Source organism: Desulfosarcina sp., from assembly GCF_046496365.1.
In the GTDB taxonomy this organism is placed as follows: Bacteria; Desulfobacterota; Desulfobacteria; order Desulfobacterales; family Desulfosarcinaceae; genus Desulfosarcina.
The window spans coordinates 1-57537 of sequence record NZ_JAWOHB010000051.1 but is presented as its reverse complement, the minus strand read 5'-3'; the positions used below and the strand labels follow the sequence as shown (position 1 = coordinate 57537).

54 protein-coding genes, 1 pseudogene and 1 riboswitch are annotated in these 57537 nt (G+C 55.4%); of the genes and pseudogenes, 34 read left to right on the top strand and 21 right to left on the bottom strand.

Annotated features, from left to right (window positions below):
- Positions 1-60: 60 nt before the first annotated feature.
- Positions 61-480, top strand: a complete 420-nt coding sequence (locus R6V78_RS04100) for a universal stress protein (protein WP_410288060.1) — start codon at positions 61-63, stop codon at positions 478-480.
- 205 nt (positions 481-685) lie between these two features.
- Here the strand turns inward: R6V78_RS04100 and R6V78_RS04095 are convergent, their stop codons facing one another.
- From R6V78_RS04095 to R6V78_RS04085, 3 genes are all read right to left on the bottom strand, one after another.
- Positions 686-1195: a methyltransferase family protein gene (locus R6V78_RS04095; protein WP_410288059.1), complete on the bottom strand. Its 510-nt coding sequence runs from the start codon at positions 1193-1195 to the stop codon at positions 686-688.
- Positions 1196-1221: 26 nt separating this feature from the next.
- Positions 1222-2481 carry an adenylate/guanylate cyclase domain-containing protein gene (locus R6V78_RS04090; RefSeq protein WP_410288058.1) on the bottom strand — a complete coding sequence of 420 codons (1260 nt, stop codon included), beginning with the start codon at positions 2479-2481 and terminating at the stop codon, positions 1222-1224.
- Between the two features lie 71 nt (positions 2482-2552).
- Complete coding sequence (locus tag R6V78_RS04085) at positions 2553-5294, bottom strand: PAS domain S-box protein (protein WP_410288057.1); 2742 nt, start codon at positions 5292-5294, stop codon at positions 2553-2555.
- Positions 5295-5811: 517 nt separating this feature from the next.
- Between R6V78_RS04085 and R6V78_RS04080 the strand changes: the two genes are divergently transcribed.
- From R6V78_RS04080 to cobT, 5 genes are all read left to right on the top strand, one after another.
- The gene (locus R6V78_RS04080) at positions 5812-7083 is read left to right on the top strand and encodes an aconitase X (protein ID WP_410288056.1); all 1272 of its coding nucleotides are present in this window, start codon (positions 5812-5814) and stop codon (positions 7081-7083) included.
- Entirely contained in the window at positions 7083-7496 is a 414-nt protein-coding gene (locus tag R6V78_RS04075; RefSeq protein ID WP_410288055.1) for an aconitase X swivel domain-containing protein, read from the top strand. Before R6V78_RS04080 ends, R6V78_RS04075 begins: the two co-directional genes overlap by 1 nt.
- 35 nt (positions 7497-7531) lie before the next feature.
- Positions 7532-8548 carry an Ldh family oxidoreductase gene (locus tag R6V78_RS04070; protein ID WP_410288054.1) on the top strand — a complete coding sequence of 339 codons (1017 nt, stop codon included), beginning with the start codon at positions 7532-7534 and terminating at the stop codon, positions 8546-8548.
- Positions 8549-8672: 124 nt separating this feature from the next.
- Positions 8673-8887: riboswitch (cobalamin riboswitch) on the top strand.
- Between the two features lie 104 nt (positions 8888-8991).
- Entirely contained in the window at positions 8992-10305 is a 1314-nt protein-coding gene (gene thiC, locus R6V78_RS04065) for a phosphomethylpyrimidine synthase ThiC (protein ID WP_410288053.1), read from the top strand.
- Positions 10306-10452: 147 nt separating this feature from the next.
- Positions 10453-11514, top strand: a complete 1062-nt coding sequence (cobT, locus tag R6V78_RS04060) for a nicotinate-nucleotide--dimethylbenzimidazole phosphoribosyltransferase (RefSeq protein ID WP_410288052.1) — start codon at positions 10453-10455, stop codon at positions 11512-11514.
- A 105-nt stretch (positions 11515-11619) separates the two neighbouring features.
- On the opposite strand, the gene R6V78_RS04055 is transcribed toward cobT, so the two are convergent.
- A complete protein-coding gene (locus R6V78_RS04055) occupies positions 11620-12258 on the bottom strand; it encodes a GntR family transcriptional regulator (RefSeq protein WP_410288051.1) in 639 nt (212 codons plus the stop codon).
- Between the two features lie 304 nt (positions 12259-12562).
- On the opposite strand from R6V78_RS04055, the gene R6V78_RS04050 reads away from it, so the two are divergent.
- The 6 genes from R6V78_RS04050 (at position 12563) to R6V78_RS04025 (ending at position 18022) form a co-directional block, all read left to right on the top strand.
- Positions 12563-13297 carry an aspartate/glutamate racemase family protein gene (locus tag R6V78_RS04050; protein ID WP_410288050.1) on the top strand — a complete coding sequence of 245 codons (735 nt, stop codon included), beginning with the start codon at positions 12563-12565 and terminating at the stop codon, positions 13295-13297.
- 84 nt (positions 13298-13381) lie between these two features.
- On the top strand, positions 13382-14263 hold the full coding sequence (locus R6V78_RS04045) for a branched-chain amino acid ABC transporter permease (protein WP_410288049.1): 882 nt from the start codon (positions 13382-13384) through the stop codon (positions 14261-14263).
- 29 nt (positions 14264-14292) lie between these two features.
- Positions 14293-15300, top strand: coding sequence for a branched-chain amino acid ABC transporter permease (locus R6V78_RS04040; protein ID WP_410288048.1), 1008 nt, complete (start codon positions 14293-14295; stop codon positions 15298-15300).
- A gap of 69 nt (positions 15301-15369) precedes the next feature.
- Positions 15370-16137, top strand: a complete 768-nt coding sequence (locus tag R6V78_RS04035) for an ABC transporter ATP-binding protein (protein WP_410288047.1) — start codon at positions 15370-15372, stop codon at positions 16135-16137.
- The gene (locus tag R6V78_RS04030; protein WP_410288046.1) at positions 16137-16844 is read left to right on the top strand and encodes an ABC transporter ATP-binding protein; all 708 of its coding nucleotides are present in this window, start codon (positions 16137-16139) and stop codon (positions 16842-16844) included. Before R6V78_RS04035 ends, R6V78_RS04030 begins: the two co-directional genes overlap by 1 nt.
- Positions 16845-16873: 29 nt before the next feature.
- Positions 16874-18022, top strand: a complete 1149-nt coding sequence (locus R6V78_RS04025) for an ABC transporter substrate-binding protein (RefSeq protein ID WP_410288045.1) — start codon at positions 16874-16876, stop codon at positions 18020-18022.
- 40 nt (positions 18023-18062) lie between these two features.
- Here R6V78_RS04025 and R6V78_RS04020 read toward each other — a convergent pair whose 3' ends face one another.
- From R6V78_RS04020 to R6V78_RS04005, 4 genes are all read right to left on the bottom strand, one after another.
- Complete coding sequence (locus R6V78_RS04020; RefSeq protein ID WP_410288044.1) at positions 18063-18971, bottom strand: hypothetical protein; 909 nt, start codon at positions 18969-18971, stop codon at positions 18063-18065.
- A gap of 85 nt (positions 18972-19056) precedes the next feature.
- Positions 19057-19806, bottom strand: a complete 750-nt coding sequence (locus R6V78_RS04015; RefSeq protein WP_410288043.1) for a hypothetical protein — start codon at positions 19804-19806, stop codon at positions 19057-19059.
- 301 nt (positions 19807-20107) lie between these two features.
- Positions 20108-20752 (bottom strand): CPBP family intramembrane glutamic endopeptidase, encoded by a 645-nt coding sequence (locus R6V78_RS04010; RefSeq protein WP_410288042.1) that lies wholly within the window; start codon positions 20750-20752, stop codon positions 20108-20110.
- Entirely contained in the window at positions 20716-22221 is a 1506-nt protein-coding gene (locus R6V78_RS04005; RefSeq protein ID WP_410288041.1) for a HEAT repeat domain-containing protein, read from the bottom strand. The genes R6V78_RS04010 and R6V78_RS04005 overlap by 37 nt, the downstream gene beginning before the upstream one ends.
- Before the next feature lie 143 nt (positions 22222-22364).
- Here R6V78_RS04005 and R6V78_RS04000 point away from each other — a divergent pair, with 143 nt between their 5' ends.
- From R6V78_RS04000 to R6V78_RS03955, 10 genes are all read left to right on the top strand, one after another.
- Entirely contained in the window at positions 22365-23651 is a 1287-nt protein-coding gene (locus R6V78_RS04000; protein ID WP_410288040.1) for a thiolase family protein, read from the top strand.
- A gap of 111 nt (positions 23652-23762) precedes the next feature.
- Positions 23763-23918 carry a hypothetical protein gene (locus R6V78_RS03995; protein WP_410288039.1) on the top strand — a complete coding sequence of 52 codons (156 nt, stop codon included), beginning with the start codon at positions 23763-23765 and terminating at the stop codon, positions 23916-23918.
- A 248-nt stretch (positions 23919-24166) separates the two neighbouring features.
- The gene (locus R6V78_RS03990) at positions 24167-25264 is read left to right on the top strand and encodes an AI-2E family transporter (RefSeq protein ID WP_410288038.1); all 1098 of its coding nucleotides are present in this window, start codon (positions 24167-24169) and stop codon (positions 25262-25264) included.
- A gap of 57 nt (positions 25265-25321) precedes the next feature.
- Positions 25322-27817: a DNA gyrase subunit A gene (gene gyrA, locus R6V78_RS03985; protein ID WP_410288037.1), complete on the top strand. Its 2496-nt coding sequence runs from the start codon at positions 25322-25324 to the stop codon at positions 27815-27817.
- A 2-nt stretch (positions 27818-27819) separates the two neighbouring features.
- The gene (locus R6V78_RS03980; RefSeq protein WP_410288036.1) at positions 27820-28857 is read left to right on the top strand and encodes an NAD(P)H-dependent glycerol-3-phosphate dehydrogenase; all 1038 of its coding nucleotides are present in this window, start codon (positions 27820-27822) and stop codon (positions 28855-28857) included.
- Between the two features lie 104 nt (positions 28858-28961).
- Positions 28962-29687 carry a RadC family protein gene (gene radC / locus R6V78_RS03975; protein ID WP_410288035.1) on the top strand — a complete coding sequence of 242 codons (726 nt, stop codon included), beginning with the start codon at positions 28962-28964 and terminating at the stop codon, positions 29685-29687.
- Between the two features lie 54 nt (positions 29688-29741).
- Positions 29742-30017, top strand: a complete 276-nt coding sequence (locus R6V78_RS03970) for a hypothetical protein (RefSeq protein ID WP_410288034.1) — start codon at positions 29742-29744, stop codon at positions 30015-30017.
- Positions 30018-30105: 88 nt separating this feature from the next.
- A complete protein-coding gene (locus R6V78_RS03965; RefSeq protein WP_410288033.1) occupies positions 30106-31302 on the top strand; it encodes a phosphoglycerate kinase in 1197 nt (398 codons plus the stop codon).
- 87 nt (positions 31303-31389) lie between these two features.
- Positions 31390-32061: a TVP38/TMEM64 family protein gene (locus R6V78_RS03960; protein WP_410288032.1), complete on the top strand. Its 672-nt coding sequence runs from the start codon at positions 31390-31392 to the stop codon at positions 32059-32061.
- Between the two features lie 95 nt (positions 32062-32156).
- Positions 32157-33218: a hypothetical protein gene (locus R6V78_RS03955; RefSeq protein ID WP_410288031.1), complete on the top strand. Its 1062-nt coding sequence runs from the start codon at positions 32157-32159 to the stop codon at positions 33216-33218.
- 6 nt (positions 33219-33224) lie between these two features.
- On the opposite strand, the gene R6V78_RS03950 is transcribed toward R6V78_RS03955, so the two are convergent.
- On the bottom strand, positions 33225-34076 hold the full coding sequence (locus tag R6V78_RS03950; protein ID WP_410288030.1) for a lysophospholipase: 852 nt from the start codon (positions 34074-34076) through the stop codon (positions 33225-33227).
- 316 nt (positions 34077-34392) lie between these two features.
- Here R6V78_RS03950 and R6V78_RS03945 point away from each other — a divergent pair, with 316 nt between their 5' ends.
- The 3 genes from R6V78_RS03945 (at position 34393) to R6V78_RS03935 (ending at position 35260) form a co-directional block, all read left to right on the top strand.
- Entirely contained in the window at positions 34393-34713 is a 321-nt protein-coding gene (locus tag R6V78_RS03945; protein ID WP_410288029.1) for a YhbY family RNA-binding protein, read from the top strand.
- 20 nt (positions 34714-34733) lie between these two features.
- On the top strand, positions 34734-34904 hold the full coding sequence (locus R6V78_RS03940) for a hypothetical protein (protein WP_410288028.1): 171 nt from the start codon (positions 34734-34736) through the stop codon (positions 34902-34904).
- Positions 34905-34972: 68 nt separating this feature from the next.
- Positions 34973-35260, top strand: coding sequence for a hypothetical protein (locus tag R6V78_RS03935; RefSeq protein WP_410288027.1), 288 nt, complete (start codon positions 34973-34975; stop codon positions 35258-35260).
- Positions 35261-35471: 211 nt separating this feature from the next.
- Here R6V78_RS03935 and R6V78_RS03930 read toward each other — a convergent pair whose 3' ends face one another.
- The 3 genes and pseudogenes from R6V78_RS03930 to R6V78_RS03920 all read right to left on the bottom strand — a co-directional run.
- Positions 35472-36152: an SOS response-associated peptidase gene (locus R6V78_RS03930; RefSeq protein ID WP_410288026.1), complete on the bottom strand. Its 681-nt coding sequence runs from the start codon at positions 36150-36152 to the stop codon at positions 35472-35474.
- A 17-nt stretch (positions 36153-36169) separates the two neighbouring features.
- On the bottom strand, positions 36170-36457 hold the full coding sequence (locus tag R6V78_RS03925) for a PilZ domain-containing protein (RefSeq protein WP_410288025.1): 288 nt from the start codon (positions 36455-36457) through the stop codon (positions 36170-36172).
- Positions 36454-36558: pseudogene (locus R6V78_RS03920) on the bottom strand (HU family DNA-binding protein); the annotation flags it as partial. The gene R6V78_RS03925 and the pseudogene R6V78_RS03920, both read right to left, overlap by 4 nt.
- Before the next feature lie 272 nt (positions 36559-36830).
- Between R6V78_RS03920 and R6V78_RS03915 the strand changes: the two are divergent.
- On the top strand, positions 36831-38150 hold the full coding sequence (locus tag R6V78_RS03915) for a serine dehydratase subunit alpha family protein (RefSeq protein ID WP_410288024.1): 1320 nt from the start codon (positions 36831-36833) through the stop codon (positions 38148-38150).
- A gap of 59 nt (positions 38151-38209) precedes the next feature.
- On the opposite strand, the gene R6V78_RS03910 is transcribed toward R6V78_RS03915, so the two are convergent.
- The 7 genes from R6V78_RS03910 to R6V78_RS03880 form a co-directional block, all read right to left on the bottom strand.
- Positions 38210-39145, bottom strand: a complete 936-nt coding sequence (locus R6V78_RS03910; RefSeq protein ID WP_410288023.1) for a pentapeptide repeat-containing protein — start codon at positions 39143-39145, stop codon at positions 38210-38212.
- A gap of 121 nt (positions 39146-39266) precedes the next feature.
- Entirely contained in the window at positions 39267-40538 is a 1272-nt protein-coding gene (locus tag R6V78_RS03905; RefSeq protein ID WP_410288022.1) for an NAD(P)/FAD-dependent oxidoreductase, read from the bottom strand.
- Positions 40501-41502, bottom strand: coding sequence for an adenylate/guanylate cyclase domain-containing protein (locus R6V78_RS03900; protein WP_410288021.1), 1002 nt, complete (start codon positions 41500-41502; stop codon positions 40501-40503). Before R6V78_RS03900 ends, R6V78_RS03905 begins: the two co-directional genes overlap by 38 nt.
- Before the next feature lie 202 nt (positions 41503-41704).
- Positions 41705-42157, bottom strand: a complete 453-nt coding sequence (locus R6V78_RS03895) for a DUF302 domain-containing protein (RefSeq protein WP_410288020.1) — start codon at positions 42155-42157, stop codon at positions 41705-41707.
- Between the two features lie 41 nt (positions 42158-42198).
- On the bottom strand, positions 42199-43389 hold the full coding sequence (locus R6V78_RS03890; RefSeq protein ID WP_410288019.1) for a class I SAM-dependent rRNA methyltransferase: 1191 nt from the start codon (positions 43387-43389) through the stop codon (positions 42199-42201).
- Positions 43390-43567: 178 nt separating this feature from the next.
- Positions 43568-46441 carry an FAD-binding and (Fe-S)-binding domain-containing protein gene (locus tag R6V78_RS03885; RefSeq protein ID WP_410288018.1) on the bottom strand — a complete coding sequence of 958 codons (2874 nt, stop codon included), beginning with the start codon at positions 46439-46441 and terminating at the stop codon, positions 43568-43570.
- Positions 46442-46572: 131 nt separating this feature from the next.
- Positions 46573-46704 carry a hypothetical protein gene (locus R6V78_RS03880; protein WP_410288017.1) on the bottom strand — a complete coding sequence of 44 codons (132 nt, stop codon included), beginning with the start codon at positions 46702-46704 and terminating at the stop codon, positions 46573-46575.
- A 289-nt stretch (positions 46705-46993) separates the two neighbouring features.
- On the opposite strand from R6V78_RS03880, the gene R6V78_RS03875 reads away from it, so the two are divergent.
- From R6V78_RS03875 to R6V78_RS03840, 8 genes are all read left to right on the top strand, one after another.
- Entirely contained in the window at positions 46994-47638 is a 645-nt protein-coding gene (locus tag R6V78_RS03875; RefSeq protein WP_410288016.1) for a class II aldolase/adducin family protein, read from the top strand.
- A gap of 376 nt (positions 47639-48014) precedes the next feature.
- Positions 48015-48251 carry a ferrous iron transport protein A gene (locus R6V78_RS03870; RefSeq protein ID WP_410288015.1) on the top strand — a complete coding sequence of 79 codons (237 nt, stop codon included), beginning with the start codon at positions 48015-48017 and terminating at the stop codon, positions 48249-48251.
- A 2-nt stretch (positions 48252-48253) separates the two neighbouring features.
- A complete protein-coding gene (feoB, locus tag R6V78_RS03865) occupies positions 48254-50461 on the top strand; it encodes a ferrous iron transport protein B (RefSeq protein WP_410288014.1) in 2208 nt (735 codons plus the stop codon).
- Between the two features lie 61 nt (positions 50462-50522).
- The gene (locus tag R6V78_RS03860; RefSeq protein ID WP_410288013.1) at positions 50523-50711 is read left to right on the top strand and encodes a FeoB-associated Cys-rich membrane protein; all 189 of its coding nucleotides are present in this window, start codon (positions 50523-50525) and stop codon (positions 50709-50711) included.
- 205 nt (positions 50712-50916) lie between these two features.
- The gene (locus tag R6V78_RS03855; protein ID WP_410288012.1) at positions 50917-51936 is read left to right on the top strand and encodes a TAXI family TRAP transporter solute-binding subunit; all 1020 of its coding nucleotides are present in this window, start codon (positions 50917-50919) and stop codon (positions 51934-51936) included.
- A gap of 21 nt (positions 51937-51957) precedes the next feature.
- Complete coding sequence (locus R6V78_RS03850; RefSeq protein WP_410288011.1) at positions 51958-53316, top strand: AAA family ATPase; 1359 nt, start codon at positions 51958-51960, stop codon at positions 53314-53316.
- 80 nt (positions 53317-53396) lie between these two features.
- The gene (gene leuB, locus R6V78_RS03845; protein WP_410288010.1) at positions 53397-54479 is read left to right on the top strand and encodes a 3-isopropylmalate dehydrogenase; all 1083 of its coding nucleotides are present in this window, start codon (positions 53397-53399) and stop codon (positions 54477-54479) included.
- 32 nt (positions 54480-54511) lie between these two features.
- Positions 54512-56023, top strand: coding sequence for an ATP-binding cassette domain-containing protein (locus R6V78_RS03840; RefSeq protein ID WP_410288009.1), 1512 nt, complete (start codon positions 54512-54514; stop codon positions 56021-56023).
- 3 nt (positions 56024-56026) lie between these two features.
- On the opposite strand, the gene R6V78_RS03835 is transcribed toward R6V78_RS03840, so the two are convergent.
- On the bottom strand, positions 56027-56788 hold the full coding sequence (locus tag R6V78_RS03835) for an RNA methyltransferase (protein WP_410288008.1): 762 nt from the start codon (positions 56786-56788) through the stop codon (positions 56027-56029).
- Entirely contained in the window at positions 56785-57204 is a 420-nt protein-coding gene (gene ndk / locus R6V78_RS03830; protein WP_410288007.1) for a nucleoside-diphosphate kinase, read from the bottom strand. Before ndk ends, R6V78_RS03835 begins: the two co-directional genes overlap by 4 nt.
- Positions 57205-57537 lie beyond the last annotated feature (333 nt).

Sequence of the window (57537 nt, the reverse complement as noted above, 5' to 3'; positions counted from 1 at the left end):
AGAGCTGCATAATGCAATACTCCGGTCATTGTAATTAAACGCTTGTGAAAGGAGGGCAACGTGTTCAATCTAATCCTTGTCGCATTGGACGGATCGGCGCACAGTTTGAAGGCACTCGAATGCGCAGGCGAACTGGCGGTCAAGCACGGATCCAAACTCATTTTACTGCACGCCTTTCAACAGACATCAGACCTCCTGGGATCCGAAAGCTTCAACCAGCTGGTCGGTGAACGCAAAGAAAAAGGGCGCCAGATTCTTGAGGCGGCGACTGAGCGATTGGGTCAAATCTCCGTGGCGGTGGCGGAAAATTTGCTCGAGGGGCCGGCCGCTGATGCGATCATTTCGGTGGTCGAGACACGCGGCGTCGATCTGGTGGTGATGGGCACTCGTGGAATGGGATCGCTCAAGGGGATGGTGTTCGGAAGCGTCAGCACCAAAGTTACCCACCATGCACCCTGTTCGGTACTGGTTGTGCGGTGAAGGCCGTTCCCCACGAACTTGGCCAAATGAACGTGCCGAACTCCGCATCGCAGTTGAAGCCCCAGCGTTTCTTAATGAAATACTTGGTGTTAAGCCATCCCCAGATCAAGCAGAATAATGGTTCATAAAGGCAGAAAAATTCGATTCGTTATTCCCATCGGCAGCCTGCGAATATGGTATGTTGCCTTACCTTGAAAAGATTATTTTAATCATTAATTCTAAAGCTCATCACCTTCGGAAAAAAACGGCCCGTTCGCCTTGCATAATTCTTATATTTATCTCCAAAAGTATCGATCATTATTATTTCTTCTTTTTTAACGAGCTTGTGCCAAAGCAGATGCAACAACAATACCCAAAACAAATAAAACCAAGAATTCAAATACAAGGCCACTCCAGGAGATATAAATGTAATCCAAGCTGTGTACATCGGGTGACGGAAATGTTTGAATGGGCCTCTCAAACAAAGTTTGCCATCTACCCACCAGCTACGCAATGTAGAAAATGACCAAAAATGGAGCCACAAACCGAAGATAACCAGTACAATACCGATAATTTTCATCAAACTCGCAGATTCCACGACAATTGAAAGCTTAATCATTGAATCCGCCCACACGAAAATAGCAAATGAGAAAAGGCTGATAATCGCTCCGGTAGGGCCGATGCCAAAAATTTTTTTGAGTTTATTTTGAACTGATACCTTTGTATTTAAATCCATAGCAATTATTCACTTTATTAACGCATCTAATCAGTAAACATATGAACTTGGTCGTGCAGCAGCTCCGAAACCTGATATTTCTCGCTCGTGATTGAGAGCAGGTGAAACAAAATTGGTAGATATTGCTCCAACGAGTTATCAATCGCCCGAATATTGGCTATGGTTTTTTCATGCAGTTCTGCCGGGCTGTCCTCTTCAGTTAGATTAAATCCGCGTCGCAAGGCATTGATGAAGGGAAAATAAGGTATACTCATTCCATACGATTGGCAGCGCCCCTGCATTACAGTGATTTCCGACCTGTTCAGGGCATGTCTAAATTCATAAATGAGGCGACTCTTACCCAATCCGGCGTCTCCCACGACGGTGACGAATTGTCCCTTTCCAGACAACATTTTTTCAAAGCAGGAAAAAAGAGTGCTGAATTCATGACCTCTGCCGGTAAAAGCCGTGAACCCACGTACCCGGGTGGCCTCAAAACGAGTTTTCACTTCCGTCTCCCCTGTTACCAAATGGGGGACCAATGGTTTAGTTTTGCCGGCTACCGTTACCGCATCCAGGGGTGTGGTATTAAAATACGGAGCAATTAAACGGTAGGTTGCCGGACCTACTATTACCTGGTCTGTCCCTGCAAGGCCTGCCAGGCGTGCGCCAGTATTGACAGCATCCCCGGTAATGCCGTATTGGCCATCACGCGTGTCTCGCGTGTGGGTGACAATCAGGCCAGTGTTTATTCCGGTGTGCATACGAAGGCGTATGCCAGTCCGATCTTCAACTTGCCCGCTAATCTGCCGGACTTTACGGTGGATTTCCAATGCAGCTCGAACAGCCCGGATCGGGTCATCCTCATGGGTCGTTGGAATGCCGAAAAGCGCCGATACTTCGTCTCCCACAAATTGGTTGACGGTTCCTTCGTAGCTTTCCACGATGCGCACAGCTTCGCTTTTAATTTGGCTTGTAATCGCCTCGACCTCTTCCGGATCGAGCTTTTCATTCATTTGGGTGTAGCCCGACAGGTCGGAAAATAAAATGGTGGCTTGGCGACGTTCACCATCAGCAGACGCGAACGAATCTATCGGCAGTAGGTTTGGTTTGCCTTGTTCAAAATTCGAACCTATGGGTTCATGGATGAAAACCGAGAAGTGAAGTTTGGCACGACTGATCCAAGCCACCTGCAGCCAGAGGTTCCTCATTTCGGGTCGCCGCAGTGCTGTCGGTTTTTCCGGCCAAAGGGAATCCCCAGCTTGTTCATGCGAATCAATATCGATAACTCTTCGTGCGCTAATCAAGGTATGACCCCATTACTTTCCTCTCGATGGAAAAAAGATAAAGATCAGTTTCCGCCACACGCGCCAGGGGCCTATTTTCCGCCCAGCGTCTGGCGCACCATGGTGGCCAGGTCCTTTTTGGAGAACGGCTTCTGGATGAAATTAACACCGTCTTCCAAAACGCCTCGATGGGCAATCACATCGGCTGTATAACCGGACATGAAAAGAAGCTTGAGCGCGGGATAGAGGGATCGCAACTGCTCCGAGAGTTCGCGGCCGTTCATTTCGGGCATGACCACATCGGTTATCAGCAGGTGGATTTCACCGGCCAGATCCTTGACCAGGTTGATGGCTTTGGACGGTGTGCCAGCTACAATAACCTTGTAGCCCAGATCGGACAGCATCCGCTCCGCCAACTTCAGGGTCGCGGGTTCGTCCTCCACGACCAACACCATTTCACCCCGGCCCTTGGGAACGCTATCTGTCGGTTGCATTTGATCTTCAATGACCGGCCCCAAATATTTGGGCAGGTAAATGGTGAATGTCGAACCTTTACCCGGCTCACTGCTAACATTGATGAAGCCCTCGTTCTGTTTGACGATGCCATAGACTGTGGCCAGCCCCAGCCCGGTGCCCCTACCCACAGCTTTGGTGGTGAAAAAGGGCTCGAACAGATTGACCAGGGTCTGCTTGTCCATGCCGCAGCCGTCGTCACTCACGGCCAGCATTACGAAATTGCCTGGGATAAATCCCGGGTGATCGGCACAGTAGGCCTCATCAAGGGTTGCCATGCCTGTTTCGATGGTGATCTTGCCCACATCGGTGATGGCGTCGCGGGCGTTGACGCAAAGGTTGGCCATGATCTGGTCGAGTTGGGTGGGGTCCATTTTGACCGGCCAGATATTCCTGCCCGGCAGCCAGGCCAGATCGATATCCTCGCCGATGAGCCGCCGGAGCATCTGCAGGACCCCTTCGACCGTTGCGTTCAAGTCGAGCACCTTGGGCGCGATAGTCTGTTTGCGCGCAAAGGCCAGCAACTGTCGGGTAATGTCAGCGGATCGCATGGCGGCGGCCAGGATTTCCTGCAGATCGTGATGCAAAGGATCAGACGGGCTCATCTTCTCCAGGGTCAGTTCCGCATAACCGATAATCACGCTGAGCATGTTGTTGTAATCGTGGGCCACACCCCCGGCCAGACGGGCCACGGATTCCATTTTCTGGGCCTGGTGAAGTTGGCGTTCCAGTTTTTTTTGTTCACTGATGTCGATCAGATTGACTACCATTCCTTTACCCTTGCCCAGTGGATCTTTGATGATCGCCGCGCTGACGATAACATTCAGGATTGTCCCCCCTTTGGTCAGTCTTTTATTGGTAAATTTAACTGGTTTGCCAAAGGCATAGAGCTCCTCTATCTTCGCGGCGGTGGTCTCTTTTTGTTCATCGGGGACAAAAGGGATGCGCTGACCGCGCAACTCATCCAGTGTCCAACCGAATACCTCGGTAAAGGCGGGATTCAAATATTGCGGAAGACCGTTGGTATCGTAGACCACAATGGGATTGGCATTGGACTTGATAATTGCTTGAAGACGGGCCTCGCTTTCCCGCAACGCATCCTCCGCCCTTTTGTGATTGGTCACATCCTGAACGGACGATATCATCAGCGGTCTCCCAGGCACCATTGTGTTCCTGGCGGTGATGAAGGTGGTTTCTTCCCCTTTGCGGGTGATGGGCACCGCTTCCCATTGCATGCGTTCCGGGTCTCCACTGGCACAATCTTCCATGACCCGTTGTTTGATTTTTTCCCTGAATACAGGATCTTCGTAAACGGCCTCCCAGAAAGCACCCGGTTCTGCCAGCGTGGCCCTGGTCGTTCGATAGAATTTGGCAAAATTGTCATTCATGTAATCAAACCTGACCACCGAATCGTCCGAATTGACGGCGACACCTATGGGAAGGTTATCCAGGACAGTCTGGATAAACGTATTCATTTCCATCAACGCCTCTTCGAGGGCCTTGCGATCGGTGATGTCCAGCAGCACGCCGTTAAAAAGAATACTGCCGTCGGGAAGCCGCTGGGGGTTGGATGAACTGCGCAGCCATGTGATCCCTCCGTCTGGTCTAAGGATGCGGTATTCCAGAGTCCATCGCTGCATTCGTTGAGCAGCCTCAAGAATCGATTTTCTAAGGACAGCCCGATCATCCGGATGGATGGTATCCAATAACAGGTTCAAATCGGTAAGGTCGGATATCGGCCGTCCAAAAAGGGCCTCTGCCCCGGCGCTGATGCAGGGAATGGAGTGGAAACCGTCCGCCTTGATAAGGAATTGAAAAATCGCACCGGGAATACTGGCGGCAAGGATTTGTTGCCGCTGTTCTTTTTCCCGCAGTGTATCCTCGGCCTGCAGACGCCAGCTGATCTCTCGGATGGCGGCAATATGGACCTTGCGATCCTGCCAATTGAAATAAGTTCCTGTGATTTCCACAGGGAATGTGGTCCCGTCCTTTTTCTTGTGATAGCGCCTGGGAATAACATGCGCTTCATCGTGAATAGCCTGTTTGGTGGATTCCGGTTCGGCTGAGAGATCTGAATTGCGCAATTCCAAAAGTTCTTCCCGGGAAAAGCCATACATCATTGAGGCGGCATGGTTGGCTTCAAGGATGCGACCGCTTGCATGGTCGATGAGGAAAATGGCATCTGATTCCAGTTCAAACAGTTGATGGTACTTGTCCTCGTTCTGGCGGAGAACCTTTTCCGTGCGTTCGTTTTCCCGCAAGGCTTTTTCCAGCTCCAAAACGCGTCTTTCCAATTCTTCGTAGGATGGTTTTTGATTCATCCGACAGCATCCGTTTTCTCCATCGAAGGGGATTCAACGTTTCAGCAAGCGATGAGTTCTTGCCTGGAACATTAACTTTACCAGTACCTGATAGTAACACAGTTCCCGGGATCTTGCACGTATGACCAGTGCCGAAATCGATCACGGGGGGGGCAGCTGGACGTCGAATACCGTCGTCCCGTGTCAAACAGCGACAGTTTATCCGGGAGGCCGGTGATGGACGCCCATGGATCAAGTTATTCAGAGTACATCCTCACATTCCTGCACCGAATCACCGAGGGCAGCAAATCAAATTCCTTGCTTTTTCATATAAAACACACATAAGAATTCGACTAAAAAAGGTTGATGCCGCTGGTTGGTTCCCTATACAGGGGTAAGCCTTCTACGCAACAACGAATATCTTTTTTTCTAGCGGCAACGCTGGTCAATTCCTGGGGAAAGATGACCGCGAAAAAATGGATTGCATTGATCCATATATCATTGTTCAACACCATAATTGAAAAGAAAGTGACGTCCGATGAAGCTGTCCGATAAGGAGAAGATGATTCTGGATGGGCAAAAAGGCCTTGTTAAGCAAAAAGCGATGGAATTGATCGTCCGCTACTGCCGGGTCGTGGGCGCTGAAACGTTGTGCAAGGTCACGTGGGCAGATCTTTTCTGCGGCAGTCATCATTACCTGGATGTAGTTCCATCCGATGATTTTGACGTTATTTTTTCCAAGATGTCACTGTGCTCATCGGAGATCGTGAATCTTGAAAAAATGGATGCCCAATGCATCTGTTTTTCCGGTGTGGATGCGGATTGCAGCGAAGTCTCAGATGGCATGTTGATGTCACCTGAAAAAAAGGCGCGCAATGCCAGATTTCTCTCGAGGTTCGTCGATGCCGGCGTTGTGCTGAGCGGAAATTGTATCCCCTACCTGACTGGATTCATTCCGCTCATGGGCGAGCATTTTGTCAGTTGTGAATCCAGCGCCGTCCTGTTCATGAATTCCGCGTGGGGCGCCTGCGGCAATGGAGACGGCATCGAAGCCAGCTTTTGTGCAGCGGTCTGCGGCCGCACACCCCTTGCCGGCAAACATCTGCCCGAAAACCGGATCGGCACGGACTTAGTCGTGGTCGACATTGAACCCCGGTCGGTACATGATTGGGATCTTCTTGGATATACACTGGGTCGTCAACTACCACCCCATTCGATTCCGGTCTTAACCGGGGACTACCCCCGTCCCACCAGCATTCAGTTGAAGGCCTTTTTTGCCTCCCTGGCCTGTGCGGCGGGTACGGAACTGTGTCATATCGTTGGCCTTACCCCGGAGGCAGGAACACACGGACAGGCATTGAACCACCGGAAACCGAATCTTACCATTGAGATTGGTGCTGTTGATATGACCGCTTCCCTGCAAGAATTAAGTGGCCATGGGCGGGAAAAAATCGATTACGTTTCATTGGGGTGCCCCCATTACCACATCGATGAACTCAGGCGTATTGCTGCATATCTGGATGGCAAACGTATTCATCCGGACACCACCGTCCATTTGTGGACCGCCGGTACGATAAAACATATGGCAGACCGCTGCGGCTATACCGAAACGATTGAGGACGCCGGGGCAAGGCTCTTGACTGGCAGCTGCCCATCCACGCGCGGTTATCCAGATGGTGTGCGCAGCGCTGCCTACGATTCAGCCAAACAGCGCATTTCCGCCGCACAGGAAACGGATGCCAAACTGTTTTACGGTTCATGGAAAGCGTGTCTTCAGTCCGCAATCAGTGGTTATTGGGAGGGTCGTTGATGGGTACAACAAGAATCATAACCGGTCGGGGTGCCTTGGGAGGGATTGCCGAGGGTCCTGCCATGATCAGCCGCCGAACCATTACCGGTTGGGGTGGCGTCGATATTTTCACCGGGACCGTGGTCGAACCCGATCATCCACTTGAAGGCATGAGCATCAAAGACAGCGTGCTGATCCTTGACGGCAGCAAAGGCTCCAATGGATGGTCGGTTTTTTTCCATGCGGCCAAAGAAGCTGGCTGTGGTCCCGCCGCCCTTGTATTTCCACGGCTCGATTCACGAACTGCTGTCACTGCCGCCGTACTCAACGTTCCTTTGGTAACGGACATTGCCGAGGATCTTTTCTCCATCATCCGTATGGGAAATTTACTGCGGATTGATGGTGATTGCGGTACCATCGAAATCATTGGATAAGTTACACCCATCAATCATTGGCGAAGATGCGAGGAATGATGAAGGTAAAAATTGAAGAGGTTCGAAGGCTGCTTGTGAAGTCGGCTTCAAGGCATGTGTCTGAGCAGGAGGCGCGCTATTTCAGCGATTGTATCGTCGCGTCGCACCTAAGCAAGTCCCCACGGATGCTGCCCATCAAAGAAGCCATCTCAGACTTGAAGGTTTGGAAGAAAAGTAGTGCGGAAGGGGTTGAAACCATTGTTGACCAAGCCGGTGTTACCATACTCGATTTCAACGGCCTCGCGCCATCGCTCAAGATCCGGTCCATTCACGATGAAATCGAGCGAAAAGCCCGCAAGAACGGGATCGCCGCGATCGGTTTTCGAAACTCTGCGGGTATAACTACGCTGAACATGTGGTCAACCGAGTTGTCCAAGCGGGATATGATCGCCATTTGCATGTTCAATGGTGGAACCGAATGCTGTGTACCCTATGGCGCCAGACAAGGCGTGCTGGGGACCAATCCAATCGCCTATGTCATCCCCACGGCAACTGACCCGATTGTTTTGGATATGGCAACGACTGAAATTCCATTTTTTGAACTGAAAACGGCCAAAGAGAAAAATTTGCCCCTCAAACCCAATGTGGCTTTAGATCAAGACGGGGCGTTGACCACAGATGCCAACCAGGCGCTGAACGATGATGGTGTGGCCAATTTATTACCCATGGGCGGTGGCTTTAAAGGCTATGGGATCATGATGTTAATCGAGATCTTAACCGGACCGCTGGTTCACAGTTTGCTGAGCACCCAGCAGACACCCGGTTGGAATCCAACGGAATATGGATTTCTGATGATTGGGATCGATGTCGGCAGTTTCGTCGATGTGTCATTATTCAAACAGAATGTGTCGAAGATGTGTGCAAAGATACGATCTTTACCGCCGGCGGAAGGCTTTTTCGGTGTTCAGATCCCGGGTGACAGAGGACACGCCAATCATAAACGGTGTGTGGCGTCAGGGGAAATGGATATTGATGAAACCTTACTGGAAGCGCTTCGTGGGCTGGCACGATAGCTTTGCCACCCATTCATGTTTGAGGGTTCAACATGATTGGTAAAATAAAGGCAGGCCAGGAAGCAAGGGCAAGGAAAAAAATCCATTGACAGCCGGCACCGCTTCTTTTACAAAATGACCGCAATTGGCTGTTGAGCCTTTCGGTGCCCGCATTTCGGATGGAGTGCAAGGGATAATAGGGAACCCGGTGCGATTCCGGGACGAACCCGTCGCTGTGAGCGGGGACGAAGGCCGCCAAAGCCACTGTGCCGTGATTATTTTGCTCGAATCGGCACGGGAAGGGGCGGCTGGTAGGACGATCCGCGAGTCAGAAGACCTGCCGCAGGGAAATGTGTCTTGGTGGTGATGGCAAAACCCCAGGCTGAAAATTTATTTTTCGGTCCGGGGTTTTTTATTGGGCCATGGGGGCCGATTTCCCCGTTCCAGAGCAAAAGGGAGCGCCTATGCGTACGCAGATCGAACTGGCCAGGGAAGGGATCATCACCGAACAGATGCAGGCGGTGGCGACCAATGAGCAGATAGACCCCGAGATTATCCGCGATCGGATGGCCAGGGGGCAGATTGTCATTCCCAACAATCCATTCCGCAAGGGGCAGAAGGTGGTGGGAATCGGCAAAGGGTTGCGAACCAAAGTCAATGCCTCCATCGGCACGTCGTCGGATATCTGTGACATCGAGATGGAAGTGAGAAAAGCACTGGCCGCCGAGGAAGAGGGCGCCGACACGCTCATGGAGCTTTCCGCCGCCGGCGACCTGGATGCCGTGCGCCGGGCGGTGCTGGCCGCCACCAACCGACCGGTGGGCAATGTCCCGCTGTACCAGGCATTCAAGGAGACCACCCGCAGGACTCGCAACCCGGCCATGCTGGACCCCGAATATTTGTTCGATCTCATCGAGCAGCAGTTGACTGACGGTCTCAGCTTCATGGCCATCCACTGCGGGATCAACCAGTACACCCTCCGCCGCCTCAGAAAACAGGGCTTTCGCTACGGGGGGCTGGCTTCCAAGGGCGGAACCTTCATGGTGGCGTGGATGGATGTGAATAAAAAAGAAAACCCCCTGTACGAACAGTTTGACCGGGTGTGCAACCTGATGAAAAAGTATGACGCCGTGCTTTCCCTGGGCAACGGCATCCGAGCCGGCGCCATCCATGACAGCCACGACCGGGCCCAGATGGCGGAGATGATCATCAACTGCGAATTGGCCGAAATCGGCCGCGAAATGGGCTGCCAGACCATGGTGGAAGGCCCGGGCCATGTGCCTTTGGATGAAATCGCCGGCAATATCATGCTGGAAAAGCGCATGAGCGGCCATGCTCCCTACTACGTGCTGGGGCCGATTCCCTCGGACATCGGCGTCGGATACGATCACGTCGCTGCCGCTATCGGTGCGGCCGCTTCCGCCCGCCACGGGGCGGATCTGATCTGCTATATTACTCCGGCCGAACATCTGGCCCTGCCCAATGAGGCCAATGTGCGCGAAGGCGTGCGAGTCACCCGCCTGGCCGTGCACATCGGCGACCTGAGCAAATATCCCGATCGGCGGGACCGGGACAAGCAGGCTGCCATGGCCCGACGGGACATGCGCTGGGACGATCTTCAGGATCTGCTGCTTTTCCCGGAAGCGGCCAAGGCGATTCGCGGGAGCAGACGGCCGGAGCAGTCGGAGACCTGCACGATGTGCGGCGATTTCTGTGCGATGAAAAAGGGCATGGAGGTATTTAGCCAGGACATCGCCGGAGACAAATGTTCACCGTGAAACGGTAGCTTGCGGCCCAGGCCGGCGTTCTCACGCTGACGAAATCCTCAACGCAGCGCTGCTGTGCCTGCGGTTTCGTCATCGCTGCGGCCTTGGCCTGAACCAAAATCTACCATTTCCACACAAATATTCGGTAATGGGGGCATCATGGAACTGATAGAGAAAAGCATCTCGTCGATTAAACCGTTGAACCAGGAGATTCTGGCAAAGGCCAACGAACGGCTGGCCAACCAGGCCCGGCCCGCCGGCAGCCTGGGCATGCTGGAACCGGTGTCGGCCCGGCTGGCGGCCATATTCGGCTCCCTGGACGTGCGCCTGGACAACAAGGTCATCGTCACCTGCGCCGGCGACCACGGCGTCACAGACGAAGGGGTGAGCCTGTTTCCCCAGGCGGTCACGGCCCAGATGGTGTTCAACTTTGTCAACCAAGGGGCCTCCATCAACGTGCTGGCCCGACACGCCGGGGCACGGGTAAAGGTGGCCGATCTGGGGGTCAACTTCGATTTCGATCCGGCACTGCCCATATTCCATAAAAAGGTTGGCAAAGGCACGGCCAATTTTGCCCGTACGCCGGCCATGCCCCGCGGGGACGCCGTGAAAAGCGTCCGGGCCGGCATCGAGATCGTCAGCGAACTGCTGGCCGAAGGCCCGGTGGAGATGCTGGGGACCGGCGACATGGGTATCGGCAACACCACGCCGTCATCCGCCGTCATCGCTGCATTCTCCGGCATCGCCGTTGATAAACTGACCGGCAGGGGTACAGGCATCGGAGACGCCGCCCTGGCTAACAAGATCCGGGTCATCGCACAGGCCCTGGACCTGCACCGCCCCGATCCCCGGGATCCTTTCGATGTGCTGGCCAAGGTGGGGGGATTCGAGATCGGCGGGTTGGCCGGCCTGGTGATCGGGGCTGCGGCTGCCGGTATACCCGTGGTGTGTGACGGGCTCATCGCCACCGCCGGCGCCTTGATCGCCTGTGAACTGGCGCCGGCGGCCAAAGCCTACCTGTTTGCCAGCCACCGCAGCGTTGAAGTGGGCCACCGCTTCATGCACGAACACCTGGGCGTGGAACCACTGCTTGACCTTGGATTCCGGCTGGGAGAGGGCACCGGCGCCGCCGTGGCCATGGAACTGCTGGATGCCGCCACCCGGGTGTTGTGCGAGATCAAGACCTTTGAAGAGGTGGCCATCGTGGATGCGCAGAAATAAAAAGTGGCTTTAAAAAACCTGCATTAAAAACATTCCGGTGGGTTTGGCGGTAACTAAGGCCGGTGAAATTGGTGGGGAATCAGAGCGGTGGCCACAGGCTACGCTTCAATTTCCCCAAAATTTTCCACGTATTAACTCAAAATGTCTTGTCAACGCATCTTTTCGAAACGCTCCGGCACGTTTCGGATCACCATCTTCCCATGATTTTTTGGTGCCCATGATTTCATTTTGGACATTTTTGACTTCATCATCCCAATTTCCTCGGTCCAGAATCGTGTACCACAGCCGTTGCGTGATGGTATAAAGATTGGTCGATGTTTCTTTGAGAACCGGGTTGCTCGCCGCCTTAAACAGTAAATTTCGAAATTCTATATCTACTTCAACCAGTTTGCGGCAATTGCGCTCCCCATAAAGAGGGTTGCATTTTTCAATGATGGCGTCAATTTTTTTTAAATGCTCATCTTTGCAATGTTCAGCTGCAAGACGGCCGACCAATCCTTCAATCTCAAATCGAACCTGGAATGTATGCATCATGAGGTAGAATTCAATTTCGGTAACCAGCGCACCGGTTCGGGGCAGAATACGGACAAGCATGTCCCATTCCAGGCGCATGAGCACCTCCCTGAGGGGCGTGCGACTCATCTTGAACTCCTCGGCAAGCACCTTTTCGTTCAGGATATGTCCCGGTTGATATTGCATATACAGGATTCGATCCTTTAAAATTTCATAAATTTCCGGATTCATAATGATTTTTATCTCTTTAGCGTTATAATTTTCCATTGATATACTAAAAATGTTAATTCGTGTAAACTATTTGTTCTTCAATTGGTTCACAGCCGCCCGCATCCCAAGATTATTTAATTGCCATCAAAATATATTCGGTAAGTTGCCTTAATTATTAAAGTATACCAAAGAAATATCAGAAAAAAATTAAAGATATTGAATTCTTGACAAAAGAAAATTCATTAAATATAGTTCCGCAACATCATAAAGCGAATTGTAATCCTCTCCTGGTTTAAATTATTGTGGGTCGCTAAAGGTGTCGCAGATGGTTCAATTCCAAGTGACCAGAAAAAGCCAGTCATGGTATGGCGAATCCATTGGAATTCTGATCTTGGACGCCACATATCCGTGCATACCGGGAAATGTTGGCAATGCCAGTACCTTTCCTTTCCCTGTTCGTTATCAGGAGGTAAACGGGGCGTCCATTGATCGCCTGTTGAACCAGCGCGACCCGAGTTTACTGGAACCCTTCATCCATGCGGCCAAGAAGTTGGAAAGTCGTGGCGTAAAGGCAATTACAGGTGCCTGCGGGTTCATGGCACAATTTCAAACCCAAGTTCGCGCTGCGGTGAACATACCGGTTTTTTTAACCAGCCTGCTGCAAATTCCCTTCATATTTCAAATAACTGGAAGACCGGTGGGCATTATAACCGCCAATTCCGCCTGCCTGACACCTGATCATTTCAAGGGCGCGGGGATACCCGATGGACTACCCTTAATCGTTGCCGGAATGGAAGGACAGATTGAATTTCGGGAAGCTGTTCTCGAAGAAAAGGGAACGCTGGATTCAGACAAAATAGAGCAGGAGGTTGTACAGGTAGCCAGCGATCTGGTAGCGGGGAACCCGGATATGGGCGCAATTCTCCTTGAATGCAGTGATCTACCGCCTTATGCCAAAGCCGTTCAACAAGCGGTGAATTTGCCGGTTTACGATTTCTTTACCATGATCCACTACGTTCATACGACGCATGTGCGGCTGCCTTTTTTCGGATTCATGTAGTCTGATTCGTCGCCGAATACCCCGATGATGTAAAAAAAACATCGCATCAGTCGATCGTCCATTTTCCGATTAAAAAGAAAGGGAATGAAAATGTTCTTTGATGTGCTTTTGGTCGGTATAATGGTGGGCGCAATTTATACGCTGGTCACCATCGGCTACAGCATGGTTTACAGCATTCTCAAACTGATGAACTTCGCCCACGGAGACGTTTACATTTTCGGCACCTTTGTCAGCTACACACTGTTGACGGCGCATAACCTGAACCCGATTGCAGCGATTGTCATCGCGGCCCTGCTTGGCGGTGTGCTGGCATCGGTGGTCGAAATTGTGGCCTACCGGCGGTTGCGTTCGGGCCAGCACCGTATGATTTCGATGATCACGGCTCTGGGGGCCGCATATGTGATTCAAAACGCCAACGAACTCAAGTGGGGCAACCAGGTCCTGCCGTTTCCGACCATATTCAAGGCGGATGCGCTGCACTTTCTCGGGTTGACGATTCCCGTCGCCCAGATCATCACGTTGGCCATCGCCGTCGGGTTCATTGTTCTCTTTACCCTGTTTTTGAAGTTCCATCCATATGGGAAAGCCATTTTGTGTGTGTCTGAAGACATACCCACGGCCAGTCTGATGGGCATTCCCATCAATCGAACGATCTCCATCGTCTATTTTCTCGGCGGTTTGCTGGGTGTCATTGGCGGCATCCTTTATTCCACCTCGTATAATGCGGTGTCCCTTGCCATGGGATTTCGAGGAACCATTATCGCCTTTACCGCAGCCATCATCGGTGGCATCGGAAGCTTAAGCGGAGCCCTGATCGGCGGGATGATATTGGGTATCTGTGAAAACTTCGTGGGGGTTTACGTCTCTTCGGCTTACAGGGATCCGATTACTTTTCTTTTTTTGATTGTCATTTTGCTGATCAAACCCACCGGTATCTTAGGAAGCGTCGAGCAAAGCAAGGTATAGCAGTCAGGAAGCGCAGGGGGATTATGGATATGAATAACAAGGAAAATATTCAAAACCCGCTGTTGGTTGTCAACCAAAGCGGGTACGGGCGCATGCAGACGCGCTTCCTGGCAAATAAAGGCCGAACCGCGTTTTTATATGGTCTTTTATTCCTTCTGCTTCTTCTGGTTCCGCGGATAATCGATAACCCATACTACCTGGGAATCGTAAACTACTTCATATTGTATAGCATCCTATGCATGGGGCTGAACCTGATCCTTGGATATACAGGCCTTTTGTCCCTTGGGCATGCCGCCTTTTACGGCCTGGGGGGGTATACCACTGCAATTTTAATGACGCGGCATGGTTTTGGTTTTTTGCCCTGCCTACTGCTCTCAGGGATTATCGCGCTGCTTTTCGGCATTTTGCTGGGGCTTCCGACCCGAAAGGTCAGGGGAGATTATTTTTGTCTGTTGACCATCGCATTCGGTGAAATTTTCAGACTCGTTACCCAAGCCTGGATCGGCTTCACCAATGGCGCCATGGGCATTGTGGGCATCCCGATCCCCAATTTGTTTGGTTGGTCGATCCGCACGGAGACCGATTTTTATTATGTGGGTCTGGGGCTTCTGGCCTTTACCGTCCTCTCTCTGATGCTTCTGATCAATTCGCGGTACGGCCGTGCATTCATTGCCATCCGGGAAGATGAACTTGCGGCTTCAGTGATGGGCATCAACACGGCTTTTTATAAGATCATTGTTTTCGGCATCGGCTGCTTTTACGCCGGGCTAGCCGGAAGCTACCTCGCTGTTTACCAGACTACCGTCACGCCGTCTAATTTCAGACTCGAAGAATCCTGTCTGATGATCATCATGGTGATTGTGGGCGGAATGGGGTCATTGCTGGCTCCGCTTGCCGGTGTAATGGTTATGATCCTTGCCACCGAGTTTTTTCGCGGGATCGCCGAGTATCGCATGTTCGTTATTGGCGGGATGATGGTGGCGGTATTGCTTTTCCGACCCCAGGGTTTATTCGGTACATCGGCCTTCAAGGACTAATCTGCCGCGGTCTTAAATACGTGTGCATTTGTGTGCAAAAAAACAGGCGACGGATTCAGGAGCAAACCCATGAGCCTTTTCATAGCTGAGCATATTGGAAAAAAATTCGGGGGAGTCGTTGCCTTGAGTGACGTCAGTCTCACTGTCGATAAAGGAGAAATTGTGGGCATGATCGGCCCTAATGGATCGGGTAAGACGACCTTCATCAACAATCTGTCAGGCCTTTATTCTCCTACGACCGGCAAGTTTATTTTTAATGATGAAGATATCACGGGTATGCCTGCCTATCAGATCACGGCCAAAGGGGTCTCGCGGACATTTCAAAACCTGAGAGTCTTCCCCAATATCTCAATCCTTGACAATGTTCTTATCGGTCGTCACTGCAGAATAGATGTTCCGCTATGGGATGTGTATGTTCGCATTGTGCGGACCCGCAGAAAAGAAGCCGAAGCCAGAGACAAAGCCATGCAGATACTCGAACTGGCAAACCTGACGGACCGCCACCTGGATATGGCCAAGAATCTGCCATATGGTGAACAGCGCTTACTTGAAATCTGTCGCGCCATTGCCTCCGAGCCAGATTTGCTGCTCCTTGACGAACCCTGCGCGGGAATGAATCCGGTGGAAATGGATGCACTGGCCAATTTTATTAAATTGCTCAAGGAAAAAGGCGTCACCGTATTTGTCATTGAACACAACATGCGTTTCATCATGCAGGTCGCAGAACGTCTGGTTGTACTGGAAAGCGGCCGTAAATTTCGTGAAGGAACACCTTTGGAAATCCAAAAGGACAAGGAAGTCCAGGCCATTTATCTTGGAGATGAGGAAGAAGCCTAATGCTAAAAGCCAGCTCCTTGCATGCACAATACGGCAAAATTAAGGCCTTGTTTGGCATTGACCTTGAAGTCAAAACCGGAGAGATCGTTGCACTGATTGGCGCCAATGGCGCCGGGAAAACGACCTTCCTGAAAACGGTTTCCGGACTCATCAGGGCTTCTAAAGGAAGTATTACCTTCATGGGGACGCCTATCGAAAATAAAAAGGCTGAACAAATTGTCCACTTAGGTATTTCCCACGTTCCGGAAGGTCGCATGGTTTTCACCCAGCGAACCGTAAAAACCAATCTGCAGATGGGTGCTTTCGGAAGAACGGACAAAGCCGGCATCAAGCAGGATATGGACAAATATTATGAAATGTTTCCCATTCTTGGAGAAAGAAGCAATCAACGGGCTGGCACACTGAGCGGCGGGGAACAGCAAATGCTGGCCATTGCCCGGGCTTTGATGAAACGCCCGAAGCTTTTGCTTTTGGATGAACCATCCATGGGACTTGCACCTTTTCTGGTCAACAACATTTTTAAAACCATAAAAAAGCTGAATGACGAAGGCTTGTCAATTTTATTGGTCGAACAAAATGTAAAAAAAGCACTTAAAATTACCCAGCGGGCTTATGTGATAGAGCTTGGCAGGATCGTTCATCACGGAAGTTCGCAAGAGTTACTTTTTTCCGAGGAGGTTAGAAAGAGCTACCTGGGTGAATCATAACCAATACTCAAAAAAGAAAGGGGTTTGACATGAAAAAAGGGGTTGTTTCGCTATGTTGTTTAATACTTTTTTCGGCCGTGGTTTCTACCAATTGTTTTGCAAAGGAGGGGATCGATAAAAAAAACAAAACCATTTCAATCGCCGGTTATGACGCCTGTACCGGAAAATACGGCGATTATGGGCTGGATGACAAAAAAGGGCAGGAAATCGCAATAGAAGAGGTGAATGCAGGTGGGGGCATTCAGGCCGGCCCACTAAAAGGGTATCAGTTGAAATTAACTTTCTTTGATGACCGCGGTGATCCCAAGGAATCTGCCAATGTGGCTAAAAAAATTGCATCCAGCGATTTTCTGGTCGCCTTGGGTCCCACCATGAGCAGCTGTGCCCTGGCAGCTACGCCCATTTTTAATCGCTATGGAATTGCAGATATCATTACCTACTCCAATGCGAATACCATCACCGAACAGGGATTCAACAATATCATCCGTTTGACCCATACCACCGGTGGCATTGCGAATCATATGGCCGAAAACTGCAAAAATAGATTCGGCGCGCAAACCGTCTCCATCATCAGTGAGAATCAGGACTACGGGCAGCAATTGCGAAGTTATTTTAAAACCAAAGCGGATGCGATGGGCCTCAAGGTGTTAACGGATGATGTGATTACCCCCGGGCAGGATGTGGATTTCAGTTCGGTTCTGTTGCGGGCAAAACAACAAAATCCTGATGTTCTGGTGTTGTTTGTCACTTACAATGAAGGCGGCATGCTGGCCAAGCAGGTCCGTAAAATGGGTTGGAATGTGACCACTTATGGTCCAGATGGGATGATTGCCCCAAAATTCTTCGAATTGGCGGACAATCTAGATGAAATCTACATCACATCGCTGGCATCCTTGGACATGAACAGACCCGAAGCCCAGCATTTGGTCAACACATATAAATCAAAATACGATATTTTGCCTCCTCTGTCTGCAATCTATGGTTACGACGCTGTTAAGGTAGCCGTTAAAATCATTGAAAACGGTGGGGTTGATCGCAAGTCTTTTATCGAAAAACTCAAGAGTGTCAAGGTAGCCGGCGTGGGATCTCCCCTGTATCAATTTGATGAAAGCGGTGAAGGTCTGGCGCCCCCCTTTATTACCAATCCGGCACAGTGGTACAAAGACCAGCAGAATTAATAGCAGCTTGGCTGTGGGTCAACGAGCGTCAATTGTAGCGTTAATTTCCGGGTTTTTCGAAAGCATCCACCAATTCCTGCCAGGCCTGCTTGTAACCGTTGAGGTTGTCGGCAAGTTTTGGAATCATCTGGGCGGCCACACCGTCATAGCGTTTGCGATCCATGGGATTGACGTTTTCATGGCGGGTGGCCTTCAGGTAGGCCATGGTTTCCAGGGCGAAGGCCATGCGTTGGGCGCGCTCCGGTGTGGGCGGCCGGTAACGGTAGGTGGTGCGGATTCTGGCTACCCGTTTTGAATCCGGAGGTAGCAGGCCCACTAAGTCTCCGGTACCCGTAAAAAGGGTTTGGTGTGCGTGTTTTAATTGTTCCAACAGTCCTTTCAGATCCGGCCGGCTTCGCAATACCGTATCCTCAACCTGCCGGATTTCTGCGGGCAGGTTCTGTTTGCGGTATTCAACGGCGGTCTGACCAAACCGGGCCAACACGAGATTGCTGGTGCCTTTAAGGCGGCTGTCCTCAATCTGCCGGCGGATGTCCGAAAAACGCAGGCAGTCGGTGGCGCAGATATGCAGCATTCTGTCAAGCAGGATGTCGTTTAAAATCATTACCGAAGAGATCGCCGGTGTGTTCAGCCGCGTCTCCATCAGGCCGCAGGTCCGCTGGAGACAGTCATTCATCAGCAAGCGCATGAACAGCGGGCCTTTGATGCGGATGCGCGTCGCCCGACGCTTGAATCGTTTCATGCCGATGTAGGCGCCGGCCATCAGCCAGACGATGACCAGCAAGGGCAGCAACGGGCCATAGGATCCCAGATGGTTCATGGCGCCGGAAAGGTCGAGGGCCGAATAGACCACGATCGTCAGGACCAGCCCGAAAAAGAGGCTGGCCGCCGCCGGGTTGACGATGAACCCGGCGGCGTTTGCGTGCAGGCCGCGGCTAGGTTTTTTCATCTGCACGGGTGGAAGCCATGGGTGAGCCTGTCAATTCCATGGGGTAATCGGTCGATTGAGCCGAGGTGAGGGTCTGACCGTGATCTCATTTGGAAGGAGGCAGGACTTTCAGCGTCTCCCGCTCTTCGGACGACTGCCGGGATTCAGGCAGCGCAAGTTGCTTCTGGCTGATCAGTTTACCATTCTTGTCGATCACCGTATCGTCTTCCATGATGAGAAAACCGAGCTTTTCGATAACATCGTTGCGATAGCGGTACTGATGTTCCATGTGTCGTTTACTGAGCTTGTAGTTGCTGACGATCCAGGCGATGCCAAAAATCAGCCCGGCCGCCAGCAGGGCGCCGCAGGCAATCAGGCTGTAGGTGACCATTTTCTCCCCGGCATTGAAGATGAACAGAAAAATGGCATCCAGTTTGTAAAACAGAACTGCGCAGGCCACCAGGGCGAACAGCACCGGTAAAAAGGGCACCTTCTTCATGTGGGTGAGAAAGAGGTTGAACTGGAAGAGCTTGGACCGGCTGCCGTCCGCTTCCGTATCGACGTTTCCATCTTCCCCGGCGGCGGGTGAATTGCCGAAGATGAACTGGTTGAAGGCCAGGATGAAAACACCCAGCAAAAAGGTAATGGCCACCGGTGCGGTGAAGGCAACGTAGAAGTAGAATTTCCACGGGAATGGGCCTTTGTCCGGGCCCAGATTCCCCAGAAAGCTCACCAGGAAGATCAGAATCTCAACGGCAATGATAAACCACAGATAGTTTACGAAAAAACTTTTCAGTTCCACCCCGTCGAACAGGGTGGCCAGTCCGCTGTGTTTGTCTTTTTTATCGGCGCTCATTTGAATCCACTGCATGATTCGGGTAGGGACTCAAGGGTTAATCGGAGCCCATGTTCAACCTTCGGCACGGGAGCAATGGCTTCCCCCGTCAAAGGAAAATGCCCTGTCGATAGGTCCAAATCTATTAAACTTGCCGGGAACTGTCAAGGTGTGAATAATTGCCCTGGCCCAGATCGACGATCTTATTGCCATTTTAAACACGTTGACCGATGATCACTGATCGCCGCTTCCGAGTCGGTTCAGCCGGAAAACGAGAGCGGGGGCATGGTCTATCGCCCGCTTTTTTTTGACCGTGATGCGCTCAGCGAAACCAGGGAAGCGACAGCGTGAAGATGGCCAGGTTCCCCAGCGCGTGGATGGTAATGGGCACCATCAAGCTTTTGCCCGTGTGGTAGGCCAGGGCAAAAACCAAGCCTCCCACGATCTGGGTGACGGGAATGGTGGGCAGATGAAAGGCGGCAAATACGAAGGTGGAAATGAGCACAGCCGCTGGTACATTCCAGCGGCGCAGGTAACCGAAAATCAATCCCCTGAACAAGATCTCCTCGAATACGGGTCCAACGATCCCACCTATCAAGAAAAACCAAATCCGTTGGCCTGCTTCCTCCGGCAGCGGAGACCGGACCAGCATCAACGGGTCCCGGCCGGCCACGAACAGACCCAGGAACAGCAGGCCGGCGGCCGCGGCAAAACCGGCCGACCAGACCAGCCCCTTCCCGAGGCCGGGCAGCATGGATGTCCGGTTTAGCCCGAGCACATGCAGCCCCCCGGCCTGGACCACGGCCAGGGTTGTCACCGCCATGATCTGCGCCGTTCGGGTCGCACCGACCAGCCATAGCCGGGGCAGTGCCACATGGGTACCGAAATAGGCGGCTGACGCTTCAAGCAGGGCGACGGCCAGCAGTGACGCTAATAGGAAAGTTGTGGAGATCGGGGCTGGACCCATCCCAGTGTCCTCAAGGCGCGATAGCCGTACATCTGTATGTACCAGTGAGAGGAGGTGCTGATCTGTTTGATGATCGCCTGGACCGCAGCCTGGTTTTTGCGTTCACCCAGGGCCCATAAGGCCTGGCAGACGACGATGGGCACCGCATCGCCGGCCAGACTCAGCAGCATGGCATGGGCATCCGGATCTCGGGAATAGGCCAGGCTGCGCGCCAGCCAGTATCGTTCGGCGATGTGGGGGCTTTTTGTGAGCCCGAATTTTTTTGCATCCATGGCGATGTCGCGCCGGTCTTCATACGCTTGCCTGAGTGCCGTGATGCGGGTGATTGCGGAAGCGGCAGGAAGGCCGATGGCCGGATTCACGGGGTCAAGGGCAGCGGTGTGTCCCTGGTAAACGGGTATCAGCAGGATTCCCCCCGCAAGGATGCAAAGTAAGGCGGTAACGCCGTCGGATACGGCAGCGGTTAAAAACAGATTGGGCAGCCATCCCAGGGCACTGAACAGAAAAGTAAACAGAATAAGGGGAAATCCCAGCAGCAGGCCGGCCAGGGTCAGCGTCCTGAACATCCGGCTGCGGTCCTGGTCCTGTGAATAGGCTGCCAGCACTTTTCCTGGGCTGCCCAGCACTTCCTGTTGGGATACGTCCATGACGGTTCGACGGCTGTTGCTCAAGGTAAAACGTTTTTCTTCCTTCGCCTGGCCGATGGTCAGGTCGGCTGGATTGCCGGTCGGGATTGGCAGGCAGTCAAGGGTGCGGAAGGCCCTTTCGAGTTGGACCCAGCTGCTCCGCTCCAGGCTTCCGTCGAGTACACAGGTGCGAATTTGCTTTTGTTCCAGTGACTTAAAGGCCTCGGCGGGAAAGAGGGTGTAGGCATAGTAGGCGTCGGTGATCAAACGGCCGGCCCGGTTTCCCAGCAGCAGGTGGTCCCGGATGTTGGTGAACATGTGGCGATCCAGCACCAGGCCCCACAGCAGGGCCAGAATAATGGCGGCGGATACGGGCCAGAATACACCGGTGGGTGAAATCAGCGTTGTGCGGACCGGCAGAAGTTGAAAGGCCGCAACACCCGTGATGAGCGGTACCACCACGAGATAGGCGGAGGCCATCAGATTCAAGCCGTTTTCATTGATCAGGACAAGGGTGGCCATCCATAAGAGCAGGTAGAGAAAGATTGTCTTTCGGCGTCGCTGGAACAACCGGTCCCACAGCCAGACACCTATGAGTGTGGCCAGAGAGAGACCGGCCCCGATGCTCAGGGTGAAGAACAGCCCTCCGGCAATGGCACTTCCCAGGCGGTTGAGAAGCTCGGCGACACGGGCATTGGGGACGGCCAGGTAACCGCTGCGTATGACTGCCTCGGTCGCCTCCAAAAGGTCCAGATTGGACAGGTAGACATGCGTGGTGGCGACAATCTGCGCGCTCAGCAGACCGACAAGAAGCACGGTCGGGGCATATAAAAGGCGTTTCATTTCGTGTTGGACACCTTCGCGGAAACTGTGGTATTGACCAGAACCGTTTGAATTGGAGCGTTTTGCTTCACGGTTGACAGCCGGCCGTCCGGTTCACCCATACCAGCTGTCATGCCAAGAATCAACAACAGGAGGAAATCCCAATGAGAGAAGTCGTCATTGTCAGCGGTGCCAGGACCCCTGTGGGTGCCTTCGGCGGATCGCTGAAAATGGTGCCCGTGGTAGATCTGGGCGCCATCGTCATGAAGGAGACCCTGAAAAATGCCGGCCTGCGGCCCCGGGCCAGCGATGCGCTAAAAGCTGCCGGGCCCGATTCCCTGAAAGATCAAGGGCTCATCCAACTGGAAAACGACGCCATGGAGTGGGCTGATGACCTCCCGGCGATTTCCATCGACGAGGTGATCATGGGCAACGTGCTTCAAGCTGCCCAGGGACAGAATCCTGCCCGACAGGCCATGATCCGCGCCGGCCTGCCCAAGGAGACCCCGGCCTTTTCCATCAACAAGGTCTGCGGCTCTGGCCTTAAGGCCATTGCGCTGGGGGCATCGGCCATCATGATCGGCGAGTCCGATGTGATCCTTGCCGGTGGGATGGAGAGCATGAGCCAGGCGCCCATGGCCCTGCCCAAGGCCCGTTGGGGACACCGCATGGAACTGACCGGCATCGGCGAAATCTACGACCTGATGGTGTTCGACGGTCTATATGAAATTTTCTACGGCTACCACATGGGTATGACCGCCGAAAATATTGCCAGTCTCTACGACATCAGCCGCCAGGAACAGGACGAACTGGGCGTTCTCAGCCACACCCGGGCGCGGGCCGCCATCACCTCAGGCCTCTTCGCCCAGGAGATTGTCCCGGTGACGATCAAATCCCGGCAGGGCGCGACGATCGTAGATACCGACGAGCGCCCCATGGACACCAGTATGGAAAAAATGGCCAAGCTGCGTCCGGCATTCAAGCAAGACGGCAGCGTCACCGCTGGCAACGCCTCGGGAATCAACGACGGCGCGGCAGCCGTACTGCTCATGACTGCGGAAAAGGCCAAAGACCTCGGGTTGGAACCCATTGTGAGGATCAAGGCGTTTCGTTCGGGTGGACTGGATCCGGCATATATGGGGTTGGGGCCGGTACCGGCCGTGAAGAAAGTGCTGGCTGCCACGGGGATGACCCTGGGGGACATCGACATGATTGAACTCAACGAGGCCTTTGCCTCCCAGGCCATCGGCTGCATGCGCGAACTCGGCATCGAAACGGATCGACCCAACCAACTGGGCAGCGGAATCTCCATCGGGCATCCCATTGGCTGCACCGGAGCACGTCAAATGGTCAGCGGCATGAACCAGATGAAGCGCAAAGGCTATTCCACGGGGTTGATCACCATGTGTATCGGCGGTGGCATGGGCATGGCGATGGTTGTCGAAAGGTGATTTTTTTCTTTACTTTTCTGGCTGTTATTGGTAATCAAGGTTCGTTTTCAGGAATTACGGATAAACCCCCTCGCCAAAGATAAATGCCTGCGGCGACAGGAGATGGAACTTATGGATATCAGCAGAAAACTGGGGATTCTGGTGTTTAGCGGGGTTCCAGCCATTATCGGTGGCGGGATCATTTACGGGTTCGCCGGCAGTTATGTCCCGGTGGCTGTTTATGTGATATCGCTCTATCTTGTGGTTGGTGCCTTGATCAGCAAATAAACCGGTTGGCCGATCCCCCTTGTCGATTCCGGCTGACAACCGACCATCTGAGTCCGCCGCATTCAATTTCAATTCTGCGCAAATGCCTCTTCCTTCGTTTCTCAGGCGTTTGCGCAGATTGCGTTATGCCCGCGGCATCGCGCGACACCAACAATGGGCCTGTGTTCTGCCGAGGGTCGGCTTGTTTGCCGGCGGATCTGGATGACCGCGTTGGTTTTACTCGGCTGATGCCTGTTTTAGGAGGAACCATGGAGGATCGGACCTCCCGAAATATGATTTTGTGGTTTTTTCTGACCTGCTTCCTCATCTCGTTCTTTTTGATGGGATGGCTTCTGTCGCCGTTTTTTTCAATCATCGTTCTGGGGGCGGTTGTCGCCGGCGCATTTCATCCCGTCTACCGGCTGCTGATTGCGCATGGAAACATCAGCCCCGGGTTTGCCTCCTTTTTAACCTGTCTCGCGATTTTTTTCATTCTCTTTATCCCGATTGTTTTTTTTGTAGGCGTCCTGACCCAGGAAGCCTACGAATTGATCCAGCTGGCCAAAAGTCCGGCCCTTTCCATTTTCATCAACACGCATTTTACCAACAGCGCCCTGCTGGACCGAATCAACCCGCTGCTGGCCAATGTCGATGTCACCATCACCGGGGAGCAGCTCAATAAAACCATATCAGATATCGGCAGGGTGGTGGGGCTGTTCCTTTATGATCAGGCACGGGCCATTGCCTCCAACACCCTCTCTTTTCTGGCCAGTTTTTTTCTCATGCTGCTGGTCATTTTCTTTCTGCTCATCGACGGGTCGAAACTGATTCAGTTCCTTATCGACCTTTCCCCCCTTCCCGAGGAACAGGATGCTCAGTTGATCAGCAAGTTCAAGGACATGGCCGGTGCCATCCTCGTGGGCAACGGGCTGTGCGGAGCTATTCAGGGCGTTGCTGGCGGGATGCTTTTCTGGATTTTCGGGCTCCAGTCAGCCTTTTTGTGGGGCGTGATCATGGCCCTGCTGGCGTTTTTACCAATCATTGGCATCGGTGCCGTTTTCGTTCCCACGGTAATTTTCCTTTTTTTGAAAGGGCACATCGGTGTCAGCATCCTTTTCATGCTTTTTTATCTGCTGCTGTCGGGCGGCGTCGAATATATCTTAAAGCCCAAGGTAGTGGGGAAACGGGTTCAAATGCACACCCTGGTGGTGTTTTTATCCATTGTCGGCGGTCTTAAAATGTTCGGCATTCTCGGGATCATCTATGGCCCGTTGATTGCCACCGCCTTTCTTACGTTGACCAATATATACCATGCCAGTTACCAAAAAATAATTGAGTACTCCCAAACCAAACCGTATCGGTTTTGACGGTGAACCCATGGGTCACCGCATGCCGGGATGGTCAGAGAAGGATAACCAACGAACATGAGCGACAACCCGACCGAAGTCCTGCAGAGCCCTGAAATCAGCATCGAAGCGGAGATGAAGAAGTCCTATCTCGATTACGCCATGAGTGTGATTATCGGGAGGGCGCTCCCCGATGTGCGTGACGGCCTCAAACCCGTTCACCGCCGAGTACTCTTTGCCATGCGGGAGTTGAAAAACGACTATAACAAACCCTACAAGAAGTCGGCCCGCATCGTGGGTGATGTGATCGGTAAATATCATCCCCACGGCGACAGCGCCGTCTATGATACCATCGTTCGACTGGCCCAGGACTTTTCCATGCGCTATCCGCTGGTGGACGGTCAGGGTAACTTCGGCTCCATTGATGGCGATCCTGCGGCGGCCATGCGGTATACTGAAATCCGTATGACCCGCTTGGCCCACGAGATGCTCGATGACTTGGATAAAGAGACCGTCAACATGGTTCCCAACTACGACGAGTCCCTTACCGAACCATCGGTGCTGCCGGCTAAATTCCCCGCCCTGCTGGTCAACGGATCATCCGGGATTGCCGTGGGCATGGCCACCAACATTCCACCCCACAACCTTGCCGAGGTGATCGCAGGGATCAAAACCCTGATCGACAACCCTCAGATTACCAGCACGCAGCTCATGGCGCACATCCCCGGGCCCGACTTTCCCACCGCCGGCATCATTCACGGCACTCAGGGTATCCGCGACGCCTATGAGACGGGCAGGGGTATCGTGCGTACCCGTGCGCGGGTGACGGTGGAGGAAGACAAGCACAGCGGTCAGGAAACCATTGCGGTTACCGAGATTCCGTATCAGGTCAACAAGGCCAGGCTCATCGAAAAAATTGCCGAACTGATGAAGCACAAGGTGATCGACGGACTGCGCTATGTGCGCGATGAGTCCGACCGGCGGGGCATGCGCATCGCCATGGGGGTTAAAAAAGATCACATGGCCGGCATCATCGTCAACCAGCTTTACAAGCACACCCAGATGGAGAACAGCTTCGGAATAATCCTGTTGGCGGTGGTCAACAATCGTCCCCAGATTTTAAATTTGAAGCAGATTCTGGAGAATTTTGTCCTTCACCGCAAGGAGATTGTGATCCGGCGGACCCGCTATGACCTGAACAAGGCCGAAGCCCGGGCCCATATTCTGGAAGGCCTGAAGGTGGCCCTGGACAATCTGGATGCCGTGGTCAAACTGATCCGTGAATCAAAAACCCCCGTGGAAGCCAAAGAGCGGCTCATGCAAGCCTTCGGCCTCAGTGTCATTCAGGCCCAGGCGATTCTGGAGATGCGGCTGCAGCGGCTCACCGGTCTGGAACGGGAAAAGATCGTTGAAGAATACGATGCCGTTCTAAAAGATATCGCCCGGTTCAAAGAAATTCTGGGCAGTGAACAGCTGGTGCTGGGGATAATCAAAAACGAGCTGGACATCCTCAAAGGAGAGTTCGGCGATGTTCGCCGGACCGAGATTCTGACCTACTCCCGGGAGCTGACCATCGAGGACATGATTGCCGAAGAGGACATGGTCGTGACCATTACCAACACCGGCTACATCAAACGCAACCCCATCACCTTGTACCAAAGTCAGCGCCGCGGCGGAAAAGGCAAGACCGCCATGGGCACCAAGGAAGAGGATTTCGTTTCCCACATGTTCGTGGCCTCAACCCACCACTATTTTCTTTTTTTCACCAACCTGGGCAAGGTCTACTGGTGCAAGGTCTATGACATACCCCAGGCCGGGCGCCAGAGCCGTGGCAAAGCCATCGTCAACCTGCTTGATTTTGCCGACGGTGAATGGATGACCGCCGTGCTGGCCGTTCCCGAGTTCGAGCCGGGCCTGCATGTGCTCATGGCCACACGCAACGGGACGGTGAAAAAGACCGATCTCATGGCCTTCAGCCGTCCCCGGACCGGCGGGATCATCGCCCTGGGGTTGGCCGAGGGGGATGAACTGATCGCGGTGAAGCTGTCCGACGGCACCCAGAATGTGTTTCTGGGGTCCGCCATGGGCAAATCGATCCGCTTCCATGAATCGGATGTCCGTCCCACCGGCAGAATGGCTCGGGGTGTGAGAGGCATGCGTCTGGGAAAAGGAGATCGGATCGTCGGTATGGAAGTGCTGCAGCACGGCCAGACGCTCTTTACCCTGACCGAAAACGGCTACGGGAAACGGACCTCCATCGACGAGTATCCCATTCACCGGCGCGGCGGTAAGGGGGTGATTTCCATCAAGACCAGTGAGCGCAACGGTCAGGTCGTGAATATCATCCTGGTAAAGGACGAAGACGACCTGATGCTGGTGACCGATACAGGCAAGCTGATCCGCAGTCCCGTTTCCGGAACGTCGGTGATCAGCCGGAACACCCAGGGGGTTCGGCTGATCGTCATGGAAGCTGGGGAACGGGTGGTCAGCGCGGCCGGGTTGGCAGAAAAAGAACCAGAAAACGGCGAGTTGGCGGATGATGAAAAAACGCCGTCCCAACTGCCGGAGGAATAGGCATGCTGCAACCCCGTGTGGATGTCAGCACGACGAATATCGGCGTGGTCGGTGCCGGCAGTTGGGGGACGGCCCTGGCTAACATGCTGGCGGTCAAGGGGTTTTCTGTCGACCAGTGGGTATATGAAACCGATGTAAAAGAAGCCATGCTGGCAGAAAAGGAAAACCAGCGTTTCTTGCCGGGCGTTACCCTGTCCGACAATCTGCATCCGTCCGGCGACCTTAACTCGGTGGTGGCCGGCAAGGATCTGGTGCTGGTGGTGACACCGTCCCATGTCACCCGCCAGACGATGGCTCGCTGCGGTCACGCCATCGGTCCACAGGCCCTGGTGGTCAGCGCTTCCAAGGGAATCGAAAACCGGACGCACCTGACCATGTCCGGTGTGCTGGCCCAAGTCATCCCCGGATTGTCGGCGGACCGGCTGGCTGTGCTCAGCGGTCCCAGCTTCGCCAAGGAGGTGGCCCGCCAGGTTGCTACGGTGGTGACGGTGGCCTCCAGTGATGAAAAGACGGCGGCGTTTGTTCAGCAGGTGTTTGTCACTCCCTATTTCCGGGTTTACACGATCGATGACGTGGTTGGTGCAGAGCTGGGGGCAGCCGTGAAAAATGTCATCGCCATCGCTGCCGGTGTAATCGACGGGCTGGGCCTGGGACTTAACACCCGGGCGGCCCTGATTACGCGCGGTCTGGTCGAAATCCGCCGGTTGGGCCTGGCCATGGGGGCTCAGCCGAGAACCTTTACCGGTCTGGCCGGCGTCGGGGATTTGATTCTTACCTGTACCGGTGATCTGAGCCGCAACCACACCATCGGGAAACAGATCGGTGAAGGAAAGAAGCTCAAGGACCTGCTGGAGGAGATGCACATGGTAGCCGAAGGGGTTAAAACGGCCCGTTCGGTATATAACCTTTCCCGGGAACGGGGTGTCGACATGCCCATCTCGCATGCCGTTTATCATGTTCTCTACGATGATCTGGATCCAAAGACGGCCCTGCACCAACTGATGACCCGGGATTTAAAACAGGAACTGGACGAAACCTGACGGATTGGTAAAGATGGTCCTGTCCGCGTTGACGCGGGAGCGGGCCGCGTTGATCGCATACATGTCGACAACCCGCAGCATCGCGTGTCCAGGCGAGCAAGCCGGTGACTGAAAATAAAAAAAAGCCGATACACAAGGGAGCGGGCCACCGCCAACGGCTTCGTGACCGTTTTCTTAAATCCGGACTCGAAGGTTTTGCCGATTACGAGGTCATCGAACTGCTGCTGACCCTGGGGATGCCCCGCAAAGACTGCAAGGATGCGGCCAAAGCGGCCTTGAGCCGGTTCAAGACCCTGCAGGGCGTCCTCAACGCCAGCCCGGCGGACCTGTGCCAGGTATGCGGCATCGGAGCCAACAACCTGCTCGCGTTGAAGCTGGTTCCCGCCGTTTCCAGGCGATACCTCCAACAGCAGCTCGAAGGGAAGGTAGCCCTTACCAATTCGCAGGCGCTTTTCGACTATCTCAATCACACCATCCGTGATAAAAAAAGGGAGTGCTTTGTGGCCATCTACCTGGATGCCAAAAATCGGGTCATCGCCGACGAAACCCTTTTCACGGGAACGATTACCGTCAGCGCCGTCTACCCGCGTGAGGTAGTCAGGGCCGCATTGGCCCATTCGGCGGCAGCCGTGATTTTCGCCCACAACCACCCATCCGGGAATCCGTCACCGTCGCCTGATGACATGGCTATTACCCGGCGCCTCGTTCAAGCCTGCGGGCTGATGGGCATTACCGTGCATGAACACCTGATCGTCGGTACGGAGGGTTACTTCAGTTTTGCCGATCATGGCCACATGGCCAGAATAAATTCCACCGTCGAATCCCTTTAGGCTGTCTACTCACCTTTCTGCCCGGATGACGAGACGGTAAAATGAGAGTCCCTGATGACCATCAACCAGAAAAAATTCCCTCCCTGCTTTGGAGACCTCAAAACGGTCTTTCCCAAAGGAAAAGAAGGCCTGAGGCAGACCCCGGAATCTTGCATGATCTGTTGCTACAAAACCGCATGTTTGCGAAAAGCCATGCTGGACAAGGATGGCATAACCGTCCGCCAGGAGATGGTCGATCGGGCTTACGCTGCCGGTACAGTCGGGTTTTTTGAACGCTGGTCCCGGAAAAAGGCCCTGAGCCTTAAAAAACAGCGTCGGGAAGAATCCTGAACACAACACCCAACGATCTGATTCCAATGGCGGTCTGAATCGCTGTCGCCTTTCAATCCCGGCCGCCGCAACCGTAAAGGAGAGACCCATGGCAAAGCTTACCGTTTCCGATCTTGACGTCAATGGCCGCCGTGTTCTCATGCGGGTAGATTTTAACGTTCCGCTGGAAAAAGGACAGGTTGCCAACGACAAGCGATTGCGCGCCGCCCTGCCTACCATCAGGGATATTCTTGGGCGCGGCGGTAGATTGATTCTCATGTCCCACCTGGGTCGCCCCAAGGGCAGACGCCTGCCGGAGTTCTCCCTGAAACCCTGTGCCGATGCCCTGGAAAAACTGCTGGGTCAACCGGTTGCATTCACCGATGACTGCATCGGATCCGCTGCCCAGGCGGCAGTTGAATCCCTGGTGGACGGTGGCGTGCTGCTGTTGGAAAACCTGCGCTTTCACAAGGCTGAGACGGACAATGATGCGGTTTTTTCCCGGGCCCTGGCTGGCCTGGCCGATCTGTACGTCAACGATGCCTTTGGCACGGCCCATCGTGCGCATGCATCCACCGAAGGCGTGACCCATTTCATGCAACCCTGTGCCATGGGTTTTCTTATTGAAAAGGAGATTGCCTACCTGGGTGAGGCCTTGGATTCACCCCGACGGCCCTTCATCGCCATTCTTGGCGGCGCGAAGATTTCGGGCAAGATCGAGGTCATCGACAGTTTGCTGCCCAAAGTGGACCGGCTTATCATCGGCGGCGGTATGGCCTATACGTTTTTAAAGGCCAGGGGCCTGGAAATCGGCAAATCCCTGGTGGAGCCGGACCGGGTAGCCCTTGCCCGGACCTTGCTCGACAAGGGTTCAGAAAAACTGATTCTGCCGGTGGACTGCATGTGTGCCAGCCGCTTTGATTTCGATGCCAGAATTGTCGGAGATCTGCTTCCCACCTCAGTCAGCGCCATCCCTGCCGGCAGCTTCGGTCTGGATATCGGACCCGCGACGGTGTCCCTGTTCGCAGGCATCCTGGCGGATGCCGGGACCATCTTGTGGAACGGGCCCATGGGGGTCTTTGAAATTGATTCCACAGCCGTCGGCACCGATCAAGTGGCCCGGGCCCTGGCTTCGGCCACCGACAAAGGCGCCATTACGATCATCGGCGGCGGCGATTCGGCGGCGGCCGTGGAAAAGGCGGGCCTGGCCGACCGAATGACGCACATCTCAACCGGAGGCGGTGCTTCTCTGGAGTTTCTCGAAGGCAAAGTGCTGCCCGGTGTGGCGGCACTGACGGATCGATGACCCCGTCGGCGTTCATGTTTGCCGGGCCTGCACGGTGATCCGTTGAAAACGGCGACCGCAAAACGAAGGTGGTGGATAGCCGGATCTGTGGCGGCACTATTGCTGATCGGGGTGTTTTTCCGCCACGAAATCGTCGGCGGGGTGGTGGCCGGTTATCGCTGGATCTCCGACCGTGATCAGGTAGAGCGGTATGTCGCAGCATTCGGCAGGGGTGCACCCCTGGTTTTTATGGCGATTCAGGTGGTCCAGGTTGTACTGGCGCCGGTGCCGGGCGAGGCGACCGGATTCATCGGCGGCTACCTCTTCGGGACGGTCAGGGGTTTCATCTATTCCAGCCTGGCACTGTCCCTGGGCTCCTGGCTGAACTTTGTCATTGGCCGGTACCTGGGCAATCGTTTTGTCAGGCGGTGGATTCCGGCCGACAAACTGATGCGCTTCGATCAATTGCTTAAAAGGCAGGGCGTGATTGTTCTGCTCATTCTTTTTGTCTTCCCCGGTTTTCCCAAAGATTACCTTTGCCTGTTTTTGGGCATCACCACGATCCCCCTTAAGGCATTTTTGCTGATCGCTTCGATTGGCAGAATGCCCGGTACACTGATGTTGAGCCTCCAAGGAGAATTCCTCTTCCAAAAAAACTATGTCGTATTGGCCGTTGTGGTTGCGGTGACCTCGCTGGCGGCCTTCCTGGGCATCCGATACAGGGAAAAGATCTACCGATGGATGGAAAGACTGAATGGAAAAAACCCCGGAAGTCGTTGACCCCTGCGGTCAATCGTGTTATTTAAGGATAACAGTATCATGCGTGTGATCATCTTCCGCAGCTTCCAAACCACAACCCGCCGAAGGGAATTGCATTGGCCTTCTGGAGTGTAAGAGAAGAACTCAGTCAGTTCAGCCGTCTGCGCCGGTCCTACTATGAACTGCTAAGGGACGAGCTGGACCAGTTCATGCTCGATTATGCGTTGATCCAGTCCTACCAGCAGTTTTGCGACCGTGAACTGCCTTATCCATTCATCGAAAAAAGGGAGCTCAAACCCCGTGCGAGGATTCCCGGCGTCGAATATGAGAGCCAGAAGACCTTCCTGGTAATTTTTGTGGAGGATATTATCCCGGCAATCCACAAGAAGTATATTCGATTTTTCGATGTGAACAAACCCACCAAGACCAACCTGCTGGAGTCCAAAGCCCTTCCCTTGCCCGAGAAGTTCGATCGGACCCACAAATACCTCGATTCGGTCCAGTTTTATGATTTCCTGAATGTGTTGCTGCCGGTGGATTACGCGCTGCTGATCCAGCGGGATCCGTCGACCCGTTCCGCCAACCGCTACAGCCTCACCCATTACCATGTAAGAATCGACTGGCCCGTCGCCGATACGGCTGAAGATCTGGCCCAGAGTCTGCGATATATTTCCAAAGACCTCTACGAAAAAGGGGATAAATACGCCGAACTGGCCCAGCGCAAGCTCTTCGAGTATTATGGTATGCCCGTGATGGTGGGTGGCCGACGAACAGCCGCCATGGTGGCGGCCCAGTACCTGAAAAGAATTCCCTGCATCTCGACGGTTTATGCCGGGAGCAGTGAGTCCCGGGCTTTGTACCGTATTTCCGAACGCGGCGTTTCCAAGTCGGCACTGGTTTGTTTCTCCCAGGAAGAGGTCCAGCAAATCGCCGAATCGCAAAAGATGCCGCCGCGAACATTCACTAAGAATTACGTCATCGCAAACAAGGGCAAGTACAATGTATGCATCTTCCAGGCTACCTACGCATACACCGTCCATTCCCGGCCGCCGGAAGATGGTAAACTTCGGGAGATCAACCCCGATGTGAACTGGCTCACCGTGGGCGGTGAGCATGTGCTTCCCAAACCCGGGGTCAGAAAATACCCGCCGATCCATTTAAACCTGATCTATTCGTAATCCGGTTTACAGATAACGATCCGCCACCCACTGTTTCAAATCCTCGAGCACGTGTTCCCGATCGGGTAGTCGCTCATTATAAATTTCGTGATACAGGTCCCCATAGTGGAAAAGCGTTTTGTCGGCGGCTGTCAAGGCATCGAAATAGGCCAGGGCAGCGGGAGCGCTGACCAGGCGGTCATTTCCGGCGATCTGAATGAGGATCGGGATCCTGATGGCATCAAAATCCCCGCCGGTTTTTTCGATTTCCGACATGCAGGCGACAAACCACCGTGCACTGATTTTGCTGTGCACCCGTCCACTTTGCACATAGGCGTTTACTTCGGCTTCGTCATGGCTGATGTAAGCCGGGTTCAGCTTGTTGTTCAAAGTCAGGGTGGGCCAGACGATGGATAAGCTGCGGACAATGGCGGTCAAAACCGTTGAAGGGGGTTTAGGAACGCCAAGCAGGGGAGAAGAGACGATCAAGCCGTCGACAAGCCGGGGATACTGCCTGGCAAAGGAAAGCGCAATCAGACCGCCCATGCTGTGGCCCAGCAGAAGCAGCGGGACCCGGTCGGGATGATCCGCTCCGGCCATCTCGATAAACGTTTTCAGGTCATCGACATAGTCGTTAAATTCATTGACGTGGCCCCGTTTTCCCTGGCTTTGACCATGGCCCCGATGGTCGTGTATCCACAGGGCCCCGCCCATGGGGCAGAGGGTCTTGGCAACATGCCCGTAACGGCCTGAATGCTCACCCAGTCCGTGGGATATCACCACCCGGAACCGCTCGTTTTCCGGAATATGTTGTCTGAAAAAAAGGGTCGTGCCGTCACTGCCATGAAATGTGGCGGTTTTTTCCTGGATTGCTGCCATCGGCGGCCTCCTGGTTCGGGTTGAACGTCCAGTGGATTCAGCAAGGCGACCGAGCGGTTCCATGCGTGATCGCACGCTGCCGGCATCCTTGTTAACACACGCGGCGACCGAAAACAATTTGCCTGTAATTTGCTTGAAAACGATCGCAATAACCGATACCGTGGACATCTCGGCGGGTTTTCGTAAACGAATTCCAGGTGCACAGTCAAGCGTACGAAAAGTGATGTCGTCGATGTGAAAAAACAAGTGCAAGAAATGTCCGCCAAAATAGCAATCATGCATGAACGCGTCATGCGGCGGTAGGAGGAAGATTCCAATGGACAGTCTGCAAGGATTTCAGAAACGATTTCTCCGTGGCCTGGCGCATTCCCTCAAGCCGGTAGTCTTCGTGGGGCACAAAGGCTTTAGCCGTAGCCTGGCCGACGCAATGGACGAAGCATTGGATCGCCATGAACTGGTCAAAGTCAAGTTCGTCGAATTCAAGGAAAAAGAGAGGAAGCTGGCCCTGACCGAGCAAATCGAGAAAGCGGTTGCCTGTGAGATGATAGGACTGGTCGGCCATATGGTCACCTTTTTCCGCCAGCAAAACGATCCGGAAAAAAGAAAAATAGACCTTCCCAAGCGGGCCGCCGGCTGAACCCCGGAGGTCACGGGTGCATGTCCACCATGACGGCTGCTAATTTCCAATCCCATGCTGCGTTGGAGATCGGCCAGCCCGTTATCAACCGCCTGCGCAGCGATTGGCTGGCGCTTGTGGGACAAGATCGTTTAAACCGTCAACCCGCCTTTGTCGAGCAGACTGTTGACTTCGTTCCCGGGGGGGCGTAGATTGAGCAGCACCCAACGGCCGGCATCGGTTCATCAATCCCCGCATTCACGCGCCCAGGAGCTTGCCCATGTCTCATCATCATGACCACGATCATACCCATGACCACCCCCATGACCACGGGCACGATCATCATCACGGCCACGCGCCCCTGTCCTTTTCAGAAAAGCTTGTCAAGCTTCTGGATCACTGGATTCAGCACAACACCCACCATGCCGACGACTATCGTAAATGGGCCCGTGACGCCCGGGATAACGGACAGGCGGAGGTTGCTGAGCTTTTGGATTCCGCCGCCGAACTGAGCGACACCATCGGCAAACGGTTTCGCCAAGCCGCCGGAATCGTGCATTCGGAATAGGTGTTGCGGACGGCCGTCGACCGGGTTGACTGTGATCGGCAGTGAAAATTGATCCCGGCGGAATGACGGGGACTTTGGGTTCACGGGCTTTCCGGGCGGATCTGCGATGTTTTAGGCCCTGTGCATGAACCGTGGTCCTTGAACCGGTATGTTAGTCCCATGCCAGGACCCGGTGGCTTCTGCGTAAAGGCAGGCAGGTAGGGCACTGCGGTTATGCCGGTGAAATCGGTTTAATATTGTCCGGCCGGTTATTTCTGACTGCGTTGACCTGTTTGGAAACGGGAATAATTTTGAGTTCGGTATAGACCTGGCTGCGGATGATTTTCAGGAGTAACTGGACGTCCTGGTTATCCCGACTGAGCCAGAGGGCATAGGCCTCCGGTCTCAATATCACCGGCATGCGGTGGTGTATCGGCATGATCGTCGTACCGGCTTGCCGGGTGAGGATTGTGCAGGAGCGATAGGGGGTCGAGGCTTTACCCCTGTTGTCCCAGGTCTCCCACAAGCCTGCAAATGCGAAGGGGCGGCCATCGGGAAGCGCCAGGAACATAGGCTGCTTTTGTCCCTTTGCCCCCTTCCACTCGTAAAATCCATCAGCGGGGATCAGACATCTGCGCCACAAGAGTGCAGTCCTGAAGCTGGGTTTGGCGGTCAGGGTTTCGGACCGCGCGTTGATCATGCGACTGCCGATGCTGATGTCCTTCGCCCAGAAAGGAACAAGGCCCCAGTGCAGTTTTTCCAGGCGGTTTTTTTCATCATGCCGGGTGATGGCGAGTATATCTTGGGTGGGGGCGATATTATAGCTGGGGGTTACCTCCACGTTGACCGCGTCGATGGGGAAGTGTTTGATCAACGTTTCGCGATTGCTGAATCCGACGAACCTGCCGCACATACCAGCCCCCGCCCACCCTATCTGAAATCATTCTCATCAATCGGGTCGTCGAACGCCACAGCGAAACCGTTTGAATTGCTGCGCACCACCGTCCCCATCACGTTGAGCCTTTTTTTAAAGGCAAAAATCGGGAATTGGAGGTTGATGGTCCGGCCCTGATCGATCTTGCGTCTGGTGCTGATAAAAACGCCACCGGCACCGATATTGTTGATCAGATCTCGAAAGGTTCCCTCTTTAACCGTATATTTGACACTGCACACAGCCGTGTGGCGCGTGTTCTGACGTCGATTGGGCGGCGTATTCATTCCCCATTCACCTTGTTGCGCAGCTTACCGGAACACGTGAAGGTCGCCACCCGTCTAGCCGGCAGGATTGCATCCTCGCCGGTGGCCGGGTTGCGCCCCTTGCGCGAATTTTTATATCAATTGCGCTACGTTCCCAAATATTCCTATTCTTGTCAAGGGGTTGGTTCAAAGTTGGTCCGCTTTGCATGGTCTCGCGTATACAGTCGACGGGTCGATATGGAAACATGGTCCTCAGGTTGCCGTGAAACGTAACGCGGACGGTACAATTTTTTGACAAGTTCTGGTTGCGGTTGAATAAACGCCCAAATGACAATATGCTGGTGCCATTGAAGTCCAATCGAATATTCATGTTCATCCAACCCATGGAGGATAAATGCATTATACGGTAAAGGATATCCTGGAAATCCAAGTCGCTCCCGCATTGGGCTGCACCGAGCCGGTGGCCATCGCCCTGGGGGCAGCGGCGGCGGTGTCGCTGCTGCCGGGAAAGCAGATCGACGATATCGAAATATGGGTGGACCCAAACATCTATAAAAACGGGTTGGCCGTATCCATTCCCGGAACCGGCGGGCTCAGCGGGCTGGACATGGCCTCGGCGCTGGGGGCCTTCGGCGGCAATGCGGCGCTGAAATTGGAAGTGCTGGATTCGGTGGATGCAGTTGCCGTGGCGGCTGCCCAGAAGATGGTTAAATCGGGTCGGGTGCGGGTGAACCTGCTCAGGGATCAGGTGGGCCTTTTTATCAGGACCATCGTCAACGGCATGGGGCACGTGGCGGAATCGGTGATCACCGGCCTGCACGACAACATCGTTTCGATGACGCTTGACGGGTCGGCGGTAAGGGACCATGACCTGCTGCCCAAAGCCAGATCCGCCGACGGCAAGAGCCGACTCGAAAACCTGGAGGCTTGGCTGAAGGAGCTGTCGCTGGATCAGCTTCTTGAACTGCTGGACGACCTGGATGACGAAGATTTAAGGTTTCTGGAATCCGGGGTGGAAGTCAACATGCGGTTGGCCGACTATGGCCTCAAACACGGTTCCGGCCTGGGCGTCGGGCGTACCCTTGAGCGCCTGGTGCGTCAGCGGCTGATCAAAAGGGACATGATCACTGCCGCGCGGATTTTGGCCTCATCCGCCGCCGATGCCCGCATGTCCGGGGTCAAGCTGCCGGCGATGAGCAGTGCCGGGTCGGGCAACCACGGCCTGACGGCCATTTTACCCATCGTGGCTGTCGAGAAATTCATCTTGGTGGATCATCGTATCTTGTTGGAGGCCATCGGACTGAGCCATATCATCACCGCCTATGTGAAAGCCTATACCGGGCGTTTGTCGGCCATCTGCGGTTGCTCGGTAGCTGCCGGCGCAGGTGCCACAGCCGGTGTCACCTATCTGATGGGCGGCACGAAGCAGCACATTGCCGGTGCCATCAAGAACCTCAGCGAAGACCTTGCCGGGGTGATCTGCGACGGGGCCAAGGGCGGATGTGCACTGAAGCTGGCCACGGCTGCCGGAACGGCCGTGCAGGCCGCGCTTTTCGCACTCCAGGGGGTCAATGTCAGTTTTACGGACGGTATCGTCGGCCGATCGTCCGAAGACACCATGAAGAACATCGGTACCCTGACGACCCAGGGAATGATTGAGACCGATCGCACCATTTTGAACATCATGCTGGAAAAGCAGTTCTCCGATGTCTGATGCCAGGGATTATCCGCCTTTCCGTCCTTTGCAGGAAGATGACCACCTTGACCACTGAGCTACTGCACACACCGTCCGACGGAGCCGGCCTCGCAGCGTTTGCCGTTGACCCAGATGGCTCCTGCCAGGTAGGCGTCGGTGAAGCATGCACCATCGATGGCGGCGCCCACCAGGTTGGCGCCGCCCAGGTTGGCCCCGGTAAAGTCCGCGCCGGACAGATCGGCCATTTTCAGACTGACGCCAGACAGGTCGGCATCAGTCAAACGGGCACCGGCCATTACTGCACCGTGGAGCACGGTCCGGCGCAGGTCCGTCTGTTCCAGTTGGCCATCCGTTAAGATGGCATTGATCATCAGCGCGTTTCTCAGGTATGCCCCGGAAAAATCGCTGCCGGTGAGGTCGGCCTCAGTAAAGTCCACCTCAAGCAGGAGGCTTTTTCGAAAATCGGCCTGCCGGGCTACCGCCCGCGTCAAGTTCGCCCGGGTCAGGTCGGCCCCGCAAAGGCTCGACTGGGAAAGCGTCGCCTGGACCAGGTTTGCACCCTTCAGAAATGCACCCTCAAGTCCAAAGGATGCCAGCGTGGCGGCTTTCAGATTGCAGTCGGGGCACTGGCCGGAGATCGCCAGGGTGATGGCGTCCGGCGTCAGACACCTTCCGATCGAATCCGGCCCACACGACTGGCCGTTGACCCAGGTGGCCCCGTCAAGCACGGCATCATGAAGATGGGCGTATCGGACGTCTGCGTTGGTGAAATCTACATCCTTGAGTATGGCACCGCTTAGATCCGCTGCGGTTAATAGGGCGCCCATGAAATTGGAACCGCTCAGGTCGGCACCCCTGAAATCCGCCCCGCTCAGATCGCAGAGCCGGCATGTGCGACTTGTCTCCAGCCGCTCGGGTATGCTTGTGGGCACCCACATCAGGCCGTACAAGCCCAGGATCAACGTCAGCGCCGCTACTGCAGCGATTCCCGTCAGCGACTTTTTTGTTTTCACTGCGGATACGACCACGGTTTATCCCAGCTGATTGCTGCGGTGGCAAATGCCTGGATAATAAAAAATGGTTGTAGACGGATTGCGAGCAATTTTAACATTTCTGCTAAGGGAGCCGGGTCTGTCAGGCGAATCGCTTGAGTGAAAATGGCTCGGGATCGAACGGCGGCCGCCTGCCCAGGATCAAATCGCAAATCAGCCGGCCGGTTCCGGTGGCCGTGGAAAGCCCCAGCATGCCGTGACCGGTGGCGATGTACAGATTTTGTAGATCCGGCATGCGGTCGATGATCGGAAGGTCGTCCACGCTCATGGGCCGCAGGCCCGTCCAGCGCTCGATCACCCGCCGACCCAGCGGTGTTTTCAGGTAAAGCGCTGCCGACTCCTCCAGGTTGCCCAGGCGCCGTTGGTTCAATTGGTCGTTGAAACCGGAAAATTCCAAGGTGCCGCCTATGCGGAAGCCGCTTTGCCACGGAGTGACGACGACGTTTCTTTCAACCAGATAGCAGGGGATTCCGGGACAAGCGGTCGGGCGGTCCATGGTGATGCTGTATCCTTTGCCCGGTTGGACGGGGATGCGCACGCCCAGTTGGTGGCCGATGGCTGGTGTCCAGGCCCCGGCAGCCAGAATGAACTGGTCGGCCGTAAAACGGCCCGTGTTGGTATGCGCGGCCGTGACCATGCCATTGCGCGTTTCGAAGCCCTCCAGCCGGCAGCCTTCGTCAATGCGAACCCCCCTGTCCCGGGCTGCCCGGGTCCAGGCGGCCATGAGCAGCTCCGGTCTCAGGTGGCTGTCTGCCCGATGGTGCCACCCGCCGCAGACCCGATCGTTCAAGGCCGGTTCGATCTGTCTGATTGCCCGGCGATCATGGAAGGTTGCCGCCAATCCGAAAGACTCCAGCAGCCGGTTGGTTTTTTGGTAGGCTTGCATGGCTGCCGGGTCGGTATAGACCATGAGCACCCCGCGTCGTTCAAAATCGCAGGCCAGGTCCTCGTCGGCAAACAGATCGTTGAAGAGTTCTCCCGAAACCCGCAAAATGGCATCCCGTGCCTTGACAGCAAAATTCAGGTGCCGCTGGTTGCAGTTGGCGGCAAATCTGAGCAGCCAGAAGGCCAGGGCAGGATCCGCACGCGGCTTGACATACAAAGGCGATGTCCCCCGGAGGATGCGGAACAGCTCATGGCCGATGGCGCCGGGAGCACACAGGGGGGGGAGATCGCTGACAAAGATCAGGCCGCAGTTGCCGTGTGAGGCGCCGGCGCCCATGCTTTCCTTTTCGATGATGCGGACCGATCGTCCGGCCCGGGCCAGGTAATAGGCGCAGGCCAGGCCGATGACGCCGCCGCCCGCTACCAGGGTGTCACTGTGGTTGGTTGTGATCGTGTCCAGGTCGATCAATCCTTTCTGGCATCATATGAATGCCCATGAGGTGTTCCTTTCCGCTTCGGCCGCGAACCTCCTGCTCTCCCAGGTCCATGAGCGGCAGTTTCCACTCGACCAGGGATGCCGTTTGGCGGCACATGACAATGGGCGCGGACAGTGTCTTGTTGGCCATGGAGGAGAGGCGGAAGGCCAGGTTGATGCAATCTCCCACCAAGGCCAGGCCGGCGGACCGGGATCCATAATGGGAGAGGGTGATTTGTCCGGTGGTCAGCCCCCAGCCCAACACCGGAAGGGGCATGGCAAGCCCCCGGTCCGTGAGTTGTCTGTGGATTTCCGGAACGCTGTGAAGTTGGTCAATAGCAGCCTGGCAGGCGGACAGGGCATGCTCTGGGGCAAGCCCTCCGGTGTGCTCCCAGAAGGCAAAGACCGCATCTCCGGCGTAATCTTTGACCGTACCCTGGTGCGCGCTCACGATGGTGCTGAACCGGGAAAAAATTGCCTCGATGAGTGTGTAAACCACCGTCGAATCGGTCTTCTGGGAAAAGGCGGAGAATCCTCTAACATCTGCCACCAGGCTGGTGATGCAGACAGCCGTCGGGATGATGGCGGTCTGCTCCATCCAGTTGTCCGATTCCGGCTGGGGGGTCAGATTCGGTAAGGAGATCCGGATAGACCGGCCTCCCAGAGAGATCACGTCACCGTCCTGAAGCTGCCGTGAAGCGCCCGGTGCCATGCGGACCGCGTTGACCCAGGTGCCGTTTTTGCTCAGGTCGGTAATTTCCGCGCCATGGCGGGTCAACCGGACCACGGCATGGTCCCGGGAAACCCTCGGGTGGGGAACGAGGATGCACTTTTCGCGCTCGATACCGCGGCAGACCCGTCCAAGGAATATCTTGTCGGTCAGGGACAGACGGTGGGCCACGCCGTTTTCATCCTGCCACTGCAAATTGGGCCCGCGTGTTGTCGTATCCGATGACATCTCGCGCTTCCGATCTTTTATAGAGACATTCTTCTATTCGAATAAAGTATTATGTACGAAAATCTGGCGGATGCCTATCGGGTGTGAGCGGCGTCCGGTGGCGGTTGCATGAATTCACCGGTATCAAGAACCAGGCACGTGAACATATCCCTTGCTCGCCGTGAAGAGGCCTCGATTTTATTCGAGGCACCGGCTGACCGCTTCAGGGCAGGGTCGCTGCCAGGGCGAAATTGGAAAGCGCCAGCTCCATTTTCTGGACAGCCTCTTTCATTTCGGTGATGCCGTGGCGGCGTGCCAGGTACTCGGGGGCATTGTAGGAGAACCAGACCTGTCCAGCACTGTCCTCCCAGATCAGGGCCTTCAAAGGAAGGTCGATGCCGATGGAGCGGCTGCGCTGGATCATCGGCGTACCCATGGCCGGGCTGCCGAAGATGATCAGCACGGTGGGTGGCAGCGTCTGATTGACCTGCTGGGCACCTGCGGCGTGGTCGATGCGCGTAAACACGGTCACGCCTTTTTCCTGCAGGGCGCTTTCCAGCCGGTTGGCGGTGGTCAACACGTCGTGGTTGCTTTTTATGGTCACCAAGCCCCCTTGGGCGGCAGCCGTTGCGGCAGTACATGCGGTTAGCAGCACAATGAGAATTGCTTTTTTCATGAGGCCTCCTTCTCCTTCTATGGTTATTGTTCAACAGGCCGTCAGTCCACCCGGCACACCAGCCCCTTGAGATAGCTTCCCTCGGGAAAATTCAGCGCCGTGGGGTGATCCAGGGCCTGGCTCAGCCACCTGAGGATTACCGCCTGACGGCCTGCGTCCAGCGCAGCGTCGGCCACGATTTTTTGAAACAGGTCGCGCCCCATCAGACCGGAGCAGGAGAAAGTCCACAGGGTGCCGCCGGGATGCAGCAGTTCAAAGGCCAGTCGATTGATCTCCTTATATCCACGGCTGGCGCGCATCAGATCGCCCTTGGATTTAACGAATTTGGGAGGATCGAGCACGATCATGTCGAAGGCCCGGCCCTCAGCACGGTAGCGGCGCAGCAGGCTGAATACATCAGCGGTTATATCGTCCACCCGTGTCTCTTCAAGTCGATTCAGCGCCACATTCGCACGGGCCAGCTTCAGGACAGCTGCAGAAGAGTCGACATTGGTTACATGGGCTGCGCCGGCTTTGAGGGCGGCCACGGCAAACCCGCCGGTATAAGCAAAACAGTTGAGCATCGCGGCACCGCGGGCGTAGGCAGCCACGCAGGCCCGGTTATCGCGTTGATCCAGATAAAAGCCGGTTTTGTGGCCTTTCTTGACATTTACCCGATAAAGGCAGCCATTTTCTCTAATTTCCACCTGATCGGGTGGCTCCTGTCCCCACAGGCGGCCGGCGGCCATGGGCAGTCCTTCCTTTTTGCGGACATCCACGTCCGACCGCTCATATATGCCCGCTAGGTCCGGGATCAGTTCCGCGAGGCACGCGACAATGGCTGGTTTCCAGCGATCGGACCCAGCACTGAGAAACTGACAGACCACCCAGTTCTCGTAGCGGTCGACAATCAACCCGGGCAGTCCATCGGATTCAGCATTGACCAGTCTCAAAGCATCGGTGTCGGCGCCTGCCAATACCTCCCGGCGAAGGCTGAGTGCCTGGTTCAGCCGGGTATGAAAAAACCCCGCGTCGATAATGATCGCGGGATCAAATGACCAGACGCGGACGCGAATCTGGGATTGGGGTGAAAATGCCCCTCGGGCCAGCCAGCGCCCGTCACTGTCGAGAACATCGATGGTTTCTCCCGGCTCAGGCGCATCGTCCATGCGGGCAATGGCACCCGAAAATACCCAGGGATGGCGGTTTTGAAGGGATTTCCCCCGCTTGGGCTTGAGAATCATGGATCTCATCGGATTCGTTTCCAGACGGTCGCTCTCCGAAAGGGTTCAAGGAAGCGAGGATGCAAAGGGCAAGTGCGCATCGGGCCGCCATCTTAAGCTGGGAGAAAGCCCCATTGAAAATTTGACCTTAGCATTTTCTAATGGTTGACCTTGCATCCTTGAACCCTGGACTGTATGCATCCTGCCTTCATTGTGTGCACTGGTCCACCAAAACCATGATGGATCGATAGGCAATGCCGCTGTGATGGGACAGCCCGATTTCACAGGTGCGGCTGTTGGCATAGCCGGCCTTGCAACCGGCGACTGCTGCTTTCAAACCGGAGAGCGCCGCTGCGTTCAGCTCCGGCACGTTGAATCCCTGGTCTCCGGCAAAGCCGCAGCATTCGATGCCATACGGCACCACCACGGTTTCGGCACACGCGTCGGCAACGGCCATGAAAGCCTTGTCAAGGCCCATTTTACGGGCACTGCAGGTGATGTGCAGGGCCACCGGACCCTCGGTTCGGTTGAAAGTCAGCCGATTGAGCAGGTGGGTGGCCGTGAATTCCACCGGCTCAAAGAGAGTCAACTGCGGTCCGAATGTGCGCCGCATGCGTTCCAGGCATGGGCTGGTATCACACAGAACGGGCAAGCGACCGTTGTCGGAGGCCACCAGCAGCACCTTTTCCAGCTGGTCTGATTTGCGGTTGGCTTGGTCGAAAAATCCCTTGCTTTCAAAGGGCAGGCCGCAGCACAGGCCATCTACCCTGGCGGGATGGATCACCCGGTAACCGGCCCGGCGCAGCACCCTTTGCGTAACCACATGCAGCGGGTCGACCAGCGGGTCGCCGGCGGCGGGTCCCATGGTCCGGCTGACACAGGCGGGAAAGTAAACCACCGCCCGATCCCCTTTTCCTGTGGATTGGGCCCTGGGCGGCGCTGCCGCTGTGGGCAGCGACGGCACCCAGGCCGGCAGACGATTGCCGGACAGACGTCTCATGGAACCGGCCAGGCGTGTCATGGTTTTGGTGCCGATGCTGCGGTGCAGGACATCGGCCGCTTTGAGTCCGACCCGAACACCCGCGGTCAACGGGCCGAAATAATCGGCGGCCCGGTCGGCCAGCCACTGGTAGGGTTGGCCTTTGACCATCCGCGAGCGAAAGGTTTTGGTGAATTTGCCGGTGTCCACTTCCACCGGGCAGGCCACGCCACAGAGGCCGTCAGCGGCGCAGGTGGCTTCGCCATACCAACCGTATTCTTTTTTGAGTTCAGCCAGCCGCCGCGCATCCGACCCGTCGGCGGTGAGCCGGGCGACCTCCCGTTGGATCACGATGCGCTGGCGGGGGGTCAGGCTCAGGCTGCGCGACGGGCAGTGGCTTTCACAAAAGCCGCACTCCATGCACGCGTCGATGAGTGGATCGACCGGTGGCAGCGGTTTGAGGTTTTCAAGGTGAACCTTCGGGTTGGGGTTGAGAATCACACCGGGGTTGAGCAGGTTTTCCGGATCGAAAATAGCCTTGATCGCCTGCATGAGGCCGTAGGCGTTGCTTCCCCACTCCTTTTCAACAAAAGGGGCCATGTTGCGGCCGGTGCCGTGCTCGGCCTTGAGCGATCCGTCGTAGACATCTACCACCATGTGGGCGATGTCCTCCATGAAACCGGCGTAGCGGTCCAGTTCCGCCGAATGCCCGAAATTGGGTGAAAAGACGAAATGCAGGTTGCCGGCCAGGGCATGACCGAAAATGATAGCCTCCCGGTAGCCGTGCTTTGCAAACAGGTCCTGCAGGTCCAGGGTGGCCGGAGCCAGGCTCTGGATGGGAAAGGCCACATCCTCGATGAGCACCGTTGTGCCTGGCTGCCTGACCGCACCCACCGAGGGCAAAAGTCCCTTGCGGACCCGCCATAGATCGTCACTCCGGCCGGCGTTGTCCGTAAAGACCGCCGGAGAGGCAAGGCCCGTTCCCGTCAATCCCCATTCGTGGGTTTTGCCGCCATCGGTTGTTCGCATCGTTACGCGGCTATCCAAGGCATCGGCTATGGCCTGGATGTGGGTTGACAGGTTGGAAAAATCAGCCGCCTGGGTTTCCACCAGCAGGGCGGTGGTGGTGGGGGAGACGCCGCGAATCATGGCCGGCATCCCCGCCTTGCCTTCGACGCTGCCCAGGGAGGCCCGGTCCATCAATTCAGCCGCAGCAACGGGCAAAGTCTGCATCTGCTCGGCCGATCGACAGGCCTCGTTGATCCGCGGAAACATCATCAGGGCCGTGGCTTTGTAAGGCGGTGATGCCACCGTCCGGTAGACGATGTGGGAGATGAAGCCCAAGGTTCCCTCGGAGCCGATCATCAGGTGAGTGATGATATCGAATGGGTCGCTGAAATCCACCATGGCATTGAGGCTGTAGCCGGTGGTATTCTTGATCTTGAATTTGGTGCGGATCCGCTCTGCCAGAGACGCGTCGGCCTTGACCCGCCGGGCCAGTTCATCCAGGCGCGCCAGCATATGGCCATGGGTGGATTGAAAGGCCTTCCGGCTGTCAGCATCCCCGGTGTCCAGGATGGTACCGTCGGCCAGTACGATGCGGAGGCTGTCAACGGTCCGGTAGCTGTTCTGGGAGGTGCCGCAGCACATACCTGAGGCGTTGTTGGCGGCAATGCCGCCGATCATGGCGGCGTTGATCGAGGCGGGATCCGGGCCGATCTTGCGGCCGTAAGGAGCCAGAATCCCGTTGGCCCGGGCGCCGATGATACCCGGCTGCAGCCGAATCTTGTAACCGTTCTCAAGCACCTCCCACTGCTGCCAGGATTCACCGGCCACCAGTAGAACCGAGTCGCTGATGGCCTGGCCGGACAAGCTGGTTCCGGCAGCCCGGAAGGTGACCGGTATGTGCTGCCGGCCGGCCTGCTTGAGCACCCTGACCACTTCAGCCTCGCTGTCTGCCCGTACAACGATCCGGGGGACCAGGCGGTAGAAGCTTGCATCGGTTCCGTAAGCCAGGGTCCGCAAGGGGTCCGTCGCCATTCGGGATTCGGGGATGAATGACTTGAGCTGGTCGTAAAACAAGCGGTAATCGGTATAGCGCATGCGTGTTAACTCCGGCTGGGCCTCGGAACGCCGACCGTTTAGCATAACCAGGCCGGCACAATCGCTGCAGGATGCAGCCGTCGGTCAAGGTCAACGCGAAAGTTAACTCACAAGAGGGCGTTTGGCAATGATTAAGACGGGTCGGATTTCTCTTCCGTTTCAGTTGCGTTTTTTTCCTGTTTCACTTTCAGCTTTTCTTCTTTCTTCTTCTTTTTTGCTAATTCTTTTTGACGTTTTTCAAATTTATAATTTGATCGGGCCAATTGGAGACCTCCTTGGTGTATTCTCAACCACTTTAACAGGCAGCGGCGTCTAAGCTTGATGGACGGGGACGACGATTGGCGAATACGGAAGAAAATTGAGCCTAAACGATTTGTCGTTCAAAAACCGACGTCCCAGGCGCACCTGGCAGCGATACTTTTCTTGACACCATTTCAAGGGTTAATTATGTGTGACCACCACGACGGCAGACTAACGGTTGCAAAAATAAATCGCAAGCGGTTTGAAAAAACAACCGCAAAAAAGGTTTAGCCTGGAAAGAATGGAGAACGCATGCTTCAACATCTGCAATACCGGAAGGACGTGATCGACTGCTGTCAGTGGCTGTGCCGGCAAGGCTATTTCGGGTCGCTGCTCAGCGCCGGGGGTAACGTATCCTTGCGCATTCCCGGCCAACCGGTGCTGGTGATCACCCCGTCAGGTGAGCCTTATATGGATCTGGTTCCGGAAAAAATCTGCGTGGTTGATTTTGATCTTAAGCGCATCGACGGAAAGCTGCCACCTTCCATCGAAACAGCCATGCATGTGGGCATTTACCGGATCCGTGCCGATGTGGGGGCGGTGGTTCACACCCATCAGGCCTATGCCAGTGTCTTTGCCCTGATCAACCAACCGATTCCACCCCTGTTCGACGAGGCGGCCCTGTCCATCGGTGAAACCGTGGAGGTGGTGCCCTACGCCCTGTCCGGTACACCCGAGCTTGCGGAGAACGTCAGGCGGGCCGTGGTCAACCAATGCAATTGCTTCATCATGCAGAACCATGGGGCGTTGAACCTGGGCAAGAGCCTGGATCAAGCCTGGAAGAACGCCGAGCTGCTGGAAAAGACGGCCCAGGCCTACTACCGAGCACTGACCACCGGGAAACCGGTGACGACCCTGCCGCAGGAGACGATTCAATGGCTCCGTGAACCGCGATAGCGAGCGCACTCCCCGCGGCTTGCCGCGGGGAGGACTCAATTGCGCGGGCAACCGGTTCGGCCAGCAAGGCCTCGCTTTCAGGCAGCCCTATCGCGCTGTGTGCATGCGGGGTGCTTCCCGCGGCGGCTGTGATGAAAAGGCAGAGCGCCAACAACGGCGCCGCAGCCGCTTTCTTATCGCCACGCCGGAATCGGCGGCGGGTCCCATCGCCATTTACATCGTATTGAGAATTGAGGATAATTACCGGAATTGATGACGCAGTTGAGCGACCTTTGGTTTGTGATAGGTGCCATATTTTTTTATTGACACCTTTTAAAGTTTGGCATAACTAACTTTTTGAGAGGTCCGAAATTTATATTCAGGGAGCACCGTTCAAATGGCAACCATCAGAATCCGGGATATGCGGGTCAACCAGCAAGGAACCATTGCCAGTGTCAAGATCGGCGGTGAACTGGGCCGCCGGCTCAGGGATATGGGGCTGGTGCCGGGAACGGCAATCAGGATCCAGGGCCGGGCACCGCTTTACGACCCGGTGGCGCTGCGGGTCAAAGGCTTCACCCTGACCCTGCGCAACAATGAAGCCGACCACATCGAAGTCGAGGTTAACGGATAACCATGAGTTTTTGCGTGGCTCTGGGTGGTAATCCCAACGCGGGTAAGACCACCCTTTTTAATGCCCTCACCGGCTCCCGGCAGCACGTGGGCAATTATCCCGGTGTGACGGTTGACCGCAAAGAAGGCCGGTATGTGCAAAACGGCCACGATATGCATATTGTGGATCTTCCCGGAACCTATTCCCTTACCGCCTACAGCGTCGAGGAGGTGGTGGCCCGTGATTTTTTGGTCAACGAACGCCCCCAGGTGACGGTCAACATCGTCGATGCATCCAATCTGGAGCGCAACCTTTACCTGACGATTCAGTTTCTGGAACTGGGCATCCCCACCTGTGTGGCCCTCAACATGATCGACGTGGCCAAAAGCCGGGGCATCGAGGTTGACGATAAAAAACTCGCCCGCCTGCTGGGTGTGCCGGTGGTTCCCATCGTAGCCCGTTCCGGTTTCGGGAAAAAGGCGCTGATGGACGCCGTTGAAACGGTGGCTCGGGGGCCGCTTCCCCAGCCCCTGCGGGTTTCCTATGGTCGGGATCTGGAAAGCGCCATTCAGGAGATGGAAAAAGTTATCACCGGGAGGGCATTTCTTACGGATCTTTACCCATCGCGCTGGATCGCCATTAAATATCTGGAAAACGATGAGCAGATTCTCAAAAAAGGACGCGAAGCCGACCCGCAGATCGCCGATCAGCTGCAGGCCGTCACCCGCCGTGTGGGCGCGCATATCGAAGAAACCCTGGAGTCCTATCCGGAAGCCTTGATTGCCGATCACCGCTACGGGTTTATTACTTCCATGCTCAAGCAGGGTGTGACCCGGGAGCGTCATGACAAAAACCGCCTCTTTCTGTCCGACCACATCGACAAGGTGCTGGTTAATCGATTCGCCGGCCCCATTATCATGCTGCTGGTGCTCATGGGACTGTACCAGTTTGTGTTTACCTACAGCGAGGTGCCGGTTGCCTGGTGCGAAAGGGCTTTTGAATGGCTTTCAGCAATGGTGTCCGCCACCCTGTCCGATGGACTGCTCAGGTCCCTTGTCGTCTCCGGCATCATCGACGGGGTGGGCGGCGTACTCGGTTTTGTGCCCCTGATCATGTTCATGTTTTTCGGAATTGCCGTGCTGGAAGACTCTGGATACCTGGCGCGGGTTGCCTTCATGCTGGACCGGGTGTTTCAGATATTCGGGCTGCATGGCAGCTCTGTAATGGCCTTCATCGTCTCCGGGGGTATTGCCGGCGGTTGTGCCGTTCCCGGTGTGATGGCCACCCGGACACTGCGTTCGCCCAAAGAGCGCATCGCCACCCTGCTTACGGCGCCGTTCATGAACTGCGGGGCCAAACTGCCTGTGTTCGCCCTGCTTATTGCCGCTTTTTTCCCCGACAGCCGGGCCAGGATGATGTTTATTCTTACCCTGATCTCCTGGGGCGGGGCACTGGTGGCTGCCAAGTTTCTGCGGATGACCGTGGTCAGAGGCCCCTCCACCCCTTTTGTCATGGAGTTGCCGCCTTATCGTCTGCCGACACTCCGGGGACTGATGATCCATACATGGGAGCGGACCTGGCAGTATGCGAAAAAGGCCGGAACGGTTATTCTGGGCATCTCCGTGCTGCTGTGGGCCGCCATGACCTTTCCCCGTCTGCCTGATTCACAGATTGAAGCCTACGACAACCAGCGCAGCGGGATCTTGTCGACGGCGGCACCGCATGTGGTGCGGGAAATTGAGATATCCAAAGGGGCGCAACCCCTCTCCCCTGGCGCTGCTGAATTGAAAGCCCGTCTGCTGGATGTGGAATCCAGCAGAGCCGGGGAGGCCCTGCGTCACTCGCTGGCCGGCCGCATCGGCATCGGCATGGAATCCGTTTCCCGGTGGGCAGGCTTTGACTGGCGAACCAACATTGCGCTGCTGGGTGGATTTGCCGCCAAAGAGGTTATCGTCTCCACCCTGGGCACCGCCTATTCACTGGGACGGGTGGACGCCGGCGGCACCGAGTCATTGGCGGTAAGGTTGGTCGCCGAGCCGGGGTGGCGAACCCTGACGGCCTGGAGCCTGATCATCTTCGTCATGTTCTATGCGCCGTGTTTCGTAACGGTGATCTGCATCTCGCGGGAATCTTCATGGAGGTGGGGCCTGTTTTCCATGGTGTTCAACACGTCCCTGGCCTTTTGCCTGGCCGTTGGCATCTTTCAGACCGGCGTGATGCTTGGTTATTGATGAGCCGATTTCAGACCTTTTTTCGGACATGATCATGCAACCTTAAAATAAGGTTTGAGTGATGGAAACACTGGTTGTCTTTTTGATCGTCGCCGTCGCAGGCATTTACGTGGGACGAATCTTTTACAAGGGCTTCAAACAAAAGAACGGCTGTGCCTGCGGCTGCACCTGCTGCGCCAGCTCCGATTCCTGCGGCGAGCCGACTGCCGCCAAGTCAAGCGACGCCCCCCCGGCTAAAACCGATCGATAAACGGTCCGGCGCCAACGCGTGTCCGGTTTTAATATTGACTCCGGATAGTGACTCTTCTATCATCAACTTTTTGCAAATCCAGTGAATCGATATCCCGGAGCCGACCGCGCCGACAGGGCATATGGGGACCGCGAACTGGAAATCGATTTTCATCCACTGACAATCGTTTGCCCGCAAAACGATTCCGGTAAAAGGGGCCTTACCGATGATCAGACGGTTAATTCTGGGGACCTGCTTGGCTGCAGCGCTATTTTTGGGGCCTTCCAACGTTGTTGCGGCAGAGGGTGAGGCTGAGGAGGAGCAGGATTTTCTGGGTATCATCACCGACGATTTAAGAAGTACCGCCCACCAGATCGGCATGGATTTAAAAGCCCTGCTCAAGCGCAACCATATCCACCTGGCCGTGTTCAACTCCAGTGGGTCAGTCGAAAACATCTACGCCGTTTATCAGCGCCCCGGCAACCATCTCGGCCTGGTTCAATCCGATGTGCTGGCATTTGTGGCCAAGGTTAAAACCGACCCGCGGCTCAAGCTGATTGCGGATAAAATCAAATGGGTCTTCCCTTTGTACAACCAGGAAGTTCACCTCCTGGCTAAAGCGGAGATCGGCAGTTTCAGTGATCTTGGCGGTAAGCGCGTGGCTATCGGCCATGCGGAGAGCGGTTCCAATCTGACCAGCCGGCTGATTTTTGAGATTTCGGGTATTTTTCCGAGGCAGACGCTGGTTTTGGATAATGCGCAGGCGTTGGCGGCCTTAAAAAACGGCAGCATCGATGCCATGGTCATCGTAGACGGGTTTCCGATCGATCGATTGACCTTGGATGTTTCCCCGGCTGACGGTCTGCACCTGGTTCCAATCAACCAGGAGCGCATCCTTGCCTTTTATCCGGCATCCCGGATTCCCGGCGGCGCCTACCCATGGCAGACGACCGATGTTGAAACGGTATCGGTCCAGGCGGTGCTGGTGGCCTATGATTTCCGCAACAACCATTGCCACACCATTGGAAACGTTGCACGCTTGATGGCGGAAAACCTGAACTGGCTTCGGCACAATGGACACCCCAAATGGAGATCGGTCGATCTGAACCAGCCGGTGAAGGGGTGGGAACAGTATAAATGCGTCAAAAATTTCAACCCAAACGCCATCACAGCAGAGCCGGAAACCCCGCGGGTTCGCCGGCCCAATCCCGTGGCTGATGCCATTGAGGCGGTATTTCGCAACTGAAACGCCGAAACGGAAACGACCATGTATGAATCTTTTTATGGTCTGAATAAAAAACCTTTTCAGATCACCACGGATCCAAGCTTTCTGTGGATGGGGAAAAAACACCGAGAAGCCTTGTCCACCCTCAAATACGGGGTGATGGACAACAAAGGGTTTTTGCTGTTGACTGGTGATGTGGGCACCGGCAAAACCACACTGATCAACCGTTTGGTGGAAGACATCCAGGGTAAGGCCTATACCGCCAAGATTCCCGATCCGGGCCTCAGCAAATACGATTTTTACCGCATGGTCTCGCGATATTTCAAACTTCCCATCGAAGTCAGGACCAAAAGCGACTTTTTAGAACCCTTCAGCCGATTTTTAAATGATGCCCATGAAGAGCGAAAATCGGTACTGCTGCTCATCGACGAAGCCCAGCGCCTCAAGCACGACCTCATGGAGGAGATCCGTCTGCTGTCCAATCTTGAACGGCAGGATGCCAAATTGCTCAATATCTTTTTTGTGGGCCAGAACGAATTCAACACCATTTTGCTTCAGCCGGAAAACCGGGCCCTGATGCGACGGATAACCATTACCTACAACCTTGACCCGCTGGATCAGGGCGAAACCTGTGAGTACATCCGCCACCGCCTGAAAACCGCCGGTGCCGGCTACGAAATTTTCTCCAGCGCAGCCATGCAAGAGGTCTTTGATTTCTCCAGCGGCTTTCCCCGACAGATCAACATTATCTGCGATCTGGCTATGTTTTTTGCCTCACAGGTGTCACGACGGACCATCAACCGGAAGATTGTCAGCCAATGTCGCGAACGCATATCATTCACCGTGGATGAACCCTCGGCGGAAATGCGCAACCCAATCCGGGCGCCGGAGCCGACTTCCCGGTACCGACACCCACAGAAAAAGCGCTGGCTGACGTTAACCCCGGCGCGTGTGGTCGGGTTTGTGGCAGTATTGATGGTCCTGTGGGCGGGTGTCTATTTAATACCGGATCGGTTGAGCGTTCGTGCCGGGCAGTGGGTTCGAAAAACCTACCAGAGCTATCTTCCCGGTGCGGCAAAATCCTCCGGAACACGACAGCCGGCTGTTGATACCGTCAACGCAACCCCTGTCGATGTTGCTGCGCCAGTTCCCGGCGCCTCCCCTGACCACGCAACAACGCCAATTGCCGCCAAAGGGCCCCTGCGAACACCCAAAAGGCCCCCGGATCTCAGGTTCCCGAGCGGCGTTGGTGAGCTGTCCCGACCAGCGCCTGCTGAACCATCGGCCACCCCACCGGTTCCGCCTGCCGAGCCCATGACCCCATCTGCCGGCCAACGTCCCGACCCGGCCGATGCCATCGATTGGCTGCTGGAAAAACGCAAACAGGAATCCGGCCCCTGACGCAGGGTTGACAATCCCGGAGCGACCCTTTATGATCCCTGCCGGTCATTAACTTATTAAATGAATCTGGATGGTTGCAAATGTTCAAGATCGCGGTTCTCCCCGGGGACGGCATCGGCCCCGAAGTGATGGAAGAAGCCCTCAAGGTGCTTGACGCGGCTCAGGAAAAGTTCGAGTTTAAGTTGACAACCGCGCCCGCCGATGTCGGCGGTATCGCCATCGACCGGCACGGTTGTGCACTGCCGGATGACACCTTGCGCTTGTGCGAGGCCAGCGACGCCATTTTGTTCGGATCCGTGGGTGGACCCAAGTGGGAAAACCTGCCCCCGGCCGACCAGCCCGAGCGGGGTGCCCTGCTGCCCCTGCGCAAGCACTTCAATCTGTTTTGCAACCTTCGCCCGGCGAAGGTGTTCCCCGCCCTGGCTGGCGCCAGCCCGCTTCATCCGAAAATTGTCAGGAGTGGGTTTGATATCCTGTGCGTACGTGAACTGACCGGCGATATCTACTTCGGTCAGCCCAAGGGCCGGGAGGGCAGCGGACCAGACGAGCGGGCCTTTGATACCATGGTATACACCCGCCGAGAGATCGAACGCATCGCGCGCAAGGCCTTCGATGCGGCCCGGTTAAGAAGCCGGCGGGTGACGTCGGTTGATAAGGCCAATGTACTCACAACCATGGTTCTGTGGCGGGAAGTGGTCATCGAGACGTCCAGGGCTTACCCGGATGTGGCGCTGAAGCACATCTATGTGGACAACGCCACCATGCAGCTGGTCAAAGACCCCCACCAGTTTGATGTGCTGCTGTGCGGAAATATGTTCGGGGACATCATTTCCGACGAATGCGCCATGATCACCGGTTCCATGGGCCTGCTGCCCTCTGCCAGTCTCAGCGACAGCGGATTCGGACTTTATGAACCTGCTGGCGGCAGCGCCCCGGACATCGCCGGTCAGGGCATTGCCAACCCCATTGCCCAGATCCTCTCCGCGGCAATGATGCTGCGTTACAGCCTGAATCTGGCGGATGCTGCCCAAGCCATCGATGCTGCCGTGGCACGCGTGCTGGAAAAAGGGATTCGGACGCCCGACATCGCCGCCGGTGAGCCCGCGGTGAGCACCCGGGCGATGGGTGACGCGGTCGTGTGCAGCCTCCGCGAGGATCGATAGGCCGCCGCTTCTCACCAGCTGCGTTTGGAATAATGACCACGCCTTTGATCAGCATTGATCGTATCGCCGTCAGGCTTCGGGACCGCTGGCTGCTGGACGGGTTCTCATGGCAGATCAACACCGGCGAGCTGTGGATGGTCAATGGTCCCAACGGCGCGGGCAAGACCACCCTGGCCAAGGCGATTGCCGGTATTTTGCCCATCGTTCAGGGAAAAATCCATTACCATGCATTGGAAGGCCGTTCTCCCCTCGACGCCATCGCCTATGTGGCCAGTGATGCGCGCCGGAAGATCTGGCGCCGCGAAAGAGAACTTGATCATGGGCGAAGCTTTGCGGGTCGCTTCAATGCTGTGACCACCGTCCGTGACCTGATTGGCAGTCATCCTGCCGATCGGCCATTTCCGTCCGAAATAGATGTCCGGCTGGCTGCGGTCGTACGACGTTTAAATCTGCGCCCCTTACTGGAAAAACCGGTCCTGGCCATCTCGACCGGTGAGATGAGCCGTGTGCTGATTGCCCGCGGACTGATCCGCCGTCCGAAGATGCTGATTATGGATGAGCCCTTTGAAGGCCTGGACGTTTCGGGCCGGCACCAGTTGACGGTTGTGCTCAATGGACTGGCAGTCTCAGGCCTGCCGATTTTGCTGATCACCCACCGCCCCGAGGAGATGTTTGCCGCCGCCACCCATGTCCTGACCCTCGATGCGGGGCGAATGGCAGTTCGCCGCGCGGTTGAGGCCGCCCCCGAACCATTTCTCTCGGCCGCGGAGGTTCCAACCCCAAAAAGGCAGCGGACGCGTCCTGAACTGCCCGCCGTCAGCGGTGAAACCGACCGGCGGCTTGCATTTCAGCCCCTGATCGATATGAAGGCGGTAACGGTTCGTTATGGATCCACGATCGTACTGGACCGTTTCAGCTGGGTGGTGAGAGAAGGGGAGCGCTGGGCCGTCACCGGACCCAGCGGGGCCGGTAAGTCCACCATCCTCAAATTGATTACCGGCGAGTGCCTGCAGGTATATGCCAACCGGATCCGTCTGTTCGGCAAGGATCGTGGCGCCGGGCAGACGCTGTGGGAAATCCGCGAACGGCTGGGGGTGGTGAGCAATGATCTGGCCGCTGGATACCAGAAGCAGATGTCTGCCCTGGACGTAGTCTGCTCCGGTTTTTTTGACTCGGTGGGACTATTCCGGCGCTGCGACCCTGGGCAGATAGAAACCGCCCACGGGTGGTTGGCAAAGTTGGACGCCTCGGCGCTTTCTCAAACCCCTTTCAATCAGCTCTCCCAGGGAGAGCGGCAGATGATTCTCATCGCCCGGGCCATGGTGAAATCACCGGTGCTCCTGATTCTGGATGAACCGTGCGCCGGTCTGGATCCGGAAAACCGCCGCAGGGTTTTGGACCTGGTGGCGCGCATCGCCCGCAGCGGTGTGACCGGGCTGATATTTGTCTCCCATCATGAAAATGAAATTCCTGCCTGCATGACCCACCGATTGTCGTTGAATCATGGCGTGGTCGTGCACAGCGGCCCCATTGAAGAAAAATAACCGTCACGCCTTGCCCCGCTCCTTAAGCCCGTCGGCATAACGCTTGTCTCCGTACCAGTGGATCTGACGGCAAATGCCGCGGATGATCCCCACTTCACCGGCACGCAGGGAAAGGCGGCTGAAAAAACGGCGGATGCGCGCCATCCAGTAGTCGGGGTTTTGTGGATGCATGTAACCGATTTGTACCAGCGCCGCCGCCAGTTCCGCGTACATATGGTCCAGTTCGATGCGTTTGGCCAGGCGCGGGCAAAAGGCTGGTGGATTGGCTTGAGCGGCAGCGGACAGGCAGTAGCAGACGACCATAACGGCCTGGGCCAGGTTCAGGGAGGCAAAACCCGCTGTGGGGATGTTTACCAGCTGGTGGCAGTATTTCAGGTCGTCGTTGGTTAGCCCGCGGTCTTCGGAACCGAAGAGGATGGCCACCTGGTTGTTGGCCGAAAGGGGGATGAGGATCTGGGCCAGAATTTCCGGGGACTTGATTACCGGGCGCTGCCCCCCCAGCCGGGCGGTGGTGCCGACCACATGGCCGAATGATGCCAGGGCTGTGTCAAGGGAGTCGAATCGCTGGATCCTATCCACCACGGGTGCAGCCGCATGGGTGGCCAGCCGCCGGATCCGCTGCTCATCCCAGATATCCGGGTCCACCACGACCAGGCTCGTGAGTCCCATGTTGCACATGGCCCGTGCCGCGGACCCGATATTCTCGGGGTACCGGGGCCGCTGCAGGACAATGGAGATGTTGTTCCGGGTGACGCCGACGGTCATCGGGGGTTGATTTCGAAGGCATTGAAAAAATAGCCGATCTCAATTGCAGCGGTTTCCGCTGAATCGGATCCGTGGACAATGTTCTTTTCGATATCGGTGGCAAAATCGCGCCGGATGGTGCCTTCGGCCGCTGCCTTGAAATCGGTGGCACCCATGAGCTCACGATAGCGGGGGATGGCGTTTTCTCCCTCCAGAACCATGACTACCACCGGACCGGAAGACATGAAGTCGGTGAGGCTGTGGAAAAATGGGCGTTCGCGGTGCACGGCATAAAACCCCTCCGCCTGGGCCTTGGTCATATGGATCATCTTCATGGCTAAAACTTTCAGGTCGTTGGCTTCCAGCCGTTTGACCACTTCGCCGATTACCCCCCGGGCCACACCGTCGGGTTTGACGATTGACAATGTTCTTTGCATGTTTGTATTCCTTTCAGCACAGGATAAATGCCGCCTCGAAAGTGTGCTCCGGGCTCAATCCATGGGCGGCTTTTTTTATTGGACGCTGCCATACCAGAAGGCGGCCATCAAGTCAACCGGTTCCAAACGGCACGGCATTGTCGGGGAACCATGATCCAACTATCTGAAATATTTTTATATATATAATGTCTTGATAGGGGGGCCATCCGTTATCAGACGGTTGACAAGAACGGCGGAACGTCCTATTATTTTTCTGATTTAATTGTCGAACTTTGACTGCATAAACAACCGGTTAGCCATTAACATCCATCAATTGCGGAGAGAACATGCCCA

Excerpts from the sequence above, each read along its gene's own strand:
- feoB (WP_410288014.1), top strand. The coding sequence starts at position 48,254 with ATGAGTTTTTGCGTGGCTCTGGGTGGTAATCCCAACGCGGGTAAGACC.
- R6V78_RS03930 (WP_410288026.1), bottom strand. The coding sequence starts at position 36,152 with ATGTGCGGCAGGTTCGTCGGATTCAGCAATCGCGAAACGTTGATCAAA.
- R6V78_RS04010 (WP_410288042.1), bottom strand. The coding sequence starts at position 20,752 with ATGGGTCCAGCCCCGATCTCCACAACTTTCCTATTAGCGTCACTGCTG.
- R6V78_RS04075 (WP_410288055.1), top strand. The coding sequence starts at position 7,083 with ATGGGTACAACAAGAATCATAACCGGTCGGGGTGCCTTGGGAGGGATT.
- R6V78_RS04085 (WP_410288057.1), bottom strand. The coding sequence starts at position 5,294 with ATGAATCAAAAACCATCCTACGAAGAATTGGAAAGACGCGTTTTGGAG.
- leuB (WP_410288010.1), top strand. The coding sequence starts at position 53,397 with ATGTTCAAGATCGCGGTTCTCCCCGGGGACGGCATCGGCCCCGAAGTG.
- R6V78_RS03950 (WP_410288030.1), bottom strand. The coding sequence starts at position 34,076 with ATGGCAGCAATCCAGGAAAAAACCGCCACATTTCATGGCAGTGACGGC.
- R6V78_RS03835 (WP_410288008.1), bottom strand. The coding sequence starts at position 56,788 with ATGACCGTCGGCGTCACCCGGAACAACATCTCCATTGTCCTGCAGCGG.
- R6V78_RS03850 (WP_410288011.1), top strand. The coding sequence starts at position 51,958 with ATGTATGAATCTTTTTATGGTCTGAATAAAAAACCTTTTCAGATCACC.
- R6V78_RS04035 (WP_410288047.1), top strand. The coding sequence starts at position 15,370 with ATGAGCCTTTTCATAGCTGAGCATATTGGAAAAAAATTCGGGGGAGTC.
- thiC (WP_410288053.1), top strand. The coding sequence starts at position 8,992 with ATGCGTACGCAGATCGAACTGGCCAGGGAAGGGATCATCACCGAACAG.
- R6V78_RS04030 (WP_410288046.1), top strand. The coding sequence starts at position 16,137 with ATGCTAAAAGCCAGCTCCTTGCATGCACAATACGGCAAAATTAAGGCC.
- R6V78_RS03995 (WP_410288039.1), top strand. The coding sequence starts at position 23,763 with ATGGATATCAGCAGAAAACTGGGGATTCTGGTGTTTAGCGGGGTTCCA.
- R6V78_RS03935 (WP_410288027.1), top strand. The coding sequence starts at position 34,973 with ATGTCTCATCATCATGACCACGATCATACCCATGACCACCCCCATGAC.
- R6V78_RS03990 (WP_410288038.1), top strand. The coding sequence starts at position 24,167 with ATGGAGGATCGGACCTCCCGAAATATGATTTTGTGGTTTTTTCTGACC.
- R6V78_RS04095 (WP_410288059.1), bottom strand. The coding sequence starts at position 1,195 with ATGGATTTAAATACAAAGGTATCAGTTCAAAATAAACTCAAAAAAATT.
- R6V78_RS03870 (WP_410288015.1), top strand. The coding sequence starts at position 48,015 with ATGGCAACCATCAGAATCCGGGATATGCGGGTCAACCAGCAAGGAACC.
- R6V78_RS03925 (WP_410288025.1), bottom strand. The coding sequence starts at position 36,457 with ATGAATACGCCGCCCAATCGACGTCAGAACACGCGCCACACGGCTGTG.
- cobT (WP_410288052.1), top strand. The coding sequence starts at position 10,453 with ATGGAACTGATAGAGAAAAGCATCTCGTCGATTAAACCGTTGAACCAG.
- R6V78_RS04080 (WP_410288056.1), top strand. The coding sequence starts at position 5,812 with ATGAAGCTGTCCGATAAGGAGAAGATGATTCTGGATGGGCAAAAAGGC.
- R6V78_RS04040 (WP_410288048.1), top strand. The coding sequence starts at position 14,293 with ATGAATAACAAGGAAAATATTCAAAACCCGCTGTTGGTTGTCAACCAA.
- R6V78_RS03945 (WP_410288029.1), top strand. The coding sequence starts at position 34,393 with ATGGACAGTCTGCAAGGATTTCAGAAACGATTTCTCCGTGGCCTGGCG.
- R6V78_RS04050 (WP_410288050.1), top strand. The coding sequence starts at position 12,563 with ATGGTTCAATTCCAAGTGACCAGAAAAAGCCAGTCATGGTATGGCGAA.
- R6V78_RS04000 (WP_410288040.1), top strand. The coding sequence starts at position 22,365 with ATGAGAGAAGTCGTCATTGTCAGCGGTGCCAGGACCCCTGTGGGTGCC.
- R6V78_RS03860 (WP_410288013.1), top strand. The coding sequence starts at position 50,523 with ATGGAAACACTGGTTGTCTTTTTGATCGTCGCCGTCGCAGGCATTTAC.
- R6V78_RS03970 (WP_410288034.1), top strand. The coding sequence starts at position 29,742 with ATGACCATCAACCAGAAAAAATTCCCTCCCTGCTTTGGAGACCTCAAA.
- R6V78_RS03890 (WP_410288019.1), bottom strand. The coding sequence starts at position 43,389 with ATGAGATCCATGATTCTCAAGCCCAAGCGGGGGAAATCCCTTCAAAAC.
- R6V78_RS03915 (WP_410288024.1), top strand. The coding sequence starts at position 36,831 with ATGCATTATACGGTAAAGGATATCCTGGAAATCCAAGTCGCTCCCGCA.
- R6V78_RS03855 (WP_410288012.1), top strand. The coding sequence starts at position 50,917 with ATGATCAGACGGTTAATTCTGGGGACCTGCTTGGCTGCAGCGCTATTT.
- R6V78_RS04020 (WP_410288044.1), bottom strand. The coding sequence starts at position 18,971 with ATGAAAAAACCTAGCCGCGGCCTGCACGCAAACGCCGCCGGGTTCATC.
- gyrA (WP_410288037.1), top strand. The coding sequence starts at position 25,322 with ATGAGCGACAACCCGACCGAAGTCCTGCAGAGCCCTGAAATCAGCATC.
- R6V78_RS04055 (WP_410288051.1), bottom strand. The coding sequence starts at position 12,258 with ATGAATCCGGAAATTTATGAAATTTTAAAGGATCGAATCCTGTATATG.
- R6V78_RS03885 (WP_410288018.1), bottom strand. The coding sequence starts at position 46,441 with ATGCGCTATACCGATTACCGCTTGTTTTACGACCAGCTCAAGTCATTC.
- R6V78_RS04015 (WP_410288043.1), bottom strand. The coding sequence starts at position 19,806 with ATGAGCGCCGATAAAAAAGACAAACACAGCGGACTGGCCACCCTGTTC.
- ndk (WP_410288007.1), bottom strand. The coding sequence starts at position 57,204 with ATGCAAAGAACATTGTCAATCGTCAAACCCGACGGTGTGGCCCGGGGG.
- R6V78_RS04025 (WP_410288045.1), top strand. The coding sequence starts at position 16,874 with ATGAAAAAAGGGGTTGTTTCGCTATGTTGTTTAATACTTTTTTCGGCC.
- R6V78_RS03965 (WP_410288033.1), top strand. The coding sequence starts at position 30,106 with ATGGCAAAGCTTACCGTTTCCGATCTTGACGTCAATGGCCGCCGTGTT.
- R6V78_RS03940 (WP_410288028.1), top strand. The coding sequence starts at position 34,734 with ATGTCCACCATGACGGCTGCTAATTTCCAATCCCATGCTGCGTTGGAG.
- R6V78_RS04045 (WP_410288049.1), top strand. The coding sequence starts at position 13,382 with ATGAAAATGTTCTTTGATGTGCTTTTGGTCGGTATAATGGTGGGCGCA.
- R6V78_RS03895 (WP_410288020.1), bottom strand. The coding sequence starts at position 42,157 with ATGAAAAAAGCAATTCTCATTGTGCTGCTAACCGCATGTACTGCCGCA.
- R6V78_RS03900 (WP_410288021.1), bottom strand. The coding sequence starts at position 41,502 with ATGTCATCGGATACGACAACACGCGGGCCCAATTTGCAGTGGCAGGAT.
- R6V78_RS03980 (WP_410288036.1), top strand. The coding sequence starts at position 27,820 with ATGCTGCAACCCCGTGTGGATGTCAGCACGACGAATATCGGCGTGGTC.
- R6V78_RS03840 (WP_410288009.1), top strand. The coding sequence starts at position 54,512 with ATGACCACGCCTTTGATCAGCATTGATCGTATCGCCGTCAGGCTTCGG.
- R6V78_RS04070 (WP_410288054.1), top strand. The coding sequence starts at position 7,532 with ATGATGAAGGTAAAAATTGAAGAGGTTCGAAGGCTGCTTGTGAAGTCG.
- R6V78_RS04005 (WP_410288041.1), bottom strand. The coding sequence starts at position 22,221 with ATGAAACGCCTTTTATATGCCCCGACCGTGCTTCTTGTCGGTCTGCTG.
- R6V78_RS03875 (WP_410288016.1), top strand. The coding sequence starts at position 46,994 with ATGCTTCAACATCTGCAATACCGGAAGGACGTGATCGACTGCTGTCAG.